Origin of the sequence: Flavobacterium degerlachei (assembly GCF_900106645.1) — a bacterium.
Taxonomy (GTDB): Bacteria; Bacteroidota; Bacteroidia; order Flavobacteriales; family Flavobacteriaceae; genus Flavobacterium; species Flavobacterium degerlachei.
Window position 1 is genome coordinate 230,686 of the sequence record NZ_FNMV01000001.1, and the last position, 57,671, is coordinate 288,356.

The 57,671-nt window shown below is 33.6% G+C and carries 58 protein-coding genes (2 of these 58 only partly in view); 25 read left to right on the forward strand and 33 right to left on the reverse strand.

Going from position 1 to position 57,671, the window contains the following annotated elements:
• The 7 genes from BLV91_RS00915 to hemA all read right to left on the reverse strand — a co-directional run.
• A protein-coding gene (locus BLV91_RS00915) for an RNA-binding domain-containing protein (RefSeq protein WP_091428592.1) crosses the window boundary here: on the reverse strand, positions 1-1,222 show its 5' portion. The gene continues 440 nt to the left of window position 1, outside the view; only the first 1,222 of its 1,662 coding nucleotides appear in the window; its start codon is at positions 1,220-1,222; its stop codon lies off the left edge, out of view.
• A gap of 72 nt (positions 1,223-1,294) precedes the next feature.
• A complete protein-coding gene (locus BLV91_RS00920; protein WP_091428595.1) occupies positions 1,295-1,684 on the reverse strand; it encodes a hypothetical protein in 390 nt (129 codons plus the stop codon).
• A gap of 3 nt (positions 1,685-1,687) precedes the next feature.
• Complete coding sequence (gene hemE / locus BLV91_RS00925; RefSeq protein ID WP_091428598.1) at positions 1,688-2,713, reverse strand: uroporphyrinogen decarboxylase; 1,026 nt, start codon at positions 2,711-2,713, stop codon at positions 1,688-1,690.
• A gap of 3 nt (positions 2,714-2,716) precedes the next feature.
• Positions 2,717-3,421: a uroporphyrinogen-III synthase gene (locus BLV91_RS00930; RefSeq protein WP_091428601.1), complete on the reverse strand. Its 705-nt coding sequence runs from the start codon at positions 3,419-3,421 to the stop codon at positions 2,717-2,719.
• Positions 3,421-4,347, reverse strand: a complete 927-nt coding sequence (gene hemC / locus BLV91_RS00935) for a hydroxymethylbilane synthase (RefSeq protein WP_091428603.1) — start codon at positions 4,345-4,347, stop codon at positions 3,421-3,423. Before hemC ends, BLV91_RS00930 begins: the two co-directional genes overlap by 1 nt.
• A gap of 78 nt (positions 4,348-4,425) precedes the next feature.
• Positions 4,426-4,833 carry a GxxExxY protein gene (locus BLV91_RS00940; RefSeq protein WP_091428605.1) on the reverse strand — a complete coding sequence of 136 codons (408 nt, stop codon included), beginning with the start codon at positions 4,831-4,833 and terminating at the stop codon, positions 4,426-4,428.
• Positions 4,834-4,937: 104 nt separating this feature from the next.
• On the reverse strand, positions 4,938-6,194 hold the full coding sequence (gene hemA / locus BLV91_RS00945) for a glutamyl-tRNA reductase (RefSeq protein WP_091428607.1): 1,257 nt from the start codon (positions 6,192-6,194) through the stop codon (positions 4,938-4,940).
• A 228-nt stretch (positions 6,195-6,422) separates the two neighbouring features.
• Here hemA and BLV91_RS00950 point away from each other — a divergent pair, with 228 nt between their 5' ends.
• The 7 genes from BLV91_RS00950 to BLV91_RS00980 all read left to right on the forward strand — a co-directional run bounded on the left by BLV91_RS00950 (position 6,423) and on the right by BLV91_RS00980 (position 13,229).
• A complete protein-coding gene (locus BLV91_RS00950) occupies positions 6,423-7,295 on the forward strand; it encodes a helix-turn-helix domain-containing protein (RefSeq protein WP_091428610.1) in 873 nt (290 codons plus the stop codon).
• Positions 7,296-7,428: 133 nt separating this feature from the next.
• On the forward strand, positions 7,429-8,460 hold the full coding sequence (gene hemH / locus BLV91_RS00955; protein WP_091429101.1) for a ferrochelatase: 1,032 nt from the start codon (positions 7,429-7,431) through the stop codon (positions 8,458-8,460).
• A complete protein-coding gene (locus BLV91_RS00960; protein ID WP_091428612.1) occupies positions 8,461-9,816 on the forward strand; it encodes an MATE family efflux transporter in 1,356 nt (451 codons plus the stop codon).
• On the forward strand, positions 9,803-10,357 hold the full coding sequence (locus tag BLV91_RS00965) for a CopD family protein (RefSeq protein ID WP_091428615.1): 555 nt from the start codon (positions 9,803-9,805) through the stop codon (positions 10,355-10,357). The genes BLV91_RS00960 and BLV91_RS00965 overlap by 14 nt, the downstream gene beginning before the upstream one ends.
• Positions 10,358-10,416: 59 nt before the next feature.
• Positions 10,417-11,832, forward strand: a complete 1,416-nt coding sequence (locus BLV91_RS00970; protein WP_091428617.1) for a sensor histidine kinase — start codon at positions 10,417-10,419, stop codon at positions 11,830-11,832.
• A 9-nt stretch (positions 11,833-11,841) separates the two neighbouring features.
• Positions 11,842-12,624, forward strand: coding sequence for an enoyl-CoA hydratase/isomerase family protein (locus tag BLV91_RS00975; RefSeq protein ID WP_091428618.1), 783 nt, complete (start codon positions 11,842-11,844; stop codon positions 12,622-12,624).
• 203 nt (positions 12,625-12,827) lie between these two features.
• Entirely contained in the window at positions 12,828-13,229 is a 402-nt protein-coding gene (locus BLV91_RS00980) for a hypothetical protein (RefSeq protein WP_091429103.1), read from the forward strand.
• A 71-nt stretch (positions 13,230-13,300) separates the two neighbouring features.
• On the opposite strand, the gene BLV91_RS00985 is transcribed toward BLV91_RS00980, so the two are convergent.
• From BLV91_RS00985 to BLV91_RS00995, 3 genes are all read right to left on the reverse strand, one after another.
• Positions 13,301-13,954, reverse strand: a complete 654-nt coding sequence (locus tag BLV91_RS00985; protein ID WP_091428621.1) for an HD domain-containing protein — start codon at positions 13,952-13,954, stop codon at positions 13,301-13,303.
• Between the two features lie 95 nt (positions 13,955-14,049).
• On the reverse strand, positions 14,050-15,036 hold the full coding sequence (locus tag BLV91_RS00990; RefSeq protein ID WP_091428624.1) for an acyl-ACP desaturase: 987 nt from the start codon (positions 15,034-15,036) through the stop codon (positions 14,050-14,052).
• A 10-nt stretch (positions 15,037-15,046) separates the two neighbouring features.
• Positions 15,047-15,781: a lysophospholipid acyltransferase family protein gene (locus BLV91_RS00995; protein WP_091428627.1), complete on the reverse strand. Its 735-nt coding sequence runs from the start codon at positions 15,779-15,781 to the stop codon at positions 15,047-15,049.
• A 125-nt stretch (positions 15,782-15,906) separates the two neighbouring features.
• Between BLV91_RS00995 and BLV91_RS01000 the strand changes: the two genes are divergently transcribed.
• The 3 genes from BLV91_RS01000 (at position 15,907) to BLV91_RS01010 (ending at position 18,865) form a co-directional block, all read left to right on the forward strand.
• Positions 15,907-16,320 carry a ribonuclease P protein component gene (locus tag BLV91_RS01000; RefSeq protein ID WP_091428629.1) on the forward strand — a complete coding sequence of 138 codons (414 nt, stop codon included), beginning with the start codon at positions 15,907-15,909 and terminating at the stop codon, positions 16,318-16,320.
• 97 nt (positions 16,321-16,417) lie between these two features.
• Positions 16,418-18,055, forward strand: coding sequence for a S41 family peptidase (locus tag BLV91_RS01005; RefSeq protein ID WP_091428631.1), 1,638 nt, complete (start codon positions 16,418-16,420; stop codon positions 18,053-18,055).
• Between the two features lie 3 nt (positions 18,056-18,058).
• Positions 18,059-18,865, forward strand: coding sequence for an OmpA family protein (locus BLV91_RS01010; protein ID WP_091428634.1), 807 nt, complete (start codon positions 18,059-18,061; stop codon positions 18,863-18,865).
• On the opposite strand, the gene BLV91_RS01015 is transcribed toward BLV91_RS01010, so the two are convergent.
• From BLV91_RS01015 to BLV91_RS01030, 4 genes are all read right to left on the reverse strand, one after another.
• Positions 18,866-19,312: a GNAT family N-acetyltransferase gene (locus BLV91_RS01015; protein ID WP_091428635.1), complete on the reverse strand. Its 447-nt coding sequence runs from the start codon at positions 19,310-19,312 to the stop codon at positions 18,866-18,868.
• A 23-nt stretch (positions 19,313-19,335) separates the two neighbouring features.
• Positions 19,336-20,322 carry a DUF4837 family protein gene (locus BLV91_RS01020; RefSeq protein WP_091428637.1) on the reverse strand — a complete coding sequence of 329 codons (987 nt, stop codon included), beginning with the start codon at positions 20,320-20,322 and terminating at the stop codon, positions 19,336-19,338.
• A 94-nt stretch (positions 20,323-20,416) separates the two neighbouring features.
• A complete protein-coding gene (locus BLV91_RS01025; RefSeq protein ID WP_091428638.1) occupies positions 20,417-22,453 on the reverse strand; it encodes a LysM peptidoglycan-binding domain-containing protein in 2,037 nt (678 codons plus the stop codon).
• 110 nt (positions 22,454-22,563) lie between these two features.
• Positions 22,564-23,751 (reverse strand): phosphoglycerate kinase, encoded by a 1,188-nt coding sequence (locus BLV91_RS01030; RefSeq protein WP_091428640.1) that lies wholly within the window; start codon positions 23,749-23,751, stop codon positions 22,564-22,566.
• Between the two features lie 284 nt (positions 23,752-24,035).
• Between BLV91_RS01030 and BLV91_RS01035 the strand changes: the two genes are divergently transcribed.
• The 7 genes from BLV91_RS01035 (at position 24,036) to BLV91_RS01065 (ending at position 29,883) form a co-directional block, all read left to right on the forward strand.
• Positions 24,036-25,184 carry a DNA polymerase III subunit gene (locus BLV91_RS01035; protein ID WP_091428641.1) on the forward strand — a complete coding sequence of 383 codons (1,149 nt, stop codon included), beginning with the start codon at positions 24,036-24,038 and terminating at the stop codon, positions 25,182-25,184.
• 4 nt (positions 25,185-25,188) lie between these two features.
• A complete protein-coding gene (locus tag BLV91_RS01040) occupies positions 25,189-25,572 on the forward strand; it encodes a DoxX family membrane protein (RefSeq protein ID WP_091428643.1) in 384 nt (127 codons plus the stop codon).
• Positions 25,573-25,615: 43 nt separating this feature from the next.
• On the forward strand, positions 25,616-26,125 hold the full coding sequence (locus BLV91_RS01045; protein WP_091428645.1) for an acyl-CoA thioesterase: 510 nt from the start codon (positions 25,616-25,618) through the stop codon (positions 26,123-26,125).
• Between the two features lie 161 nt (positions 26,126-26,286).
• A complete protein-coding gene (recA, locus tag BLV91_RS01050) occupies positions 26,287-27,294 on the forward strand; it encodes a recombinase RecA (RefSeq protein ID WP_091429105.1) in 1,008 nt (335 codons plus the stop codon).
• A 201-nt stretch (positions 27,295-27,495) separates the two neighbouring features.
• A complete protein-coding gene (locus BLV91_RS01055) occupies positions 27,496-27,909 on the forward strand; it encodes a hypothetical protein (RefSeq protein WP_091428646.1) in 414 nt (137 codons plus the stop codon).
• A 16-nt stretch (positions 27,910-27,925) separates the two neighbouring features.
• Positions 27,926-28,468, forward strand: a complete 543-nt coding sequence (locus BLV91_RS01060) for an RNA polymerase sigma factor (protein WP_091428648.1) — start codon at positions 27,926-27,928, stop codon at positions 28,466-28,468.
• Positions 28,465-29,883, forward strand: a complete 1,419-nt coding sequence (locus BLV91_RS01065; protein ID WP_091428650.1) for a porin family protein — start codon at positions 28,465-28,467, stop codon at positions 29,881-29,883. The genes BLV91_RS01060 and BLV91_RS01065 overlap by 4 nt, the downstream gene beginning before the upstream one ends.
• Here the strand turns inward: BLV91_RS01065 and BLV91_RS01070 are convergent.
• Complete coding sequence (locus BLV91_RS01070; RefSeq protein ID WP_091428652.1) at positions 29,854-30,624, reverse strand: lysophospholipid acyltransferase family protein; 771 nt, start codon at positions 30,622-30,624, stop codon at positions 29,854-29,856. The genes BLV91_RS01065 and BLV91_RS01070 overlap by 30 nt on opposite strands.
• A gap of 376 nt (positions 30,625-31,000) precedes the next feature.
• Between BLV91_RS01070 and trpS the strand changes: the two genes are divergently transcribed.
• The 4 genes from trpS to BLV91_RS01100 all read left to right on the forward strand — a co-directional run bounded on the left by trpS (position 31,001) and on the right by BLV91_RS01100 (position 34,534).
• Entirely contained in the window at positions 31,001-31,978 is a 978-nt protein-coding gene (gene trpS, locus BLV91_RS01080; protein WP_091428655.1) for a tryptophan--tRNA ligase, read from the forward strand.
• A gap of 549 nt (positions 31,979-32,527) precedes the next feature.
• Positions 32,528-33,511, forward strand: a complete 984-nt coding sequence (locus BLV91_RS01090) for a hypothetical protein (protein ID WP_091428658.1) — start codon at positions 32,528-32,530, stop codon at positions 33,509-33,511.
• Positions 33,512-33,513: 2 nt separating this feature from the next.
• Positions 33,514-33,999: a hypothetical protein gene (locus tag BLV91_RS01095; protein ID WP_091428659.1), complete on the forward strand. Its 486-nt coding sequence runs from the start codon at positions 33,514-33,516 to the stop codon at positions 33,997-33,999.
• 61 nt (positions 34,000-34,060) lie between these two features.
• Positions 34,061-34,534, forward strand: coding sequence for a hypothetical protein (locus BLV91_RS01100; RefSeq protein ID WP_091428661.1), 474 nt, complete (start codon positions 34,061-34,063; stop codon positions 34,532-34,534).
• A 303-nt stretch (positions 34,535-34,837) separates the two neighbouring features.
• On the opposite strand, the gene dprA is transcribed toward BLV91_RS01100, so the two are convergent.
• Positions 34,838-35,938 (reverse strand): DNA-processing protein DprA, encoded by a 1,101-nt coding sequence (gene dprA, locus BLV91_RS01105; protein ID WP_091428662.1) that lies wholly within the window; start codon positions 35,936-35,938, stop codon positions 34,838-34,840.
• Between the two features lie 103 nt (positions 35,939-36,041).
• Here dprA and BLV91_RS01110 point away from each other — a divergent pair, with 103 nt between their 5' ends.
• Positions 36,042-36,977, forward strand: coding sequence for an HU domain-containing protein (locus tag BLV91_RS01110; RefSeq protein WP_091428664.1), 936 nt, complete (start codon positions 36,042-36,044; stop codon positions 36,975-36,977).
• Positions 36,978-37,443: 466 nt separating this feature from the next.
• On the opposite strand, the gene BLV91_RS01115 is transcribed toward BLV91_RS01110, so the two are convergent.
• The 3 genes from BLV91_RS01115 to BLV91_RS01125 form a co-directional block, all read right to left on the reverse strand.
• Positions 37,444-37,752, reverse strand: a complete 309-nt coding sequence (locus BLV91_RS01115; RefSeq protein WP_091428666.1) for an EthD family reductase — start codon at positions 37,750-37,752, stop codon at positions 37,444-37,446.
• 197 nt (positions 37,753-37,949) lie between these two features.
• The gene (locus tag BLV91_RS01120; RefSeq protein WP_091428667.1) at positions 37,950-38,498 is read right to left on the reverse strand and encodes a carboxymuconolactone decarboxylase family protein; all 549 of its coding nucleotides are present in this window, start codon (positions 38,496-38,498) and stop codon (positions 37,950-37,952) included.
• A gap of 75 nt (positions 38,499-38,573) precedes the next feature.
• On the reverse strand, positions 38,574-39,137 hold the full coding sequence (locus BLV91_RS01125; RefSeq protein ID WP_091428670.1) for a TetR/AcrR family transcriptional regulator: 564 nt from the start codon (positions 39,135-39,137) through the stop codon (positions 38,574-38,576).
• 180 nt (positions 39,138-39,317) lie between these two features.
• Here BLV91_RS01125 and BLV91_RS01130 point away from each other — a divergent pair, with 180 nt between their 5' ends.
• Positions 39,318-39,950, forward strand: coding sequence for an SDR family oxidoreductase (locus BLV91_RS01130; RefSeq protein WP_091428672.1), 633 nt, complete (start codon positions 39,318-39,320; stop codon positions 39,948-39,950).
• A gap of 213 nt (positions 39,951-40,163) precedes the next feature.
• Here the strand turns inward: BLV91_RS01130 and BLV91_RS01135 are convergent, their stop codons facing one another.
• From BLV91_RS01135 to BLV91_RS01175, 9 genes are all read right to left on the reverse strand, one after another.
• The gene (locus BLV91_RS01135; RefSeq protein ID WP_091428675.1) at positions 40,164-41,378 is read right to left on the reverse strand and encodes a multidrug effflux MFS transporter; all 1,215 of its coding nucleotides are present in this window, start codon (positions 41,376-41,378) and stop codon (positions 40,164-40,166) included.
• Between the two features lie 126 nt (positions 41,379-41,504).
• Entirely contained in the window at positions 41,505-41,909 is a 405-nt protein-coding gene (locus BLV91_RS01140; RefSeq protein WP_091428677.1) for an OsmC family protein, read from the reverse strand.
• A 120-nt stretch (positions 41,910-42,029) separates the two neighbouring features.
• Positions 42,030-42,554, reverse strand: coding sequence for a hypothetical protein (locus BLV91_RS01145; protein WP_091428679.1), 525 nt, complete (start codon positions 42,552-42,554; stop codon positions 42,030-42,032).
• Positions 42,555-42,571: 17 nt separating this feature from the next.
• Positions 42,572-44,845: a helix-turn-helix domain-containing protein gene (locus tag BLV91_RS01150; protein ID WP_091428682.1), complete on the reverse strand. Its 2,274-nt coding sequence runs from the start codon at positions 44,843-44,845 to the stop codon at positions 42,572-42,574.
• A 221-nt stretch (positions 44,846-45,066) separates the two neighbouring features.
• The gene (locus BLV91_RS01155; RefSeq protein ID WP_091428684.1) at positions 45,067-45,654 is read right to left on the reverse strand and encodes an OmpH/Skp family outer membrane protein; all 588 of its coding nucleotides are present in this window, start codon (positions 45,652-45,654) and stop codon (positions 45,067-45,069) included.
• 245 nt (positions 45,655-45,899) lie between these two features.
• Positions 45,900-46,748, reverse strand: coding sequence for a class I SAM-dependent methyltransferase (locus tag BLV91_RS01160; protein WP_091428686.1), 849 nt, complete (start codon positions 46,746-46,748; stop codon positions 45,900-45,902).
• Between the two features lie 223 nt (positions 46,749-46,971).
• A complete protein-coding gene (mnmG, locus tag BLV91_RS01165; RefSeq protein WP_091428688.1) occupies positions 46,972-48,843 on the reverse strand; it encodes a tRNA uridine-5-carboxymethylaminomethyl(34) synthesis enzyme MnmG in 1,872 nt (623 codons plus the stop codon).
• 173 nt (positions 48,844-49,016) lie between these two features.
• Positions 49,017-49,436, reverse strand: a complete 420-nt coding sequence (ybeY, locus tag BLV91_RS01170; protein WP_091428690.1) for an rRNA maturation RNase YbeY — start codon at positions 49,434-49,436, stop codon at positions 49,017-49,019.
• The gene (locus BLV91_RS01175) at positions 49,433-52,732 is read right to left on the reverse strand and encodes a hypothetical protein (protein WP_175513925.1); all 3,300 of its coding nucleotides are present in this window, start codon (positions 52,730-52,732) and stop codon (positions 49,433-49,435) included. The genes ybeY and BLV91_RS01175 overlap by 4 nt, the downstream gene beginning before the upstream one ends.
• Before the next feature lie 153 nt (positions 52,733-52,885).
• Here BLV91_RS01175 and gltX point away from each other — a divergent pair, with 153 nt between their 5' ends.
• Positions 52,886-54,391: a glutamate--tRNA ligase gene (gene gltX / locus BLV91_RS01180; RefSeq protein ID WP_091429109.1), complete on the forward strand. Its 1,506-nt coding sequence runs from the start codon at positions 52,886-52,888 to the stop codon at positions 54,389-54,391.
• Between the two features lie 39 nt (positions 54,392-54,430).
• On the opposite strand, the gene BLV91_RS01185 is transcribed toward gltX, so the two are convergent.
• On the reverse strand, positions 54,431-55,072 hold the full coding sequence (locus tag BLV91_RS01185) for an outer membrane beta-barrel protein (RefSeq protein ID WP_091428692.1): 642 nt from the start codon (positions 55,070-55,072) through the stop codon (positions 54,431-54,433).
• A 76-nt stretch (positions 55,073-55,148) separates the two neighbouring features.
• Between BLV91_RS01185 and BLV91_RS01190 the strand changes: the two genes are divergently transcribed.
• On the forward strand, positions 55,149-56,126 hold the full coding sequence (locus BLV91_RS01190; RefSeq protein WP_091428694.1) for an SPFH domain-containing protein: 978 nt from the start codon (positions 55,149-55,151) through the stop codon (positions 56,124-56,126).
• Positions 56,127-56,142: 16 nt separating this feature from the next.
• Here BLV91_RS01190 and BLV91_RS01195 read toward each other — a convergent pair whose 3' ends face one another.
• The 4 genes from BLV91_RS01195 to BLV91_RS01210 form a co-directional block, all read right to left on the reverse strand.
• On the reverse strand, positions 56,143-56,394 hold the full coding sequence (locus tag BLV91_RS01195; protein ID WP_091428696.1) for a DUF6327 family protein: 252 nt from the start codon (positions 56,392-56,394) through the stop codon (positions 56,143-56,145).
• Between the two features lie 3 nt (positions 56,395-56,397).
• The gene (locus BLV91_RS01200; protein ID WP_091428699.1) at positions 56,398-56,748 is read right to left on the reverse strand and encodes a phage holin family protein; all 351 of its coding nucleotides are present in this window, start codon (positions 56,746-56,748) and stop codon (positions 56,398-56,400) included.
• Between the two features lie 31 nt (positions 56,749-56,779).
• Positions 56,780-57,109 carry a YtxH domain-containing protein gene (locus tag BLV91_RS01205; protein ID WP_091428700.1) on the reverse strand — a complete coding sequence of 110 codons (330 nt, stop codon included), beginning with the start codon at positions 57,107-57,109 and terminating at the stop codon, positions 56,780-56,782.
• 306 nt (positions 57,110-57,415) lie between these two features.
• Positions 57,416-57,671, reverse strand: partial view of a glutamine--tRNA ligase/YqeY domain fusion protein gene (locus BLV91_RS01210; RefSeq protein WP_091428702.1) — the 3' portion only. 1,847 nt of this gene lie beyond the right edge of the window; only the last 256 of its 2,103 coding nucleotides appear in the window; its start codon lies beyond the right edge, outside the window; the stop codon is at positions 57,416-57,418.

Genomic DNA, 57,671 nt, shown 5'->3' on the forward strand with positions numbered 1-57,671 from the left:
CTAAAACTTTACCCGTGATGGTCACTTTTACCTTATTATCATCAAAATTATAATCTGGAAGTGGAAAAAATCGTTGTTTTTGAAAGTTAAATATTTTTCGAATACCTCCACCTTGAGTTTCAATCATATCTAAATTTTTCATTGCTTCAACCAAAAAAGGGTTGCGATACACTTCTTCGGGAGTGTCATTTAAAACAACATCTTCTACAGATTTTGGCAAAAAAGATCCATAATTAGAAAACACCAAATGATCATCTTCAAACTCGACTACGTTAATTCTTGCTCCTTTAGAATAATCTTGATGTGCTATAGCATTGTTTAAAGACTCTCGGATAGTATATGGTTCATATCGCAATACCTCGTCAGGAAATAATGTACCATCACGTAGATAACGGTATTTTAAATTTCGTATTTTCTTAAAAACTTCATCTATTGATAACAATAATGGAATTGAAAATATCTCAAAATCTTTATCTTGATTATCCAGAGTTTTTAGATTCCATCTAATCTTAACAGAAGAGTCTAAATAGTGTTCCGATTCCTCTTTCCCTAAAAGAATTAAAGTCGTCCTAGTTATCTTTCCTTTAATTGTAAGTTTTGATTTATTTAGAAAATCAACATCATTCCAATGATCAAGATCGTTGGAGTATTTAGGATTCCTTTTTTTAAATTCAATACGTGCTTTTTGTAATGCCTGTTGATCCAAATCTTCAATAGTAGCGTCTTGAATAATTACTTTAGACCAATCTTCATTAGCTTGAACTTGAGTCAATATAGCATCTAAACGAGCTTTTGTCATTTCAACCAAATTATCATCTATTCGCTGCCACGTTTTTTTATGTGCATAAACAGGTAATCTAAATTGATGTTTTGGTATATGGAAAATCCAAACAACCTTTTTAGTGTCTGAAGTAGTGAATTCATGAACACTAAATCCTTCAATATTTAGATTGGTTATATTTCCATTAATTCTAAACCTAATATCTTCAATTGTATAACCTCCAAAATCCTGAATACCTACAATTTCATACGTTTGATCTTGAATGCCAATAATTAAATGTCCGCCTTGCATGTTTGCAATTGCAGAAACATAAGAAATAACATCGTCACCTGCTCTTCCTGAAACAGCACTTTTTAACGACTTAAATTCCTTCCACTCACACTTTTCGTTTTCAAGCGGGTAGTTAGTCTTTAAATAGTCTTGTAGTTCTTTTTCAGTCATGTTTACGATAATTGTTAATTACAAATATAGAAAAGTATTTTTAGTGTCTAATGTTACTTAATATTTTGACAATCAATGTTCTTCACAATTTTTTTTTACAGCAGCTAACTTATTAATTATTTCGAATGAAAACGTCTTGCTCTCTAATTGAATATGCTCATAAATTGCAACGGCTTTCGGAATATAATCAAACTGACCTCCTTTAGAATAACCCACTAAAAAATCAGCAAATTGTTCCTTTTGCTCCCAATCCATTTCGTACTTATCTAATAATTGAATCAAATCTTTTTCTTCAATTTGGTCAATAATCACAGTTGTTAAATCAAAATCAGTCAACTGACTATCGATTAAACTAGTGTCTTCAATATTCCAAAATTTGGGTACAAAAACAAAAGAAAGCAAAGTGCTCAACATATTGTCAATCCTTACTTTCTTTTCGTCTCTTAATCCTTTATTCAGCATCTTTTATTGATTGTATTCTTTCACTGCATCGATAAATGCTTTTGCGTGATCAACAGGGATATTTGGTAAAATTCCGTGACCTAAATTCACGATGTATTTGTCTTTCCCGAATTCGTCAATCATTTCGTGTACCATTTTCTTGATAACAGGAATTGGCGATAATAATCTTGACGGATCAAAATTCCCTTGCAGTGTGATATTTCCTCCTGAAAGGTATCTTGCATTTCTTGGAGAACAAGTCCAGTCAACTCCTAATGCAGAAGCTCTACTTTTTCCCATTTCACCAAGAGCAAACCAACATCCTTTTCCGAAAACAATTACTGGAGCATCATCGGCCAAAGCTTCAACGATCTGGTTGATGTATTTCCATGAGAATTCTTGATAATCAACAGGAGATAACATTCCGCCCCAAGAATCAAAAATTTGAACGGCATCTACTCCTGATTTCACTTTTTCTTTTAGGTATAAAATAGTCGTATCAGTGATTTTTTGTAATAAAACATGTGCTGCTTCTGGATGTGAGAAACAAAATCCTTTGGCTTTATCAAAGCTTTTAGATCCTTGTCCTTCTACTGCGTAACACATAATTGTCCATGGTGAACCTGCGAAACCAATTAACGGCACCTCATCATTCAACATTTCTTTAGTCAATTTAATAGCCTCAAAAACGTATCCTAAAGTTTCATGTACATCTGGAACAATTACTTTTTCTACATCTTGAATCGTACGAATAGGATTTGGTAAATATGGACCGAAATTAGGCTTCATCTCAACATCAATTCCCATTGCTTGTGGAATAACCAAGATATCTGAAAACAAAATCGCTGCATCTGGAGCAATTCTACGAATAGGTTGCATGGTAATTTCGGCAGCTAATTCTGGAGTTTGACAACGAGTAAAAAAATCATATTTATCACGCAAAGCGATAAATTCTGGTAAATATCTTCCAGCTTGACGCATCATCCATACTGGCGGACGTTGTACTGTTTCTCCTTTTAATGCTCTTAAAAATAAGTCGTTCTTGATCATGTTTTATATTTTATCTAATGGCTCAGTGCTTTCTTCTGTATTATAATAGGCTATAACTTCGATAATTACATCTTCGATTGTTGGTATTTCGGCAATTACAATGTTTTTAACTTTATTTAATTCTAATGATTTTGCGGTAGTATTCCCTACGCAAAAACAAATTTCATTCTTGATTTTGTTGTTTGTCAAATAACTTTCAACGGCAGATGGACTAAAAAACATAATTCCATCAAAATTTTCCTGTTCTGATATTTTGAAAGGCGCTAACTTGGTTTCGTAAACTTCTATTTCATTAAAAGTTATTCCTGCGCTTTTTAATGCTTCTGGCAAAGTCTCTTTGCGCAAATTTCCGCTTAAAAAAGTATAGCTTTCCTTGTTGTAAATTAAAGTGATTATCTCCGCTAATTCAGATGCATAATCCAAATATACATCAACTGTAAAACCATTTGCTTCTAGTAATTCTTTGGTTTTTATACCAACACAAAAAACAGGTTTGGTCTTTAGAACTTCCCAACCGCTTTGTTCTATTAAACTTAACACAGCATTTTGGCTACTAAAAATCAAATTGTTGTTGATTTTATTCAGTTCAAAAAGGTTGTTTTTTATTTCGATAAAATCTTGTTCTAAAAGATCAAAATTAGCATCAAGAAATACTTGCCTTTGTTCTGCCGACAATGTTTTGGTGGATAAAATACTTGTTTGGCTCATTATTTCTTCAAATTATTTTTAATTTCCGTCATCAATTTTGTTCCTCCATTATTCAGAATTTCCTGAGCTGAGTAAAACCCTAATTTCTTCCATTCTTCGATAGGAACAATTTTATCGATTTCAATCTTTTCTTTTCCGTCAAGCGAAAATAAAACTCCTTGAAAATGAATGGTATCTTCCTCTTCATTATAAATTGCTAAAGCTCCGATTGGCGCTGTACAGCCACCTTCCAAAGTTTTTAGAAACTGGCGTTCAATATAGGTAACAATCTCCGTTTCGATATCATTCAGTTGTGATAACGCATCTTTTGTAAAAGCATCATCTTGCATGGCTACTACAACCATTGCTCCTTGAGCGGGAGCAGGAATCATCCAGTCTAAATTGATAAAATGCTCTGGTTTTAAGTTGATGCGCTCTAAACCTGCAGCTGCGAAAACAGCTCCGTTCCAGTCGCCTTCATTGAGTTTTTTCATGCGTAAATTTACATTTCCGCGTAAATCAACCACTTTATGTGCAGGGTATTTATTGAGCCATTGTGCTTGTCGACGCAAACTACCAGAAGCAATAGTTCCTGATTCATTTAGAAAATCAAGATTACCTTTATGAACTAAAATGTCTAATGTACTGGCTCTTTCCAAAACTGCTGCTTGAACAATCCCTATAGGTAAGGCCGTAGGAACATCCTTCATGGAATGAACTGCAATATCAACATCACCATTAATCATGGCAACATCTAGTGTTTTTGTAAAAATCCCTGTGATTCCGAGCTCGTAAAGTGGCTTATCAAGAATGATATCTCCTGTTGATTTAACAGCTACAATTTTGGTTTTATAGCCTAAATCATTTAGCTTTTTCTCTACGGTATGTGCTTGCCAAAGTGCTAGTTCGCTATCTCGCGTCCCTATTCTTATTGTCTTTTCTGCCATTTTTATATTTTGATTCCAAAAAAGTTTTTTTTTAAAAAAAAACTAAAAAACCATTAAGAAATTAAGATTCATTAAGTTTTATATTGTGTCTAGTCTTTTAAAATATTCATTTACAAAAGGCTTCATCGACTTTGTTATATTAGTTGTATTGAAATTAATAAGTAAACCTTGAGGCTTTTCTAATAATTTCATGTACGTTAATAATTGCGCTTCATGAATTGGCAACACATTTTCTATCGCTTTTAATTCTACTACTATACAATCATTTACTAAAAGATCTATTCTCAAATTAGATTCTAAATCAAGACCGTCATATTCAATTTTAACAATTAACTGCTGCTTTACATTATATCCATTTCTTTCTAATTCATACTTCAAACATTGCTCGTACACACTTTCTAAAAGTCCCGGCCCAAGAGCTTTATGAACTTTAATAGCAAAACCTGTTATTTCATAGGACAAGTTAGTAACTTCTTTTTGAGTCATGTAGCTTTAGTTTATTAAAAATAGATAAAATTCTTAATTGAGTCTACCAAAAATAAAACCTTAATATTCTTAATTTCTTAATGGTTCAGAAAAAAAGACTGCTTTTATTTTGCTGCCAATCCTATTTTGAAAACTTTCTCAATCCACTCAATACTTTCATCCACCATGGTGTCGTCATCTTTTAAATGATTGGCAAAGTGTGTTGTTATTTTTTGAATGATTCTGTTACTGATGATTTCTGCTTGTTCTTCGTTGAAATCAGCAATTTTTTTACTTTGAAAATTCAATTCAGAAGTTTTAATTGCATTCAGCTTTTCTTTTAAAGCATGAATGGTTGGAGCAAATTTTCGGTCTTTTGTCCAAACATTAAACTCTTCTTTTATTTCTTCGATAATTGCTTCTGCTGCCGGAATATGATTTCTTCTGTTTTCTAAAGTTTCATCAGTCAATTGAGATAAGTAATCCATATGAATTAATGTAACTCCTTCTAATGCTTCAACATCTTGATTCACATTTTTAGGAATAGATAAATCCAAAATCAATAGCGGTTTCTTAAGATTTAAGATGGCTTTATCAACTGTAGGGTTTTGAGCACCTGTAGCTACCACAACAACATCTGCTTTTTGAAGTTCTAAATGTAGTTCTGAGTAATCTTTAACGATTAGGTTCAGCTTGCCTGCCAATCTCTCGGCCTTATCTTTGGTTCTGTTGATTAAGGTTATGTGTTCATTTTTGGTGTGTTTAACCAAATTCTCACAAGTATTTCTCCCTATTTTACCCGTTCCAAATAACAAGATATTCTTGTTACCAATGTCCTCAACATTCTTGATAATATATTGTACCGCTGCAAATGAAACAGAAGTAGCTCCTGAACTAATCTCAGTATCATTTTTTATCTTTTTGCTTGCTTGGATTACAGCGTTCACCAATCTTTCGATGAAATTGTTAGCCAATCCCATTGCTTTTGATTGTGTAAAACTTGATCTAATTTGAGATATAATTTCAAAATCACCTAGAATCTGGCTATCTAAACCAGTTCCTACGCGGAACATATGACTAATAGCCTCTTGATTTTTATATACAAAACCTACTTTTTGAAATTCTTCAACACTTCCTTTACTGTTTTCACAAATCAATTTTATCAATTGAAAAGGATGCTCGGCAAATCCGTAAATTTCAGTACGGTTACAAGTAGATGTAACAATTAAACTTTCGATTCCTTCAGTTTTTGCTTGTTCTAGCAAACGGGTTTTTGCTAAAACATCCAAGCTAAATTTACCTCTCATCTCGGCATCCGCTTTTTTATAGCTTAGTCCAACAGAATAAAAATAGTGATGTTTTAAAAGGTTATTATTTTTCATATAAATACTTTTCCAGAAAGTGGAACAAAATTATCACTATAGAGTTTATAAAAGTAACGCTGTAAGTACTATTTGTATCGCTACGTGTATTTTTATTTCTAAAGTCCTCTTTATTGGCAAAAAACGTTATTTTTGCACTGAAATCAAGTAACTAGATGTGATTAATTTAGAGTTGTTCTAAATAACAGGCGTTGACAATTATCATGTTTTCACAAAAAAAATATCGCTATGGGTTCTCAGGAAATTATAAAAATAGAAGACGATTTTACATTAATTCGCTTTCAAAATGACAGCACCGAATCTTTTAATGCGCAACGTGAAGTCAGCAGTGGCTTGATTCAGTTTCATTTTGGACTGAAAGGAAGTGCTAAATTTATCTTCAATCAAGGAAACTATTCATTGGAACTAAAGGAAGAGAAATCGTTACTTTTATATAATCCTCAAAAAGAATTGCCATTGAACTTAGAACTGGCGCCAAATTCGTGGGTGATATCCGTAATTATCTCCATCAAAAAATTTCACGCGTTGTTTTCTTCTGAAGCGGATTACATTACTTTTTTAAGCGGAGACAATAAAGACAAGAAATACTATAATGAAGGTAACATTAGCCCATCAATGGCAATTGTTCTTAGTCAGTTGTTTCACTACAGCCTGCACCCTTCCATTAAAAACTTGTATTATAAAGGAAAAGGATATGAATTGTTGAGTTTATATTTCAACAGAACTGAAGATCCAACTGCAGAACAATGTCCGTTCTTGATAGACGAAGACAATGTTATGAAAATTAGAAAAGCCAAAGAAATCATTATTGCTAATATGGCGGAGCCACCAGGTTTACAGGAACTAGCTGATGAAATAGGTTTGAATCTTAAGAAACTAAAAATGGGATTCAAGCAAATTTACGGCGATACTGTTTATGGTTTTTTGTTTGACTACAAAATGGATTTCGCCAGAAAACTTCTTGATAGCGGTTCTTATAATGTAAACGAAGTAGGATTAAAAATAGGATATAGCACTGGTAGTCACTTCATCGCTGCATTCAAAAAGAAATTTGCCACTACCCCAAAGAAATATTTGATGTCAATAAATCCTAATACTTAGCAAACTATTGGTTTTACATATTAAACAATAAATAAAAAATAGTTAATTCGAATTTATAAAAATATAAGTTTGTTTACTTTTATCGAACAATTTCTCATTCTCAAGAATGAGATTTAATGAAAACAAAAATAAAATGAAAGGTGTATTATTAGTCAATTTAGGTTCCCCAGAAAGTCCAACAGCGAAAGATGTAAAGCCTTATTTAGATGAGTTTTTAATGGATAAATACGTTATAGACGTTCCATTTCTTTTACGGGCATTGCTTGTTCGTGGAATCATTCTTCAAACAAGACCTAAAAAATCAGCTGCTGCTTACGCAAAAATATGGTGGGACGAAGGTTCTCCTCTTGTAGTTATCTCTAAAAGAATGCATGAAAAAGTAGAAAAACTAGTTGACGTTCCTGTTTCCCTTGCTATGCGTTATGGTAATCCATCATTGCTATCTGGACTTCAAGAACTGCATGATAAAGGAGTAAACGAAGTGCTACTTTTCCCATTGTACCCTCAGCATGCAATGGCATCGACGACGACTATATTAGAACTAGCAGAAGAGTTACGTAAAAAGCACTTTCCAGAAATGAAGTTTACAATCGTTCCCGCATTTTACAACAAGCCCGACTACATTAAAAATCTGGCCGATTCAATCAAAGGACATTTAGATGGTTATGATTATGACCATTTATTATTCTCGTATCACGGGATTCCAGAGCGTCACATTCGTAAGACTGATATAACCAAATCACATTGTAAAATTGATGGTTCTTGTTGTAATACACCGTCACCGGCACATGAATTTTGTTACCGTCACCAATGTTATGAAACTACTAAACAAGTGGTGAAATTATTAGGGATTCCAGAAGGAAAATATAGCCAAACTTTTCAATCGCGATTAGCTGGTGACAAATGGCTTACACCATACACAGACGTTGAAGTAAACAAAATGCCTGAAAAAGGAATTAAAAAACTCGCTGTCGTAACTCCTGCCTTCGTATCTGATTGTTTGGAAACATTAGAGGAAATAGCTATGGAAGCAAACCACGAATTCAAAAAGCATGGTGGTGAAGAATTTTTAGCTATACCTTGTTTAAATGACAGTGATGAATGGTGCACAACCGTTAGCAATTGGATCAGTGAATGGGCAACAGTCGAAAAAAGCATTGCATAAATGGCAGTTTCAGCCGAGGAACTAGGGACGCAAGACATTAAAAAGCTGTTGATAAAGCAAGCGGTTCCAGCATCTATAGGAATTTTATTTATGTCGGTCAATATTTTGATCGACACTATTTTTGTTGGCCAATGGATTGGGTCCTTAGCTATTGCTGCGGTGACCGTTGTTTTGCCTATTACTTTTTTCATTTCCTCATTAGGAATGGCCATAGGTGTTGGTGGCGGTTCCGTTCTCTCGAGAGCATTGGGAGCCAATAATAAAGAAAAAGCTTTATTGACCTTTGCTAATCAAATTATGATGACATTTTTGATGGCATCTGTATTTGTGCTGTTAGGAATTTTTTTTAGTGCCGATATGTTATTGCTTTTTGGTGCCAAAGGAGCAATTGTAAAGCCCGCAACAGAATTCTTTTTCCCTATAATTTTATCTGTTCCTTTTTTAGCACTTTGCATGATGGGAAATAACATTATACGGGCTGAAGGAAAAGCAAAATTCGCGATGTTTGCCATGATTATTCCCGCTTTTGTAAACATTATACTCGATATTGTTTTCATAAAATTAATGAACTTAGGCATGTTTGGAGCAGCTTTGGCTACTTCTATTTCCTATTTTATGTGCTTTCTTTTCGTCTTATGGTTTTTCATGTATAAAAGTGAACTTAAGATAAAAACGAGCCACTTTAAATTTAATTTTCCAATTATAAAAGAGATTACAAACTTGAGTTTTGTTACCTTTTCAAGACAAGGTGTTGTAAGTATTCTAGCCATTATCCTTAATCATACTTTATATACCTACGGAGGTGAGCATTCGATAGCTGTATACGGAATTATAAGCCGAATGTTAATGTTTGCTTTGTTTCCTGTTCTTGGAATAACTCAAGGTTTTATTCCAATTGCTGGTTACAATTATGGCGCAGGAAATTACGAAAGGGTAAAGGAAAGCGTAGAAGTATCCATTAAATATGCAGCGCTTTTGGCGGCAATTATCTTTGTATTTATACTTGCTTTTGCACAACCTATCGTGTCTATTTTTACCACAGATCCCAAAGTCATTGCTGAAACTCCAAATGCCCTTAGATGGGTTTTTGCGGCATCCCCCATCATTGCGATCCAACTAATTGGTGCGGCCTATTTTCAGGCAGCAGGGAAAGCTAAAAAAGCATTATTTCTTACCTTGAGCAAACAAGGGTTTTTCTTAATTCCCCTAGTACTGATTCTCCCAAATTTTTTCGGTATTTTTGGAGTGTGGGTTTCTTTTCCCATCGCCGATGTTTTATCAACATTAATTACTGGTTATTTTCTAAAAAAAGAAATGAATATAAAATTGACAAAACATAAGAATGGAATACTATAACTACCTCAAATCATTACACCTCATCTTTGTTATCACTTGGTTTGCAGGTTTATTTTACATTGTACGTTTGTTTGTTTACCAAATTGAAGCTGCACAAAAACCCTCACCTGAAAAAGAGATATTGCAAAAACAATACAATATAATGAGTTATAGATTGTGGTATATCATCACTTGGCCATCTGCGGTTTTAGCGAGTATATTTGCCTTTTGGATGCTGTTTTTTACTGATTTGGGAGCCGCTTGGCTAAAAATGCCTTGGATGCATGTAAAACTTGGCTTTGTATTTGTGTTGTATTTGTATCATGGTAAATGCCATCAAATATTCAAACAATTACAAAACAACGAAATAAAATACACGACTAACTTCATGCGTTTGTGGAATGAAGGAGCTACTATAATCCTTTTCTCCGTAGTTTTCTTGGTAGTGCTGAAAAATGCATTTAACTGGATTTATGGCGTTATCGGAATTATTAGTTTTTCCGTTTTGATTATGCTTGGATTTAAATTTTATAAAAAAATTCGAGAAAAAAATCAATCTTAATTATGCTAAAAGGCTTTAAAATATCAATGTTATCATTACGAATTCGGATTTTTCTTTCGATGATCGTATTGATAATTGTAGCCTCTGTGCTGCTCGCTTCCATTTCTATTATCCAATTTAAAAACGAAGCCAAAGAGTACCATCAGGAACGACTAGAACGTAAGGAAAATGCAGTACGAGAACACATTAACTATGTACTTTCAACAACGACCTATCCGCTGACAACCGAAAATTTAGATCTAATTTTCAAGGATAAAATTCATGAACTGGCACACATTCATAATATTGAAATAAACATTTATGGCTTAGATGGGAAATTATTAAAGTCTTCTAAAGAATCCTTTTCCGTTGATAAGGTTTCGCCTCCCATTCCAAAATATATTTTAAAACTCGTACGTTCCTCCATCGAAAAACGATATGTAGACATTAAAACCATAAATGGCGTCAAAAACAGATCCTCTTTTACCCAAATTAAAGACGACAAATTCAAACCTTTGGGTGTTTTAAACCTGCCGTACTTAGAAGATGATGGTTTTTACGACAAGGAACTAAATAGTTTCTTAATCCGTTTAGGACAGGTTTATTCCTTTATGCTAATCGTAGCTTTTGGGTTAGCCTATTTTCTTGCCACCTATATAACGAAATCATTGAAGACCATTTCTGATAGGTTAAACGAAACCAGTTTGAAGCAAAAAAACAAAAAAATCGTGTTAGAAGCCAGCAGCAAGGAAATTAATTTATTGATCAGCTCCTATAACCGAATGGTGGACGAGCTCGAAATAAGTGCCGTAAAACTAGCACAAAGCGAAAGAGAAGAAGCTTGGCGCGAAATGGCAAAGCAAGTGGCCCATGAAATTAAAAATCCATTGACTCCAATGCGTTTAACCGTTCAGAGTTTTCAGAGAAAATTTGATCCAAATGATCCTGAAATAAAGCAAAAAATGAACGATTATTCAGAAACATTGATTCAGCAAATAGACACTATGAATTCAGTTGCGTCTGCGTTTTCAAATTTTGCTTCCATGCCTGCACAACAAAATGAAACCTTAAATGTGGTAGAGGTCGTTGAATTAGCTTTAGACATTTTCAATGAGGAGTTTATTACCTTTGAAAGTGACGCTGCAGAGATTATTTCGAAAATAGATCGAACACAACTAATTCGAATTATTACCAATTTAGTTAAGAATGCCATTCAATCCATACCGGAACATCAAGAAGATAAAACGGTATTCGTAAACGTAAAAAAAGAAATGAATAATGTACTGATTAGCGTTGCCGATAACGGAACGGGAATCAGTCCTGAAGATATAAATCGTATATTCGAATTTAAATTTACCACCAAAAACAGCGGAATGGGTCTGGGCTTGGGTATTATTAAAAACATCATCGAAAATTATAAAGGAACAATTACCTTTGAAACAGAATATGGAAAAGGAACTCAATTTACAGTTTCACTTCCTATTATTAACTCCTAAATCATCAAAATGAGCTACAAAAACATCTTAATAGAAAAAGAAAATAGCATTGCAACCATAACTATAAATCGTCCTACGAAACTAAATGCGTTAAATAAAGAGACTATTCAAGAATTGCATCAGGCTTTTCAAGAATTGGAAAAAAATTATGAAACCCGAGTGGTTATTTTAACTGGTAGTGGTGAAAAAGCTTTTGTGGCTGGAGCCGATATTGCTGAATTCTCAGAATTTTCAATTGAAGAAGGGGTACAATTAGCCGCACAAGGACAAGACATCTTGTTTAATTTTGTCGAAAATTTAAAAATACCCGTAATTGCAGCCGTTAATGGTTTTGCACTTGGTGGAGGGTTAGAATTAGCAATGGCCTGTCATTTCAGAATTGCTTCTGACAACGCTAAAATGGGCTTGCCAGAAGTGTCTTTAGGAGTTATTCCAGGCTATGGTGGAACACAACGTTTGCCACAACTAATTGGGAAAGGACGCGCTATGGAAATGATATTGACAGCCGGAATGGTAACAGCTGAGGATGCCTATAGAATGGGATTAGTGAACAATGTTATTCCACAAGCAGAACTATTAGATTACTGCAACGGAATTGCCCAAAAAATCATGAGAAACTCCCCTTTGGCTATAAGCAGTGCTATAAAATCGATTAATGCTAACTATAAAGATGGCGAAAACGGTTTTGAGACTGAAATAAAATCCTTTGGAAAATGCTTCGGTACAGAAGATTTTAAAGAAGGAACTACTGCCTTTTTGGAGAAAAGAAAAGCCGTTTTTACTGGCGAATAAACTACTATATTTTTCATTCAAAATACTTTTAACTGCCGATTCTACGATTATAAAATCTTAGAATCGGCAGTTGTTTTTTTCAACAATCCCACAAGCGTTCCCCATCAATAAAATTTTTCTTTAATAAGCTCCTATTTTGACTTACAAAAGCTAATTTTGCAAACTCCTATATGGGAATAATTCAACTAATAAAAATTATGATTATGTCTTTTCAACCTGTATTCGTTCAATTTTGGGAAAAAGTAAAAGAAAGTATCGAAAATGGTACTTACGCTAAATTGACTTTGGCAAAAACCATTGGTGATACTGAATTGAAAAATATCTATGTACGTCCGGTATTATTAGAAAATGATGTTTTCAGTCTTTCTCTTACTGCTAAGTATAAAACAGAAGAAATTGAGAGTTTCCATACTTTGGATGAAGCCTTTTTAGTTTTGACTCCCTATTTGAATAATCCTTTTTTGACAGCCTTGTTGTTTACAACAGAAAATGATATCACTTTTAAACTGAATAAAAAAAGGGTAGCAAGCATTATAGAGCAAGCTCCCACTTTTAAACATGCCTCAGATGTTATTATTGAAATGAAGGCAAAAGGGATTATATAGATCCTATTGATAATCGTTTTTTGTAGAGACGCACGGTAGAGACGCACTGCAGTGCGTCTCTACAAAACGTATTATTTTTCTCCGTACCATTCTGCATAAAACTGAGACAAGAAACCTTCCATATAGCGGTGTCTTTCTTTTGCAATTTGCTTGCCTGATTCGGTATTCATTTTATTTTTTAGCAGTAATAATTTCTCGTAAAAATGATTCAGTGTTGGCGCCTCATTATTTTTATACTCTTCCTTAGTCATCTTAGTGTTTGGGGAGATTTTAGGGTCATAGAGCGCTCTATTCTTAAATCCGCCATAATTGAACGTTCTCGCAATTCCAATAGCTCCTAGCGCATCTAAACGATCTGCGTCTTGCACTATATCTAATTCTATGGAAGTAAAAGTTTTTTCGAAATTGCCCCCTTTATAGGATATATTCTCGATGATTTTTACCACATGATCTATTTTTGCTTGATCTACATCTTCTGACTCTAGGAATGTTCTGGCAGTTTCAGGACCTATAGATTCATCTCCATCGTGAAATTTACTATCAGCAATATCATGAAGTAAAGCTCCTAATTTTACAACCGTTTCATCACAAACTTCATTTTTTGCAATCAACATCGCATTTTTATAGACTCTCTCGATATGAAACCAGTCATGCCCACCTTCTGCATTATCTAATTTATCTTTTACAAAAGTGATTGTCTTACTAATTATGTCTGCGTTGTTCATCTTTCTATCTTTTAAAAAAAATGTTGGTTTTCGAAGATTTCAACCCTCAAAAACCAACACTTGCTATTGTTCTTTATTATTATATCACTTTCTAACTAGATTCTAGCAGGTTCTACCCATTTGAAAATATGAGATTCTTGTGGAATAACCATTCTTTCTGAAATTCTAGCCATCCTTCCTGGTAATTTCATCAGATAATCTCTTGCTTTTTCAGCTTCGTCAGTCAAGCCAGTAATTTTATCAATTTCCCACTTGTCCATTAATTTTTGCATGATATCAATGTAGTCAGCTGCTGTGTATACACCAATTCGTTGCGCAGAATCAGAAAATTGTTCGAAAGCAGTACTTATCTTTTGTCCAGATTCTCTCAAGAAATGAGCTGGCATAACGATTTTTTGTTTCATCATGTATTGAAAAGCAATCATCATTTCGCTAGGGTCAACCTGAAAAATTCTGTTTACAAACTCACTATAAGCATGATGATGACGCATTTCGTCACCTGCAATCATCTTACACATTTTAGATAATTTGTTGTCACCATATTTCTTAGCCATTTGAGCTACTCTATTGTGAGAAACATAAGTGGCTAGCTCTTGAAAACTAGTATAAACAAAGTTTTTATATGGATCTCTTCCGGTACCAATATCAAATCCGTCATTAATTAGGTGCTGCGTAGTCATCTCAATTTCACGCATGTTAACACGACCTGATAAATACAAGTATTTGTTCAACAAATCACCGTGACGATTTTCTTCTCCAGTCCACTGTCTGATCCATTTAGACCATCCGTTTCTTCCCACGTTATCAACTCCGTCAACATCCATCAACCAAGATTCATAGGTAGGCAAAGCTTCTTCGGTAATAGTATCACCCACTAAAGTCACCCAAAAATCATATGGTAAATCTTTCGCAATTTCACGCAATTCCTTAACCTCATCAAAAAATGTATCACTTTCTGAATTGGGTAAAAAATCCGTTGGTTGCCAAATTTTTTCAACTGGTATTAAAAACTGATCAACATAGTTATCAACGTCTTTTTCCAAAAACTGCATAACCTCTAATCGAATATTTTTTATTGACATTTTATTTAAATTAAAATTTAATTCCTTTTACTACTTCACTTTCCGTCTTCTCTATCAACTCAGCAAAATCAAATTCACTTACTGCTAATGGCTTATGTATTACAAAGGTAAGGCGATTTCCTAAACCAAGTGGAAAAAATCCGTGTTTAACCATTTTCCAAGAATTATTTATGCTTATTGGAACTACATAAGCTGACGGAGCATACTTACATAATATTTTCAATCCACTTTGTGCAAATTCCTTTGGCTTGCCGGTTTTGCTTCTAGTTCCTTCTGGAAAAATAACTGCCGAACGATTATTTTTCTCAATGTATTCTGCCAATTTTTTAATTTCAGGGATAGCTTGCTTAGGATCTTTTCGATCAATCAACGCTGATCCGCCATGGCGCAAATTAAAGGAAACACTTGGAATTCCTTTTCCCAATTCTTTTTTACTCACAAATTTACAATGAAACTTGCGCAAAAACCAAATCATTGCAACAATATCATATAAACTTTGATGATTCGATACAAAAATTATTGGAACACCTTTGGGTATACTTTCTATATTCTCAAATTTGTAGGTAGTTCCCAAAAGATTCGTACACTTCAATAAAAAAAAATTGAGGTAGTCAACGCTTACTTTATGAGCGTTATATCCAAAGACATTAAAACAAATCCACTGAATAGGATGGAAAATGACCAACGTAAGACCAAAACATAAATAATACAATACAGATATGGGATACGAAATCAGTTTTTCCATGCTTAAAAAATTAAACACAAAAGTAACAAATATATTTTTTAGCGCTAATTAAATCCCAAACAATAATAGGTTTAGTGTTTAATTGTACCTTTGCTCTCTAAAATCTTTGCCCTTTACTTCTAGAAATGAACTTCAGCTATCCAAAAAACGAAAAACTAAAAAGTAAAATTACAATCGGATTATTATTTACGGATGGAAAATCAGTATCTAAATACCCATTGCGATTGGTTTATCATTGCGGTCCATTAAGTGACGGTCAAACCATAAAAATGGGAGTTTCTGTTTCCAAAAAGAACTTTAAAAAAGCACTAGATCGAAATCACTTTAAACGAATTCTGCGCGAAACCTACCGCTTGAACAAACATATACTTACTGATAATCTTGACAAACCTTGTGCCTTTATGTTGTTTTATCAAACTAAAGACCGTTTGTCATATGACGAAATCAACACTAAAACAATTCAATTGTTTGAGAAATTCATAGCGCAAAACGTGAAAAAAGACGAAACGGATACTACCATCATTCCAGTAACTAAATAGTTTCTCCTCTTTTAAAAAAGAGGGTTTATTTCATAACAGGCTCATTATTGTTGATTTATTCTTAATTTAGTCTTTTTTATTTTAATAGTAAAATACCATGACAGCCTTTTTGAAAAAGAAATATATCATCCCTATTATCGCTTCCCTCTTTTTGTTTGTTGGTGCCAGTTTCAAAAACGATTTTTTTGAAATTGCTAAGCAAATAGAAATTTTCACGACCTTATTCAAGGAATTGAACACGAATTATGTCGACGAAACAAATCCTGGAGAATTAATGGACAAAGCCATCAATGGCATGTTGAGCAGTCTCGACCCCTATACTGTTTACTTCAACGAGCAAGAAGTAGTTAATTTTAAAATAAATAATACAGGCGAGTATACTGGAATAGGTGCCTTGATTACTAGGAAAGAGGATAAATTAATCATCCGGGAAGTTTACAAGGATTTTCCTGCAGATAAAGCTGGTTTTAAAGCTGGTGACGAAATTATCCAAATTGGTGATGTTCTATTGGCCGACTTTAAAGACGATGCCTCCCAATTAATGAAGGGAGCTAAAAACACTAAAATAGCGCTGAAATACATACGCCAGAACAAAATAAATACCGCTGAAATAGTACTCAATGAGGTTGCCATAAAATCAGTTCCGTTTTTCTCCAAAATAGATGCCAAAACAGGATATATTGTTTTGTCACGTTTCAACGTAAAAGCGGCCCTTGAAACTAAGGAAGCATTAGAAGAACTTAAAAGACAAGGTGCTGAAAGGATCATTTTAGATTTAAGAGGAAATCCCGGAGGACTACTAAATGAAGCCGTAAACATATGTAATCTTTTTGTGCCAAAAAACGAGGTTATAGTAACCACTAAATCAAAAATAGAAAAACACAACAATACCTACAAGACTAGTTTTGATCCAATTGACACTCAAATACCATTGGTGATAATAATTAACGGTAAAAGTGCTTCGGCATCAGAGATCGTTTCGGGAGCTTTGCAGGATTTAGATCGCGCAGTCATTGTGGGTAGTAGAAGCTTCGGAAAAGGTTTAGTACAAAAACCGATTGACCTGACTTACAACACACAACTAAAAGTGACCATTTCTAGGTACTATACGCCATCAGGAAGATGTATTCAAGCCTTAGATTACGCACATAAAGACAAAAATGGTTTGGCAATCAGAACAGAAGAAAAAAACTACAATACCTTCAAAACTCGCAAAGGCAGAACCGTTTATGATGGTGGTGGTATTTTACCAGACATACAACTTGAAGAGACAAAAATGAGTCCTATTGCTGCGGCTTTAGTAAAAAATGACGGCATATTCAATTATGCTACCTACTATTATTTTAAAAATCCTAATTTGGGAAATCAAATTCCAAACTTCTCTAATGCCGATTACCAAAACTTTAAACAGTATTTAAAAACTCAGAATATCTCCTTTGACACTGAAACGGAATTGGCACTCAAAAATACTTTGGCTATAGCCAAAAAAGAAAAAATAGACGCCACAATTACTACCGAATACGAGCAATTACTTGCGGCATTACAAAAAAGCGAGGAAACACTATTGGATAAAAATCAAGAAGAAATTAAACATTTAATTGTTGATGAAATCATCAAACGCTTCCAATACCAAGAAGGTTTATACCAATATTATACTAAAAACAATTCAGAAATTCAGAAATCAGTTACTATTTTAAATAATAGCACGGAGTACAAAAACACATTGAAGATCTAGTTAATGCTACACTATTTAAAACTAATCGCCTTGCTCTCATTTGGCTATCTTACCGCCCAAGGGAAAAAAGTTGAAACAGTTTATTTTGATTTTGATAAATACACCTTGGAAGTTGAACAGGAACAAAACATTCTTGATTTTATCATCCAGGCAGATACTTCTAAAATTGAATCCATTCAAATTTATGGTTATTGCGACGACAGAGGTAATTCAGATTACAATTATAAATTATCAGAAGCTAGGGTGAAAACCGTTCAAGAAATCCTGACTTCATATGGTTTCAATAAAAATAAAATAGTACTTGTTGAAGGCATGGGACGTGTAATATTGACCGAAAATATTTTGGAAAACTTAGCCGAAATCCGTTCCAAAAATAGACGAGTGGATTTACTTATCGTCAGAAAAAATAGTTTCGGAAAAGGAATTTACAATTCCATTCAAGAAAAACATATTGTAGGAGATCGCATTTACTTTGAAAATATCCTATTTACTATGGGTAGCAGTAAACTAAGTTTAAATTCTAAAAAGGAGTTGGATAAAATTGCGATACAGCTTCAAAAAAACAAAAATATAGAATTTGAAATTAGGGGCCACGTTTGTTGTACCCCAAAACCTTATTTTGATGCTATTGACCGTGCAACAAATGAGAGAAAACTGTCAGTGAATCGTGCCAAAACTGTATTCTGGTATTTAATGTCCAAAAACGTCAATAGTCTTCGAATGACTTACAAAGGATGTGGAAATGAATTCCCCTTAGGTAAAGGGGATGATGTTGACCGAAGAGTTGAATTTTTAATTACAAAAGTATAATTACTCTCTTTTCATTTCTATATGAGGAATATCGTCCTCTAAATACATTTCGCTAGTTTGCACAAAACCATGACTTTCATAGAATTTTTTCAAGTATAGTTGGGCACCAATAGTGATTTTACTCTCGTTAAAATGCAATTGAACTCCAGCAATAGCTTCTCGCATTAAATCGTGCCCCCATTTTCTGTCTCTATAATTTGGATCAACGACAACTCTTCCTATTGAAGCATTGTCAAAGCTTATTCCCGCTTTAAAAAGGCGTGCGTGGGCAACGATATTCCCTTCAAACTCACCATAAAGATGTAATGCTATCTTGTCTTTACCATCAAGATCAAGATAAACGCAGTTTTGCTCCACTACAAAGACCTCACTTCTTAGTTTGAGTAAATCATATAGTTCGTTAACCGTTAATGCCTCAAAAGGCTTTATTTTCCATTGTATTGCCATGGATTCTCTTTTTAATTTGATTTTTAATTTAAACGATCACTTGCTATTACAACTGATTTTATAATAGCCTCCAATTCAAGCATCATATCTCTTTTTTCCTTTGAAGGAGAGTAACAAAACCCCTCTAGAATCAGCATTCTATCATTTTTTTCATCGACAATAGAATAATTGATAAAAGGTCCAGACATGAAGTCATTTTTTAATTCCCAGGTTCCTTTCATTTCATAAGCAAGCTTTCCAGCCAGTTTAATCTTAAAAAAATACGGAGAATATGCCTCTTCAGTAATCATATCAGTCCCGGCCTCTTTTCCATGAATATACTTCACCCCAATAGAATCGCGCATTTTTATAATATTCGAAACTAAATTGTCTTTGTTTTTAATAGAATTAATTGGCACCTGATAAATTAACAAACTCGTATTCCCGCTTACTATTTCTTTTTTTAACCAAATAAATTTATCATCCTGAACCATGTATTCATAACTGGAAGGAATATCTATAGAAACACCTAATTTACTATTGACATTTTTCGGGTCCAATAACGACTTTTTGTTTAGCCTCTGAATCTCATCAATTTCTGTCTTTCGAATGGTTTTAATTATCTGAGGAGTATTATTTTCTAAAATAGTCAAAATATCTGCAGCTGTTTTTCCTGTAATATGAAATACATTTTGAGGAAAAGCATACTGATCATTCTTTATAGCAAATTCATTTTTTTCCGCTTTTTTTACCACAATAATGTTGCGGTTGTCAGTCATAAACCCTTCCATCAATTTTACTGGATATTGATTTATGGTAAAAAGTGGTTCCTCCTGCGGCAAGCCAATAACGGGAGAAGCAAACTTATTTCGAATGCTGTCCCCAATTTCGCCATTCCACAATTGATCCTCTATTATAACCGAAATACTGTTGACTTTCCCCGTTGTTTTTCGCGGAAGATCCTCGCTTTGCTTTTTGCATGAAAAAAGCAATACGGGAATAAGAAGGATTAAGAAAAAGGTTTTATTCATTATAATTCGATTGTAAAATGGACAGTAATGGATCTAAAGATAGTCCGCACCTTTTAGATATTTATTGCACCCAAATTTATAGAAGATTATCTTATTATCCATTAATTTTTAATTTCATTCCGGGTTTTATTTGTTCACCGCGAATATCGTTCCATTTTTTTAAATCTGAAATAGATACTCCAGGATATTTTTTTGCTATGCTATATAAAGAATCTCCTTTTTTAACATAGTAATCAGCGCCTTGTTTTACAGAGATTGTAGCTGCGTTTTTCTTGAAAGAATTAACGGTTGCTCTATTCGTTTTGATTGCAACTTCATTTTTTGCCACAATTAAAGTACTTCCCAAAGCAATAGTATGACCCGATAAATCATTCCACTCTTTCAAATCTTCTAAAGTTGTTCCGAATTGTTTCGAAATGCTACCCAAGTTATCTCCTTTTCTAACCGTGTATTTAATATTTCTTAATTCAGGAGTTGCAACATGAACTTCTTTAGCATCCAATTTACTTTTTACAAGCTGCAAAGTCATACCGGCCTTAATTGTAGTACTTGAAAGTTGGTTCCAATCTTTGATTTCAGCTATCGTAATATTATTTTCTTTAGCAATCGCATTCAAATTATCTCCTTTACGAACCACATAAAAAGCATTTCTATTAGATGAAACTGTATCTAATTCAGTCTTGTTTTTTAATTCAGATATAACTCTTTTTTGATTTTTTAAGATACTTTCCTTAGAAACCGTTTCTAACTTAGCCTTTTTAACTACAGTTTTAACGATAGTTTCTGTTGTAATAATTTTCAGGCTTTTCCCATAAGCAATAGTATTGTTGCGGAGTTTGTTCCATCTTTTTAATTCGGAAACCTTCACATCAAACTTATTGGCAATCGCGCCTAAGTTATCTCCTCGCCTAATTTTGTAATATTTTGTTCTGGTACGGGTAATTCTTTGACTATTAGAATTGATTCTTTCTTTTGAAACTGTCGCCCTAGATTTCCGATACGGATGTTCCCTTAGATCTAATTCATGTTGCACATAAGCATACATTTTGTCTTCATTAGAAGCAAACACTGCAATTTTCTCTTTGGGTAATCTCAAATAATGGTTTTCATCATTATAAAAAGGAACTACATTTAACTTATAGGCTGGGTTTAATAGTTGAAGCTGCGCAACAGGAAGGTCTAATAAGTCTGAAATTTGCTTAAATGACATTTCCTTTTTAACCATGATAGTGTCAGTCGAGAAATGCTGAACTAAAGCACGATCTGGTCTTATTCCATGCTCATTATGATATTCATACAAATACATTGTTGCTAAAAATGCTGGGACATATCCTCTTGTTTCTCTAGGCAGGTGCTTTCTAATGTTCCAATAATTCTGTTTTCCACCAGAACGCCTGATTGCCTTAGATACATTACCAGGACCGGAGTTATAAGAGGCCAAAACCAATTCCCAATCGCCAAAAATAGAATACATATTAGACATGTACTTTGCTGCAGCAGCAGTTGCTTTTAAAGGATCGCTTCGCTCATCAACATAGGAATCAACCTTTAATTTGTATTGTTTTCCCGTTTGGTACATAAATTGCCAAAGTCCAGTAGCCCCCACTCTAGAAACTGCCTTTGGATTCAGTGCCGATTCTACGACAGCTAAATATTTTATTTCCAGGGGAACGTTTTCTTTGGCGAAAGCCTCTTCAAAAATGGGAAAATAGTATTCAGAAATAGCCATTAATCGCTCAAAAGATCTTTTTCTGTACTTTAGATAGGATTTAATTACATTTTCGAGACTCTCATTGTATTCAATTCTGAAAGGTGATTTTGCATCCATTGCAGCCAACCTCGATTTTAACAATTCAGTGGACAGCTCGTTGTAATCTACTTTTTTATCTATATCTATATTTTCAATATCATAGGAGATGTCACTGTACAAATCTAAATTTGTCAATTCATTCATCCATAAACTATCTACGCAAATGGCCATTTGGTCCTTCTCGAAGGTATTTTTGATGGAATCTAAATAGGATAAGTTATTCTCTGAAATAACAATTCCTTTGCTTTCGGCAGAGTTCTGCGAAAACAAAGGAATTGATGCTAATAATAAAAGTGATAATGCGGATTTTTTTATATTCATGCTGTTTTTTTGCCAACCTACTTCATCAAAATGATGACGTAAATCGTTTTTTTACAAACATAATATGTTATTCCTAAAACTTTAAATAAATACTGTTAAAGCTGTAATTTTTAGTCTAGAATTGCTGCAATACCTGGCAATACTTTACCTTCTAGCATTTCAAGCATTGCTCCACCACCGGTAGAAACGTAACTCATTTTATCTTCAAGACCAAATTGTTTTACCGCTGCAACTGAATCTCCACCACCCACAAGTGAGAAAGCACCTTTTTCAGTAGAAGCTGCTATATAGTTACCAAGAGCGATTGTTCCGTTAGCAAAACTTTCCATTTCAAATACACCTAATGGTCCGTTCCAAAGAATCGTTTTAGATTCCATTATTACCTTTTCAAAGTTGGCTAATGATTTAGGACCTGCATCAAGACCTTGCCATCCGTCAGGAATTTCATTAACATCAACAATTTTAGTATTTGCAGTATTTGAAAAATCATCTGCCGCAATTACATCTACAGGAATGTGAATTTGAACCCCTTTTTCTTTAGCCAATCTCAAGATTTCTAAAGCCAATTCTTGTTTGTCATCTTCACAAATAGAATCACCAATTTTTCCTCCTAAGGCTTTCACGAAAGTAAAAGTCATTCCACCACCAATAATCATGTGGTCTACTTTATCAAGAATGTTTTCGATAACCGTAATTTTCGAAGATACTTTTGATCCACCAAGAACAGCTGTTACTGGTTTTTCGCTATTTTTTAATACTTTATTTAAACTTTCGATTTCTTTAGCCAATAGTAATCCGAAACATTTTTCAGTTGGGAAAAATTGAGCAATGATAGTAGTCGAAGCGTGTGCTCTATGTGCAGTTCCAAATGCGTCATTAACATAAATATCTCCAAGTGACGCCAATTCTTTTGCAAAAGCAACATCACCTGCTTCTTCTTCCTTATGAAAACGTAAGTTTTCTAACAATAAAACTTCTCCTGCTTTTAAGTTTGCAGCAGCATTTTTAGCTTCTTCACCAATACAATTTGAAGCAAATTGAACTGAAACACCAAGCACTTCTGAAGTTGTTTTCAAAATATGTTTTAGTGAATATTTCTCTTCAACACCTTTTGGTCTTCCTAAATGTGACATTAAAATCACGCTTCCACCTTGAGCAAGAATTGCGTCAATAGTTGGTTTTGCCGCTTCAATACGAGTAGCATCTGTTACATTGAAATTTTCGTCCAAAGGCACGTTAAAATCAACACGTATTATTGCTTTTTTATTTTTAAAGTCAAAGTCGTTTATAGTCTTCATTAGGTCTATTTTTAGTTTGTTTTATTGAAAGAATAACAAATATAGAACTTTTAGATTATTAATAAATTCGAATAAATCAAAAAATATTGCTTTTAATGAACGAAATCGTTGTAATTCGATAAATAATTTATTTTATCACTATTTAAAGTGATTTATTTTCAAAAAAGAGAGTCTAATCCTGTTTTAAAATCAAAAAGAAAATTTAATATCAAAATGAGGCTACATTTTAGCAAACTTTGCAATTGAAAACTTTAGACTAACCCATTTTCTTATATCTTTGCTTTATGCAATTTTCTGAAATTTTAGGGCAAGAACACATTAAAAACCATCTGACAAAAAGTGCAGAAATGGGCAGAATTCCCCATGCGCAATTATTTGTTGGACCGGAAGGAAGTGGTACTTTAGCTATGGCTATTGCCTATTCCCAATATATTTTATGTGGTAATCAAAACGGGGAAAACTCAGGCCCGAATGAAGCCTGTAATCTGAAATTCCAAAAAACATCACATCCTGATTTACACTTTGCTTATCCAACAGTGACTACTGATGCAGTAAAGAAAAGTCCAAAAAGTATTGACTTCATTGTAGATTGGCGAAAATTTGTAACTCAAACTCCTTACGGAGGTTTGTTTGATTGGTATGCCATTTTAGGAGTTCAAAATAAACAAGGCGAAATTAGAGTTGATGATGCACAGGAAATTTTAAAATCATTATCTTTAAAATCATACGAAGGCGGTTATAAAATCATGATTGTTTGGATGGCCGATAAATTAAATATCGCCGCTTCTAATAAGTTATTGAAACTGCTGGAAGAACCGCCAGAAAAAACGGTTTTCATTTTAATTTCTGAAAACGAAGAAGATATTATTCAAACCATACGTTCCCGTTGTCAGATTTTACATTTCAATGGACTGAGCGAACCTATTATAGCAGAAGCTTTGGTTTCGCGAGAAAAAGTGGATCCTAGTTTAGCGGCTAAAATAGCACATCAGGCACAGGGCAATTACAATATTGCTTTACATTTATTGCATGATGACAATGATGAATTTCCATTTGAACAATGGTTTGTAACCTGGGTTCGGGCTGCGTTTCAGGCAAAAAAAGATGCTTCTGCAATTCAGGACCTAATACTTTGGAGCGAAAAAATTGCAAGCCTTGGAAGAGAGACTCAAAAAAAGTTTCTAGAATTTTGCATCGAAATGTTCCGTCAGGCTTTGTTGATAAATTATGAAACTCCAAGTTTAGTTTACTTTGAACCAAAAGTAGACAAATTCAAACTCGAGAAATTTGCGCCATTTGTTAATGGCAATAATATTCATGATATTTTCAAGGAACTCTCGGATGCCATGTATCACGTGGAACGCAACGGAAACGCGAAAATCATTTTAACCGATTTGTCAATCAAATTAACACGCTTAATCCATAAAAAATAACCATATGAATAACGTCGCATCCATTCTAATTTTAATTTTTTTAGCTATCACTTTTCTTCAATCCGGTTACGACAAACTGTTTTACTGGAAAGACAATGTCGAGTGGCTAAAAGGCCATTTTGCTAAAACACAATTAAGAAACCTAGTGCCTTTGGCTTTAATGCACATTTTGGTTTTGGAATTAATTTCTGGGATTTTGTGTATTGTAGGTTGTATCGAATTATTGATTAACAATGGTAGATTATTTGGTTTTTACGGAGCCGTTTTTTCATGCATTACCTTACTTATGTTACTCTTCGGACAACGATTGGCTAAAGATTATGATGGAGCTAGAACCATCGTTATTTATTTTATGCCTGCAGTAATGGCCGTTTATTGGTTAAATTAAAAAAATAGAATTAAAACAAACAGTAAATACATTAACGAAAATAATGACACCAAAACATCCTTCCGAATCCTTAACAACATTAACCGATTTAGTTTTACCAAGTGAAACAAATCCTTTGAATAATCTTTTTGGCGGCGAGTTATTGGCCCGTATGGATCGTGCTGCAAGTATAGCTGCGAGAAGACATTCGAGAAGAATTGTGGTTACTGCATCAGTGAATCACGTGGCATTTAATAGAGCCATTCCTTTGGGAAGTGTCGTTACTGTTGAAGCTAAAGTTTCTAGAGCATTTAAAAGTTCAATGGAAATTTTTATTGACATTTGGGTTGAAGACAGAGAGTCTGGTAATAAGACCAAGGCTAATGAGGCTATATACACATTTGTGGCGGTAGATGATACAGGAAGACCTGTAGAAGTACCCCAAATAATCCCAGAAACTGAACTTGAAAAACAACGATTTGATGCTGCATTAAGACGCAAACAACTGAGTTTACTTTTGGCTGGAAAAATGAAACCAGAAGATGCTACTGAGTTAAAAGCATTGTTCATGTAAAAACGGAATTTACTTCTTGAAAGAGAAATTTTTAATTAAAAAAAGAAGTATTTTTACGAGCACAAAAAAATTAAAAGACAAAAAATGTAGCAATCTGATAGGTTCAGCATTTTTCTTAGAGCGATAAAATAATACAAATGAAAGAAAAGGTAAAAGAGAAGATGAGTACAGAGAAAGAAGCCAAACTAAAAGCGTTACAACTTACCCTTGACAAACTGGACAAAACCTACGGAAAAGGAACAGTAATGAAAATGGGGGATAAAGCCATTGTAGAAGTGGAAACCATTTCTTCAGGCTCTTTAGGAATTGATTTAGCTCTAGGGGTAAATGGATATCCAAGAGGAAGAATCATAGAAATATACGGTCCAGAATCATCTGGAAAAACTACTTTGACGCTTCATGCTATTGCCGAAGCTCAAAAAGCAGGTGGAATTGCAGCTTTTATCGATGCAGAACACGCATTTGATAGAAATTATGCTGAAAAATTAGGAGTTGATATTGAAAATCTAATCATTTCTCAACCAGACAATGGAGAGCAAGCATTAGAAATTGCTGAAAACTTGATTCGTTCAGGTGCAATTGATATTGTTGTAATTGACTCGGTTGCTGCATTGACACCAAAAAGTGAAATTGAAGGTGAAATGGGAGATTCTAAAATGGGTCTTCATGCTCGTTTAATGTCTCAAGCATTGAGAAAACTAACAGGAACAATTAGCAAAACGAATTGTACTGTATTCTTTATCAATCAATTGAGAGAGAAAATTGGAGTAATGTTTGGAAATCCAGAGACTACAACTGGAGGAAATGCATTGAAGTTTTATGCTTCGGTTCGTTTAGATATCCGTCGTTCTACTCAAATTAAAGATGGAGACAGCGTACTTGGTAACAGAACCAAAGTAAAAGTGGTAAAAAACAAAGTAGCACCACCTTTTAAAATTGCTGAATTTGACATCATGTATGGTGAAGGAATTTCAAAAACAGGAGAAATCTTAGATTTAGCTGTTGAGTTTGAAATCATCAAAAAAGCAGGATCTTGGTTTAGTTATGGTGAAACCAAATTAGGACAAGGTCGTGATGCTGTGAAATCTTTGATTAAAGACAATCCAGAATTAGCAGATGAATTAGAAGTAAAAATCAAAGCTAGAATTAAGGAATTAGCTGATGCTTAATATACTTTTCTAAAGTAATTAGAATGCCCGAATGTAATATTCGGGCATTTTTTTTGGCCTGTTTTTTCACCTGTTACTTGTATTTTAAAACCCATTTTTTGATAAAAATCAATTAATTTTGAATAATAACGCAACCTTTTTTATTCATTTTCATCTTATATAAAATGTAACGAAGTTATTAATATCAAAAATTATGAAAAAATGAAAAAACTAGTTTTATTTTTAGTGCTAATTACAACTTTAGTAAGTTGTAGTACTGACAATGACAACAATGATTCTTACACCTACGAAGTGCTTCCCGTGCAAAGCTATGAACTTCCAGCAAGTTTTACTCTAGGAGAAACCTATGAAATTAAATTGAAATACCAAAGGCCTACAGCATGTCATATTTTTCAAGGAATTTATTACGATAAAAACCTAAATACGAGAACCATTGCGATACAAACAGCTGTAAATGACAACCAGATATGTACCACAGAAGTCCCTGCATTATCTGAGGTTTCTTTTAATTTTTATGTCACTAATACTGGGTCTTATATCTTTAAGTTTTATAAAGGAGAAGATGCTGCTGGACAAGATCTTTTTGAAGAAGTAGAAATTCCTGTAGTTAACTAAAAACCAGAAAAAATCTGTGGGATTAGATCAAATAATTAACGATTGTAAAAAAAACAACTCTAAAGCTCAGGAGCAATTGTATCAATTGTTTTCTAAAAAGTTTTTTGGGGTATGCTTGAAGTATTCTAGTAATTATGCTGATGCTGAAGATAATTTACAAGACGGTTTTTTGATAATCTTTAGAAAAATAGACCAGTTTAATGGCAAAGGTTCATTTGAAGGTTGGGCGAAAAGAGTAATGATAAATAATGCACTCCAAAAATTTAAAGGAGTGCGTTATTTAGAGCTTACTAACGAAAATATACCCGAGGATGATGTTGAAATAGATGACGAGAATGTTCCTATTGACTATTTAATGCAAATCATCCAAGAATTACCAGATCAATACCGACTCGTTTTCAGCCTCTACGTTCTTGACGGTTATTCCCATAAAGAAATTGCAGACACATTGAAAATAACAACAGGAAATACAAAATCAAATCTTTCAAGAGCAAGGCTCATTTTAAAAGAAAAAATTGAAGTTTATACAAGAATTGAAATAAAGTCATTGGCAAAATGAGCGATAAAAAAAACATAGACCGATTGTTTCAAGAAAAATTTAAGGATTTTGAAGCAGAACCTGATCAACAGCTTTGGTTGAACATTGAAGCGCAATTAAAAGAAAAAAAACGAAAAGTAATTCCTTTTTGGATGCAATTTTCAGGAATTGCTGCTGCCCTTATTTTAGGATTCTTCGCCTTCAATATGGCTTTCAATACCAATAATGAAATCAAAAAAACCATTGTTTTAGATTCAAAAAATGAAAGTAAAAACAAAGACTCTATTTCAAAAGAAAAAAAGAATGCCCCTTTTCATATAAAAAACAAGCAACAAGTAGTAATAACTAACCCAAACACCGTTAGAAATCATGAAAATGAAAATACAACTTTTACTTCCGCAAAAACCAATTCTGAACAAAAGAAAAATTCAACTGATTCTTCGCTTTATAAATCGAAAAATAATTCACCGCTAAAACCGTTAGCTTCTAATACGTCCAACTCAAAATTAGACCAGGGAATTGTCGAGAATAATCGTCTTAAAAATGCAAATTCACTCGCAAATACTGTTGATAAAGTAATGGGAGAAACCAAATTAGACAGCAAGTCAGATTCTAAAATTGTAGCGTCTGATACTAAAAAACAAGATGCTATTATTCCAGAAACTCCAAATGAATTAGCCGAAATTCTAAAAAAGAAAGAAGAAGAAAAATCTCCTACCGATATCAATAACAAAGACAAATGGCAAATTGTGCCTAATATAGCTGCTGTCTATTTGAATCCAAATTCAGCTGGATCTTCTATCGATGCACAATTCGATGACAATACAATAACAGCCGATAACAGCCTTAGCTTTGGAATTGGTGTGAATTATGCCGTTTCTAATAAAATCACCTTAAGAACAGGGCTTAATAAGCTTGCTTTGGGATATAACACCAATGACGTCATTTATTCAACCAGTTTAGCAACTAATAACCTCCCTAATATTACCTACAGCTCTAGCGCGCCAATTGAAGTAAAAAACCAAGATGCACTTAGTACACTTGTTGGTTTTGAAAGAACCATACAAAATACAAGTACTGCTGCTATCAATCAAAAAATGGGCTATTATGAAGTGCCGTTAGAGCTTTCATACGCTCTTTTAAATAAAAAGTTTGGTGTTAGTATAATTGGTGGAATTAGCACTTTATTTTTAAACCAAAATAAAGTTTCCTTAGTCTCTAACAACATTAATTTAAAGTTAGGGGAGGCCAATAATTTAAACCCAATTCATTTTAGTACCAATGTTGGAATGGGATTTAAATACCAATTTATGAAATCATTTCAGGTAAACATTGAGCCCATGGTCAAATATCAGTTGAACACTTACTCTGACAATTCCAATAGTGACAAAGCTGCTTTTATTGGGTTATATACTGGGATTATCTATTCCTTTTAGTTGGATATCATACTCCATTAGTTGGGAATAAACGACTTCTCTAGTTTCTTCACGGATTACTTTTCTATCTACTCCTGTTTTTCCAAAAGTATCAATCTGTGGATGTATTTTAGCCCTCATAATTCCTGGGCTACCACTGAAAAAGGTGTAAGAAAACCTTTTTTTATTATCTGCAAAAGTAATGGGAAGAATTGGAATTTGATGCTCAATCGCTAATCGAAAAGCCCCATCTTTAAAAGTATCCAATACAATGGATTCATCATCTGGAACACCACCTTCTGGAAAAATACAAACACTTAAACCTCGGTCGATTATTTTTTGAGCCTGATTAAAAACTTCTAGTCGGCTTTTTGAACAACCTCGATCCACTAAAATACAGGTCCTTTTATAGAAAAAACCAAATAATGGAATTTTAGCCAATTCCTTTTTACCTACAAAAACAAACGGACTCTTAACTACTGCTAACATCAACATAATATCAACCATTGAGGTATGATTAGCAACAATCATATAGCTTTTATCTGATTCTAAGATTTGGTTTCTTTCAATTTTATAGTAAAACCCCATTCCGAAGAGAATGAATTTGGCCCAAATACGTGACATTTTAAAGTAGTACGGATAACCTTTTTCAGAAACGATAGACGCTACTAAAAATGGTAACATAATCACTATGGGGATAGTAAATAAAATATAAAACCACATCCGCCATAAAGTCCAGAAAATTATTTTTATTCCTTTCATGAGTTCAAAAATAGGGATTCCTATGATACTATTTTTAAAAAGAATTAAATTTGGGAAAACTATAACCGCAAAGAGCAGCCTTTTATTTAAAAAAAGATACAAGTATTGTCGACTGCAAATTATTAAATTAAACTCTCAATCTAATTTTTTGACGTTTGCTAAGCTTTTAAAAAATAAAAATTACCGCAAATTCGCAAATTAAATTTTTCAATCAAGCTTTTAAATTGGCGAATTTTCGGTCAATATTTAATTCCTTAAAATAGCTGTTGCCTTTCTTACAACAGAAGCCTCTAAAAAAATAAACTTAAAAAAACTATGCGAACTTTGCGGTAAATAAATAAACTATGCGAACTTTACGCTTCAGAAAAAAATTACAATGGCAAAAATACTTACCGGTGTCCAAAGTACAGGAACACCACATTTAGGAAACCTACTTGGGGCAATCATACCCGCGATTCAATTATCGAATGATCCAAAAAACGAATCTTTTCTTTTTATTGCCGACTTGCATTCGATCACCCAGATAAAAGACGGAAATACATTAAGGACCAACACCTACAGTACTGCCGCCGCTTGGCTGGCTTGTGGATTAGATGTTAACAAAGTGGTTTTTTACAGACAGTCTGATGTGCCACAAACAGCAGAATTGTCTTGGTATTTAAGCTGTTTTTTCCCTTTTCAACGTCTGACCCTTGCCCATTCATTCAAAGACAAAGCAGACAGACTAGACGATGTAAACGCAGGCTTGTTCTCCTACCCGATGTTGATGGCTGCTGATATTTTATTATACGACGCAGAGTTAGTTCCAGTAGGAAAAGACCAATTGCAACATCTTGAAATTACTCGTGATGTAGCATCAAGATTCAATCACCAAATGGGAGAAACATTTGTTATTCCTGAAGCCAAAATACAGGAAGACAGCATGTTGATTCCCGGGACAAATGGCGGAAAAATGAGTAAATCAGCTAATAATTTAATTAATATATTTCTGGAAGACAAAGCATTGCGCAAGCAAGTGATGTCTATAGAAACGGACAGTACGCCACTAGAAGAACCTAAAAATCCAGATACTTGTAATGCATTTGCGATTTACTCCTTGTTAGCCAATGCCGAGCAACTTGCAGCAATGCGTGCTAATTACGAAGGTGGAAACTATGGTTACGGTCACGCCAAACAAGCTTTGTTTGAACTGATATGCGAAACCTTTAAAACCGAAAGAGAAAAATACAATTATTACATGAACAACCTTCCAGAAGTAGACGCCTTGCTTAAAATAGGCGCTAATAAAGCTTCAACAGTTGCGAATGCTGTATTGTCAAGAGTACGAGAGAAATTAGGTTTTGAAGCCCTTTAGTTTCTATAATTATTACGCTCAAAACCCCTTTTTTTCGAAAATAAAAAGGGGTTTTTGTTTATTAAACTAAAATATCACTAAAAGTGGGTATTTGATTTACGCTTTGTTTTGCGTAAGTTTGAAAATGAGGCTTTTACAAAAAAAGCACTAATTTAAGATCATATTATGAAAATAAAATTATTTACCCCCCCCCATTTTTTAGGAATTTTCTTTGTTTTACTACTCTTTTCTTGTACTAAAGAGGATTTGCCAAGCAACTCAACAACTACGGTGACAAATCAAATAGAATCTGCTAAAACATGGTTTTAAAATAATCCCATACTAAACAATTTCATTCTTTTAGAATTTGTAGCCAAAATAGATTGGGAAAAAGCACAATCATTTGAGGATTCAACTAATATAGCAATCGAGGTACCAATAGTTTTAAAACAAAACATATCTTTAACAGCTGACCAATCTACAGTATCGACCAATAGATTATTATTTATTAAAGGAGAAAACAACATATATACTTCCTATATTATTAATATTTCTTCTTCAAAAAACAATTTGGAACTAATAAATAACTTAACGAAGTTAAACTACTTTAATATTCCAAACGATTTTACAGGAAAGGTCTTAGTCATAAAAAACAACACCAAAAGTGCAAATATTAGTATTATCATTGATGGGAAAGAAAAAATAAAAGAAGATAATATATATGCCAAAGCACCATCTGTAAGCTGTTACGAAGTTATTCAATTATATGATACAGGACCTCCTAGACAAACTGGAATTACTTTTTGCGTGGATGATAGCGGTTATAATCCCTATACCAACCAAACGAGCTATACCTATCATGGTGGTGGTGGAGTTGAAACAACACCTGATGATGTCCAAATTATCAATGGACTAACTGGTAAAGCTTTATGTATTTATAATTTATTAAACTCTTCAAGTTCAGATTTTGCAGATGATATTAAAAAATTCGATGGAGAATTCCCTGTAAGTCATTTAAAATTAACAATTAATAATAATTTGGAACCATATGTTTATGGAATAACATTACCACCTATTAACTATGTAACTGAAGTACAAATAAGTAATACGGCTTTAGAAACATTATCTGATTTAGGAACAGCGACAGTATTTGCGCATGAAATAATCCACGCAGAAATATTTAGAAAGATGTTGTCTGCGGCTCAAAGAGGTACTTTGAACTCAAAAACTCCTAACGAACAAATAACATTAGTAAATTCATTAAAAGATAATTTTCCAGGATTATATGACTACTATGAAAAAAGGTATAATCCTACGTGGAATCATGAAATGATGGCAAATCATTACAGAGGTACAATTGCTGATATAATACAAAAATTTGACAATAATCACCTTCCTAGATCCACGTATGAAGCTGTAGCATGGGTAGGTTTGGGTAAACATGGCAAAGACACAACAACAATTGCCTGGGATAATTTAAAACCCGAAGAAAAAAAAGTAATTGAGGAATTAATCAGAGATAATTTTTATAACGGCCCCTCAAATTGTAATTAATTATGAAAACAATTATCTACACACTATTATTATTATTAAACGTAAGTTTTATATATTCACAAAATTTAAAAAGCTTAGAAAAAGATTTTAATGCTTTTTACGTAAGCAACGAAATCGCAAAACCAATAAAATATATATTATTTGACGGAAAAGAATGCGCTCATACAAAGGGCGAAAATAAAGAGGGAACATTCTATCATATAAATGGCGACAGCTTTTTATATATTAAAAAAAGACATAAAACAGATACCCTTTCAATTGCCATTTTAAAAAAAATAAAGCTACAAAGTAGCAGGAGATTACATGAAGAAGAAGTTAACTTCTTTATGAAAAAAATTGAAGAGTACGAAAGAAAAACCAATACAAAAATTCCAAAATCAATGCCCATATCGCGCACTCATAAATACTTTAAGATTTATATCTTTGAAAAAGTAAATGCTAATAAAGTAATTAGGCGCGAAGTGGAATGGCAGTATGCCACTTTTTAAAACCTGCAGTTTGTTATATAGAAACGGAGTTTTATGATGCCCTTCAAATTCTAAATTAACCATGAAAAATGTATTTTATATATTATTGATTCTGGTCACTACTTTTGCACATGCGCAAACAAGGAAAAGTGATTTCTTTAGATTATATAAAGGGGGAAATACGTATTTAAAACCCATTAAATATGTGCTTTTCGATTCTACTGCTAGTTATGCCGAGAAAAAAATCATTCAAGATGTCATTTACTTCAATATAAAAGGAGAGCAATTTGTTTATAAAAAAAATCATAAAGTTGACACTTGTTCAGTAGACCTTTTACAAAAAATAAAACTAGACAACCCTGCCGATTTAAATCAAAATGCCTTTCTTTATTTTAAAAATAAAAAAGAAGAAATAGAAAAAAAATCAAATCATAAGATACTTATTCTCTTTCCTGTAGCCGGTTTTAATAACTATTTTAAAGTTTATGTTTTAGAAAAAATAAAGAACGATAAATTACTAAAGTATCTAGTAGACTGGGAGTATTCCACTTTTTAAAGGAAAAAAACTAGAATTTGAAGTTATCTAGTTAAAAAAAATAAACCGCAGATTCGCAGATTTAAAAAAATTAAAAATCTGCGAATCTGCGGTTCATTTACTTCAGTTTATATCACCTCAAACAATTTCCCTGCTAATGGCCGAACCATTCTGTTGCTAGGTACATGAGCCGCGTTATAAACGCTATATTTAGCGATGAAAAATAGGTGGAAAATTACACTTTAATAAACATTACTACTTCTGCAAAAGCTTCCAGCCTTTAAAAGGCTGAAAGTTTTAATAATTCAAAAGAAACTATCTTTTCTATATCGCCTCAAACAATTTCCCAGGTAAAGGTCGAACCACGCCTTTCAATTCCATATTTAGCAACATTCCTGAGATTTTATAAATAGGAAAATCACAACGCAGGGCAATGATATCCATCAGTTCTTTTCCGGTTTTTAGGAGGTAATCATATACTTTCTGTTCATCATCCTCGAGAGTCACAAACAGTTGTTTTTGCACGGGTTTTGTTTCTTTCTGGATATCCCAATTCAAGATGTAAACCAAATCAGCGGCGCTGGTAAGCACATTCGCTTTCTGGGTTTTGATTAGGTTATTGCAGCCGGCGCTGTATTTGTCAGTTACACGTCCCGGAACAGCAAAAACATCGCGATTGTAATCGTTGGCCATGTTAGCAGTAATCAAGGAACCACCTCTATCAGCTGATTCTATTACGATTGTAGCTTCTGACATTCCCGCTACGATTCTGTTTCTTCGCACAAAGTTTTCCTTGTCGGGATTCGAGGTACTCCAGAACTCGGTCATAAAACCGCCATTTTCTTCGACTTTGGCAACATATTTTTTATGAGTTTTGGGATAGATCTGGTTCAATCCATGCGCGACCACTCCTATCGTTTGTAAATTGTTTTCCATCGCCAGTTGATGTGCCACGATATCCACACCATAAGCAAAACCACTGACAATGATGGGATCCAGTGGTGCCAGGTCCTCGATCAGCTTTCTGCAAAACTCCGTTCCGTAGGAAGTGATCTGTCGGGTTCCCACAATACTGATTATTTTTCGATTTTTTAGATCGATATTTCCGGAGGTGAATAATAAAAGTGGTCCGTCAATACAATGTTTCAGTCGGTCTGGGTACTTTTCGTCCTGAAAATAAACCGCATTAATGTCATTTGACTTGATAAACTCCAACTCAAGATTGGCTTTTTCGAAAACAGATTTATTTTTAAGGCTTTTCAGTAACATCGAACCCACTCCATCAATGGCAGCTAATTGCGCAGACTTACTTGTAAAAACTGCTTCGGCAGAACCGCAATGTGTCAACAGTTTCTTGGCCATAATATCGCCAACACCCTCTACTCTTTGCAAGGCCAATAAATAAAATAAATCCTGTTCTGTCATCCTAAATAATTGTTTCTGAAATGTATAAAATTATTATGTCAATTGTTAATAAAAATTGTGAATAAAATTTTGATAACTTATCTGGTTGTATAACTTTGTATACATGAACATCCAACCATACATCGCTCAGCTATTATATCGTTATCAATGTGTTACCGTTCCAGGATTCGGTGCATTTTTGACGGAAATTCAATCGGCTCAATGGGTTGAAAGCGCAAATTCGTTTTTTCCTCCAAAAAAATTGATTTCTTTCAATGCCAATTTGAAAAATAATGATGGCCTATTAGCCAATCACATTGCTCAATCTGAAAAAACCTCTTATGAATATGCCGTAAGTGCTATTCAATATGAAGTTTTGACTTGGAAAAAAGCATTGGAGGCAAACGGTATGTTTAGCATTAAGAACATTGGTGATATTTGCCTAAATGCCGATGGTAATTTGGTTTTCACACCAGCTGATCAAGCGAATTACTTGTCTAGTTCATTTGGTTTAACCTCATTTGTTTCTCCTGCTGTTAAAAGAGAAATCTTCGAACAAAAAATGGAAGCGCTTGAAGAAACGAAAGTCATCACTTTAGACACCGAAGAAAGAACAGGAAATTCTTATTTAAAATATGCTGCAATTTTCATTTTGGGACTTAGTTTAACCGCAAGTGTTGGTTATTCTGTTTATCAAAACCAAATTGCATCTGAAACTGTTCTTGTAGAAACTGCTGTTCAAAAGCAAGTACAAAACAAAATTCAAGAAGCAACATTCTTCATAAAAAATCCATTACCGGCAGTGACACTTTCTATAAAAGAAAACAAAATGTCCTATCATGTGGTGGCAGGTGCTTTTAGAGAAGAGAAAAATGCACAAAAAATATTTGAACGCCTTTCTAAATTAGGCTATAAAGCAAAACGAATTGCCCCTAACAAATACGGATTGTTTCCAGTATTGTATGGCAGCTACTCGACTATAGGAGAAGCTGAAAAAGCTAAGAAAGAAATTCAGAAAAATGATAATCCAGAAGCTTGGCTTTTGATTGAATCCCTATAATATAAAAACCATAATGGTTTAGACTACCCCCAAAAAGCGTAAAGCTATTTGGGGGTGTTTTTTTAGGAGCTTTTTCCAGTCATCCGCTGTATCTCTTGTGACTCCCAATAAATATTGGGAGTCACAAGAGGATGCCGCTTCTACCTGGGCTATTGGTTTTCATTTTTACAAAAAAATTATACCTCAAAATCAGCTTTAGAAATAGCAGACGAATCCAACGAATTGCAAAGTACAGCTGTCCATAAAAATCAATATTTGGTGTAAAGGAAAAAACCAAAGCTTCATTGCTGTAAGAACATTCGGATTCCTGTTTTTCCTGCGTTTTAACGGACTAATTATCCTATAAAGCTACACGAATGTAATTTTAACTGAAACACGCGATAAAAACACTTATTTACCCCAAAAACAAAAGCGACTTAGGCTAGAACCTAAATCGCTTTTTTTTTATTCAAATTAAACTAAATGATTACATAATCTCACTAATTTGAAGCTCTCCTTCTACATTAGTGTAATTAGGTACATCAGCAGCAAATTTTGCTGCATGCGGTCCAAAAGCCGCTTGGAATGTAGCAACTGATTCGAATTTTAAATCAACTACTGCTACGTAGGGCGCTAATTCTCCAGGAATGCGACCTCCAATTCCTACAGAAAATTCCATTCCTTTTAAAGCATCTCCTAATGATTCAGCAACCATAGGAAGGTGTGAATTTTTATAATAATCGACATCAAACTTAGTCTCTGGACCGTTTGGATACATTACGCTTACTTTTATCATGCTATTTGTTTTAAATTTTAAATACAAGTTACAAACCTACTTATATATTCCTAACATTCCTGTTAGCACTATCCCGCAGCCCGAGCTGAGTGGAGCTCTTTTTTGTGCAGCGTTGCGGAACAAAAAAAGCGGGAACGGAGGGCGGATAAGCTGCCCAAATAAATAAAATAAGGTTTATAAATTGATTGTAATTTTAATTATTTAGACCAAGCAAATTTTTGGAAAGGCGCGTCAACTGGCGTTTTAGCGATATGATTTGTGTAGTTACTGATTACTTTTTGAGACAATCCAAGGATAATATCAAGTACTTGTTGCTCTCCGTAACCTGCTGCGTAAAATGTTGTTAAATCTTCTTCTGAAACATTACCACGGTTGCGAACCATGCTTAAAGCCATGTTACGTAAAGCCTCTAATTTTGGGTTTGCAAGTGGAGTACGATTACGTAAAGCCTCAGTAATAGCGTTATCTACTTTCATCATTCCAGCAATTGCAGTATGTGCAGGCACACAGTAATGACACTCATGTTCTACGTTTATGGTTTGCCAAACTACTGTCAATTCTTCTTCGTTGAATGAAGAAGCAACAAACAATTCATGTAATGTTTGGTATGCGTTTAATAAACCTGGAGATCCTGCTAAAACACCGTGAAGTCCTGGAATCATTCCATATGCTTTTTGAGATCCTTCTAATAATGCTTTGCTTGCTTCTGGAGCTGATTCGATTGTGTGAATTTTTAATGTTGTCATAATGTGATTTTTAATTGTATTATTTAAAATTATTTTAATTCTAAGCGTTTGCTTAGTTTTAGAACAAAAAAAAAGCTAGATGTTTTTGAACGTAAGCTCAATATAATCTTCTATTTCTTGTTTATCGTTGACTCTTGATGCTGCTGCAAGACCGTGTTTTGCTAATAGCAAATAATTGGCTTGCTTCAATACAGTTTGTTCGTCTTTACTTTTATCGGTTTGAATTTTTTCTATAAATAGTTGTTTGATACCATCCATAAATTCCACCATTTGTGTATTAATCATTTGGTCTTCTGCTTCTGCAAATTCGTTGTAGGTATTGGTTAGGAAACATCCTTTATAATTACCTATCTCGATTGGAATTTGAACCGAATCATAGAAAAATTCTTTGATATCGTTGATTCCGTTTGTACTATTTTTAAACTTTTCGAACATGCAGTTTACTTTGCTTTTGTAGCATTTTAAACTTTCTAAAAACAATCCTTGCTTGCTACCAAAACTAGAATAAATCGAAAACTGGTTGATTCCCATTTCTTTCTCCAACATACGAACCGAGGTGTTTTCATACCCATTGCGCCAGAACAAAGACATTGCTTTTTCTAGAACTTCTTGTTCGTTATATTGTTTACTTCTTGCCATTGTTTGTTTTATTCTGATGCGAAACTAAGCAACTGCTTTGAAATAAAAAAATTATTTAGAAACTTTTAACTTACCTACATCACGAATTCCATTTCTTAAAGAATGTTAAAAAGTAATAAACTGAAGTTAAACCCTTATTCCATTTGCCTTTAGTATAAGAAGTTTTTGTAATTTTAGGATATGGAAAATATATTAGTAGCCGGTGCTAATGGCACCACAGGAAAAAAAATAGTAGACATTTTAAATAAATCTCAAAATTATAACCCTATTGCAATGGTTAGAAAAGAGGACCAACAAGCCTATTTCAAAGACCAGAATATTCAAACTGTTTTGGGCGATTTAGAGGCTGATGTTACTTCTGTTTTTTCTAATCCAATTGACCGCGTAATATTTGCCGCGGGTTCAGCGGGGAAAAATGTAATAGGAGTCGATCAAGAAGGCGCTAAAAAATTAATTGACGCTTCAAAAAAGGCAAATATCAAGAAATTTGTAATGCTAAGTTCTATGGGAGCTGACAAACCCGAAGAAGCAACTCAATTACAAGATTATTTGAAAGCAAAACACAATGCTGACGAATATCTAAAAAATAGCGGTTTAAGCTATAGCATTGTCAGACCTGGAACTTTGACGAATGACTCGAAATTAGAAATGATTGAGCTACAGCAAAAGTTAAACAAACATGGTGAAATCAGTAGAGCCGATGTTGCACAAACATTAGTGCAAAGCTTAGAAGATAAAACGGCTGCAAATGCCACTTTCGAAATTATCAAAGGAGAAACTTCAATCCAGAAAGCTTTGGATAAAATTAGTTAAAACAATATTTATTACGCAGTTTAGATTAATAAGAGAATACAATTATTGATTCAAAATAAAAAACCGAAAGGACTTTATAGACTAAAGTTCTCTCGGTTTTTTTTATGTTGTTTTAAGCTGAGACAGAATTATAGCATTTATCTAAACTTAGTTTATAAGATACTTACATATTCAATCCCTTCCTCTCTCCTATTCCAAAAATATTATTCTATTTTAAAGATTAGCAATTCTTCGTTTTTCGTCCATTTTTAAGTAAAAAAGCAAACCAACTGCTAAGGCTGAGCATATTGAAAAACCAACAAACAATGGCAAGGCTGTTTCTTTAATAAAACGGCCAATAAAGATACTGATAGGAACGGCCATAATGGTCGAAATAAAACCCGTTACTGCCGCAGCAATTCCAGCAATGTGCCCTACTGGCTCCATCGCCATAGCGCGTACATTTCCGAAAAGGAAACCAATACTAAAAAATTGCAATGCGAAAAACAGCAACAAAATACGCACATCAGGATTTGGTGTATTGTAAAATAACGCCACATAGCTCGCCGAAACTACAAAGAAAGAAACTAGGGCTACCGTAATTAATTTTTCCATTCCGTATTTTAATACCAGTACACCATTTGAAAAAACAGCTGCACCTATTGCAATTGCCAATCCGGCGAATATGTATGGGAACTCTTCTTTTAGTTCATATTGATTTTGGAATATTTGTTGGGAACTACTCAAATACACCATAAAAGATCCAGTAATAAAGCCCGAGATAACAGTAAAACCAATTGTTTTCTTGAATTTCAGTAATTCTTTAAACTCCCCTATAAATCCTTTTTTGGAAAAAACTTTCTTGTTTTCAACAGATAAAGTCTCGGGTTGTCGCTTCCAAAACCAGAATGAAACAACCAAACTAATGATCACTTGAATATAAAAAATTCCGTGCCAATTGTAATAATCAAGAACAAACTTACCCAAGGCCGGCGCAACCACGGGAACTAATATAAAAACAACAGTTACAAATGACATGATACGCGCCATGTAATCTCCGCTATACATGTCTCGAATAATAGCAATACTAATGGTTCTAGGAGCCGAAAGACCAATTCCTTGCAGAATCCTTCCTATGACCATCATTTCTAAACTTGTGGCGTTTACACAAATAAAGCTGGCGCCAATAAACAACGCAAAACCCATGTACACGATAGGTTTTCGACCTAAACCATCGGACAACGGACCAAAAACTAAGGGCCCAAATCCAAGTCCAAGAAAGATCATCGTGATGAGTAATTGGTTATCAACAACATTTGTAGTACCAATTGTTATCCCAATAATTTCTAGTGCTGGTAATAAAGCATCGATTGCCAATGCCACCACTGACATTAGTGAAGCCATAAGTGCGACGAACTCAAATTGAGAGGTCCTAATATTTTTTTGCATCCTGCAAAAATAAGGATTTGAATTGGTTTCTGCGTTTTATTGTAAAATACAACAGTCTTAATTTATCAAGCTTTAGGCGAAGACTGTCCTGTAGAAATAGAATTCAGATGCGCTTACTGCTTCCTCTTAGCTCTCAATCTTTTTTATTGTACCATTGACTGTACAACAAGCTTTAACCGTGTTGAATATCGTTCCAAATTTTTCAATATTCTTATGAAGTAAATCAATATTTAAGCTATCATCTTGGCTGTAAACGATTAATTCATACTGTATTTTATCCATTCTTGGCGGTTTTTCAAGTCGCACAGCATTTACAGTTAATTCAGCCCTTGAATATTCAAAATTCATCATAGCAGAAAAACGAGCTACATTTTTTAGAATACAAGCCGAAAAAGATCCCAAAAACAACTCTGCTGGATTGGGCAAAATAGCTTCTGTATCAGGAGAAACCCCAAAACTAATCTCAGATTCTTTGATATGTACAGCCGCATTTTTATCTGAAGAGATACTTGCTTTAACAGAATAGTTCATAAAGTCTTTGGTTTTAGTATTTAGTAATCTGATTTATATTTATGAAAACTATGTATACTAATGATGAATATTGTTTTTTTAACAACCTCCTATTCTTTAGCTACTCCATAAAAAACAACCCTAGAAACAAGCTTCTTTACCATAAGGATTGGATTCAAAGTCAATTGTAAAGTTAAACTTTCTATCATCTTTACCCCTTGTATATTCTACATAATCCCAATTTCCTGAGTGAGTTAGTTTATATTCCCCGTTAATCTCCATCCCTATTTTTTCAGAATAGTATTTTATAATTGTGGGATGAGCCCCACCTTTAATAAATTCTTCTTTAATAAAAACTAAATCTATCGGCGCTTTTTGGCCTTTGTATTTTATCTGGACCGCATCTTCTTTATCTGTAAAACTTATCCATATCATTCTTGAAGCTACTTTATCGTCTTTATAACAAATATAATGATCTATAACGGTACTTCTATTATCAACTTTTAGGGAGTCCGGTTTTTGATTCTTTACCGTAGTTTCTAAATCCGGTTTGTCAGAAATACTTTCTACTTTATTATCTAAATTAACTGAAGGACTATTCTCTATTTTTTCTTTGCAGGAAAATATTGAGAACACAATTATTAATGTCAGTACTATTTTTTTCATAACGATTGTTTTTAAACCTAATTCAAACTCGCCTTGAACATTCTCAATTCATCCCAAGAATATTTCTCGCCAAATTTTTCTTTCATTCCGTTCAACGATTCCTCTTTGTAATACTTGAAGGCTTCACCTAATTCCTTGATTTTATCTTGTGGCATTATGTCGTGAACACTCACTTTTTTAGATTGAATTAATTTTACCAGATGACTTTCTATGGTTTGAGTGGTCAGTTTTCTAATTGTCGCAATGTCTTGGATAGAATTCTTGTCAATCCAAAGCTCATAAGTTATCTCTACAGTTGATTTTTTGGGAGCTTTACTATCTGTTTTTTTCTTTGAAGTATAGCGTTCCAAGTCTTTTTCGTCTTCAATCAAAGTGACGTGTGTTTTCTTGAATTGGTTTTGGATCGCTTCCGTTTTTCTAGTAACGTATTTTTTTATTTCATCAGAAGTCAATTTTTCTTTCGAAATAGGATCTCCAGCCACCACGGTTTCAATCAGCAATTTGGCTTTCATCAATCGCAAAACGGCTTTCGTCTGCAATTCTTCTAATACGCTTAATTCATCGTAAAAAGCTTTCACTTTTTTGATGCGTTTCACCTCTTCAAGTTTCCACAAAATCTCAAAAACCAAATCATCCATGGGTTTCAGGAAATAACTGAAAGCAGCTTGAATCCTTTCGGAAACATGAATCAAATCAACGGTTTCATTGTTGAATATTTTATTGAGCTGATGAATGAATTTTTTGGATGGATCCAGTAACGAATCGATGGCTGTCAGCTGTTTTGCCGCCCAAACCGAATGTTTCGATTTCTCTGAACTTTCTGATTTTTCTGAATAACTGAACTTGTGGTTGCGCCATTCTTGTGCCAAATCAGCCCAATCAAAACTGTTAATCAAATAGTTATGGATGAAATTTTTGGTTTCAAAATGCAGTGAATTTTTCAATAATTCCTCGGTAGCTTTATTCAGCGAGTAATCCATCACATCCTGGTCGTTAGAAATGCCGTTCATGCGCAATGGAGAGAGTAAAATAAGCCCTTCTAACGAACGCAAACGAGATAATGCGACATAAGCTTGTCCTGGCATAAAAACCTGCGAAACGTCAATTGCAGCTTTGTCAAAAGTTAGACCTTGACTTTTATGCACCGTAATTGCCCAAGCCAATTTGATTGGATAATGGACAAAAGTTCCCAAAACCTCTTCTTCAATTTCCTTAGTCGCCTGATCTACTTTGTAGCGGATGTTTTGCCATTCGTATTTTTCGACTTCTATAGTCTTGTCTTCCTCTGGAAAATGAACAAGAATTTCTTGGCTTGACAATGACTTGATAATCCCCATCTTCCCATTAAAATAGTTCTTATCAATAGACAAGTCGTTCTTTACAAACATGACCTGAGCTCCAATCTTGAGCTTTAAATTTTCTTCTATCGGAAATATTTTTTCGGGAAAATCACCTACAATATCCGGTTTATAAGTAATTAACTCGCCTTTTAAATCATGTAAAGCCTGGGAATTCATTGTATCCGCTTTGGCATTATGTGTAGTCAGGGTTATATATCCTTTATTCGCCTTTAAATCAAAATCAGGTTTAACATATTTATTCAATACCTGAATATCTTCTGGAGTAATTTGGTTGTTCCGCAAATTATTTAAAACAGATATAAAAGTAGAATCCGTTTGACGGAAGATTTTAGATAATTCAATATACAAGGGTGGATTTTGCTGCACTACATGCGAATGAAAAAAGAATTTTCCTTTGTAATAGGCACGCAAAGTTCGCCACTCCTCATCCCGAATTACCGGAGGCAATTGTAATAAATCTCCTATGTATAAAACCTGTACCCCACCAAAAGGCGTTGTTTTCTTACGAACCGTCTGCATCATGTAATCCATGGCGTCTAACAAATCAGCACGTAGCATACTGACTTCATCAATAACCAACAATTCCATGTTTCGAATCACCGACTTCTTCAGTCCTCCCATTTTAAAATGCCTACGCAAAGTATCCTTTGATTCGAATTTTACGGTTTCAGTAAACTGGGATTCCACATTAAACGAAGGAATAAATCCACCGAAAGGCAATTGAAACATAGAATGTATCGTCACACCTCCCGCATTTAGTGCGGCAATTCCCGTGGGCGCTACCACAACCGTGTTCTTATGTGTAGTAGCTATGATTTCGCGCAACAGCGTAGTCTTTCCTGTACCCGCTTTCCCGGTCAGGAATATAGACCGTTGCGTTTGATTAATAAATTGTAAGGTGTATTCTGCGGCTTCGGATATGGCTTGCATTAGGCGGATAAATTAAGTAGAAATAACATTTAAACTGCCTTAATTTCCCCCTAAACAAAGGCTAAATTAAAGCGTAGTAAAAGTAACTTTTTTATATTCCAAAAAACAATATCAGCTAAAAATATAAAACCAATATTTAAACTAAAAATGGACTATAAAAAACAATGCCTTCATTCTAAAAGTAGAATAAAGGCATTGATATGATTGTCTAAAAATGGAGATTATTTTTTCTCTTCTGCTTTAGCTTCAGTTTTTTCTTCTACTTTATCTTCTGTTTTAGCAGAAGCTTTGTATTTGTCGTTTAAAGCTTTCACGATATCTTTTGTGATATCATATTTTTCTTCAGCATACAAAACTGATGCAGCATCTCCTGTACCATAGATATAAGCGTATCCTTTTTCCTTACCGTAAGCTTTGATGAATTTTTTCACGCCAGTTACTAAAGAGTCCATTTCAGTTCCACTTTCTTGTTGCAATTGTTGTGACAAAGCTTGTTGAGCATAACTCAATTGTTGTTCTCTTTTTTGCAATTCAGCTCCTTTTTTCTGAGCCCATTCTTGACCATTCGCTTGTGCTTGACTTTGAAAGTTAGCAGCATCTTGTTTGAAACGATTAATCTCTGCTTCTAGTTGTCTTCCTTTTTCTTCAGACTGTGCTTTGTATTTTGCTTCAAGATCTTTTGCTTCTGTATATTCTTTCATTAATACCGAAGTATCTACATAAGCTGTTTTTACTTCTTTAACTTCTGCAGTTTTGTTACAAGCAACTACTGAAATAGAAATTGCGATAATTAATAATACTTTTTTCATTTTGGTTTATTTGTAATTTAAAGTGTTTAAGACAAAAATATAAAAAATTAGGTAGTATCCTCATAAAGTTTGAATATTACGTATTTTTTATACTATTAGATTTTACTATTGAAAAATGCCGACGCATAATTTCGACTTATAAAAAACGGCTTTATTAGCGCTAAAATGGGCTCGTTTCTGAAAAACGGATACATAATCCGTATTTAACTCTAAAAACAATCCTTAAAAGTGCCTTAAAATCGATTTTACTTGTTTTTTAGCACATAAATGTGCGATGAATATTCAAAATTGCGTTTTGCCTTCCAGTTGGATTGCAAGCCTATAAAAAATGCTTTTACAAAATTCATTTTCCCTGATTTGTATTTTTCCGAAAGCAAGCTCACATAAAAAGAGTCAAATTTCATGGGAAGGACTTTTTCTAATTCCATTCCTTCTTTTTCAAAAAGTGATCTTATTGCTTTTTTAGAGAAATGCCAAAAATGAATTGGCACATCATAAGCAGCCCAAAAAGCACCATAATGTTTTGCATCGAAAGATTTGAAATTTGGAACCGCCACAATCAATGAACCGTTTGGTTTTAATAATCGTTTCAGCTCTTGTATTTGATTATCTAAATTAGGTACATGTTCTAAAACGTGCCACATCGTAATTACATCAAAAGAATGATTTTCTAATTCGGCTGTATCTTCCACAAATGAAACTTCTTTTTTTATGGCTATCGCTTTTGCTTTTTCGCTTGGCTCTACTCCTATTGTCTGCCAACCGTTTTGTTTTGCAACAGATAAAAAATCACCGGTTCCGGCACCAATGTCCAGAATCCTTCCCTTGTTAGGTTGAAGCGAATTAATCAGATTCAATTTATTTTTTAAGGCTATACTTTTTACAAAGTGGTACGCTTTTTCAAACAAGGATCTTTTACTGTCTGTATGCGAAATGTAATCTACACTTTCGTAATACTTACCCAAGTTATCTAAACTGGGTTGTGGATAGGTTACCAACATATCCATTGTTTGGTCATGGTACAAATCAAATGTTTCTTTAGAAACAGAATGGTCTTTTACGGTAAGGAAATGTTTTTTATTTGAAATGTCCATTTTTAGTTCTCAGTCATCAGATTTCAATTTTCAGTATAAAGATGAAGATTGAAAATCAAATATTAAATTATTTATTTTTAAAACACAAGCTCCTTAGCAATAACAAGGCTTTCGGCCGTAGTTTCACGTGGAACATATCATTTTAGAATGAAGATTAACGATTTTTGATTGCAGATTTAAAAAAGATCATAAATCAAAAATCGTTAATCTGAAATCAAACATCTTATCTCCCCATGTATATCAATAACACAGAAACATCACTCGGAGACACTCCGCTTATTCTTGACGCTTGCGAAATAGTTACAGGTCTAATTTTACTCAACTTTTGCTTTGCTTCAATAGACATTGATTTGATTTTATGATAATCAAAATCTTCAGGAATTTTCACATCTTCTAAACGAGTTAGCTTATCAGCATTGTTTCTTTCCTTTTCAATATAACCTGAATACTTAACTTGGATTTCTGCTTGTTCCAAAATTTCCTGGTCTACCTCATTTTCCTCGACATAAGTTTTCACCTTTTCGAATTTCATTACATCTTCCAAATCAATTTGTGGACGAGAGAATACTTTAAACAATTTATCCCCTTGTGTGATAAGTGCCGTTTCTTTTGATTCTAATATTGGATTAGCCTCTGCAACGGAAACACTAGTTTCTCTAAAGAAAGAAACCATTTTCTCAGACTCTTTCAACTTATGCTCCATACGACGTAAACGTTTTTCAGAAGCTAAACCTATTTCATGACCCATAGGTGTTAATCTGAAATCGGCATTATCCTGACGCAATAGCGTTCTGTATTCTGCACGAGAAGTAAACATTCTATAAGGCTCTTCTGTTCCTTTAGTAATTAAATCATCAATTAAAACTCCGATATAAGCTTCGTCTCTTTTCAAAATCAACGGCGCTTTTTCATGCACTTTTAAATGCGCATTGATTCCCGCCATCAATCCTTGAGAAGCTGCTTCTTCATATCCTGTAGTTCCATTTATTTGCCCAGCGAAATATAATCCTTCAACTAACTTCGTTTCTAATGTATGTTTCAATTGCGTTGGTGGAAAATAATCATACTCGATTGCATAACCTGCACGAAGGAATTTTACATTTTCAAATCCAGCAACAGACTTCATTGCTTTATATTGAATATCTGCAGGCAGCGAAGTTGAAAAACCATTCACGTAAACCTCACAAGTTTTCCAACCTTCTGGCTCAATAAACAACTGATGTCTTTCTTTGTCTGCGAAACGATTTATTTTATCTTCAATTGACGGACAATATCTTGGTCCCATACTTTTGATACGACCATTAAACATAGGAGAGCGATCAAACCCTTCTCTCAAAATGTCATGAACATCTAAAGAAGTATAAGTCATATGACAAGATCTTTGATGAATCAAAGGCGTAGTTAAATCAGAATAAGAAAACTTATCTGGTTTGGCATCTCCTTTTTCCTCGTTCATTTTAGTAAAATCCAAAGAACGACCATCTACTCTAGGAGGCGTTCCTGTTTTCATTCTACCTGATTCAAATCCGGCATTAACTAAATCTTCCGTAATTCCATAAGCAGCACTTTCACCTGCTCTACCTCCACCGAATTGTTTTTCTCCAATATGGATTAATCCATTAAGGAAAGTACCGTTAGTCAAAACAACTGACTTCGCTTTAATTTCGATTCCAAGCGAAGTACGAACTCCTTTAACTTTTCCACCTTCGATAATCAAGCCTTGCACCATCTCTTGGTAAAAATCTAAATTAGGAGTTCCTTCTAACATCATACGCCACTCTTCAGCAAAACGCATACGGTCACTCTGTACCCTTGGAGACCACATAGCAGGTCCCTTCGATTTATTCAACATTTTAAATTGAATAGCAGTCCTGTCTGAAACAATTCCCGAGTATCCACCCAAGGCATCAATCTCACGAACAATCTGTCCTTTGGCAATTCCACCCATAGCAGGATTACATGACATTTGCGCGATATTTTGAAGGCTCATTGTAACCAATAAGGTTTTTGAACCTAGATTAGCAGCAGCGGCAGCAGCTTCAGAACCTGCATGTCCAGCACCAACTACAATTACATCATATTCTTCTTGAAACATTTTTCTTTATGAATTTGTTCCCGATTACCGGGAATTCGATTCAGAAGACAAGCACAAAGGATGTCATCAAAATCTTAATTTAATTTAAGTTCCTTGCAGAACTTCATTGTTGCACTCTATTTATTCCACGATGTTCCACGTGAAACATTCTCTATTAAAAATAAAATTGTCGTTTACTGTTCCACGTGGAACATGGCCAACTTCTCATCTTCCTTCAAACGCATTACGCGCTCGTCTTCCTCTCCCTTATCCTTGTAGCCACAATAATGTAAAACGCCATGTGCTATTACACGCTTTAACTCGGTCTCAAAAGAAACTTCAAAATCATTAGCATTATCTTGAACACGTTCTACAGAGATGAATATATCTCCATTGATTTCGTTCCCTACAGTATAATCAAAACTGATAATATCAGTCAGATTATCGTGGTTCAAATATTCAAGATTGATTTTGTGTAGATATTCGTCATCACAGAAGATATAGTTTATCTCCCCTTCATTCTTGTTTTCGGATACAATAACTGCAGATATCCAAGCGGCAATCGCTTCTTCGTTATCTAAGTTAAAGTCACTTTCGTAATTAAAATTAATCATTTTTTATTAAAATATTCTTGAACCTTCAGGTTAAAATTGGAGCGCAAAGGTAATGATTGTCTGTTTAATATCTCAATGCTATTCAAATAATATAACAAAGCGTCTGGCAGTGCTTTAGATTGATTGTCAAACTCTTTTTTATTCGATTCTGATTGCCTCTTATTTTCCTCTCCTTGCTGTTGCAAAGCAGTCTTTAGTTTCAATAGTTCTTGTTTAATATTCAAGATCTTTTGAAGCGTTTCGCTTTTAAAACCCTTATTCAATAATTGCTTTTCCAATTGCTTCATCTGTTCTAAAGCATTACCTCCGCTTCCATCCATTCCCTGTTTCTTTAATTCATTTTCGAGAGCTTCTCGAAGTTGTTTTTGCTCCTTATAGATTTCCATTATTGCTTGTGCATTGTCTTCATCACCGCCTTGCGAATCTCCTTTTCCGCTTTTACTTCCTTCACCGTTTTGACCATTTTCCCCATCTCCTGGCTTCTGCCCACTCTTCATTCCTTCCTTTATCTTCTCTCCTAGACCTTCCTGCTTATTAATAATATCCGGCAATTGCATTCCTTCACCACTTCCTGGTTTTGGTTTTCCTGAACCCATAGTTGATAAGGAATTTTGCATATTACTTAACAATTCGCTTAGGAAATCCCCTAATTTATTTGCTCCAGCAATAACATATTGTTGATGCGAAATCCCTTTTGGAATCTGCGCATCAGAAAGGCTTTCAAGAGATTTATCAATATTGTACTGTACACTCCCTATCTCTTTAGTAATGTCTTCTGCTATCTTTGGGTTACGCAGCGAAAGCGCAAACAAACTATCATCAACATGTTTAAATTGTTGTTTTAAATCTTGCTGAAAACGTATGTTCTTATTGAAAGCTGGCGAACCTCTTCTTAGATCTCTAAATTGTGACATAACATCTTCTTGTGTCAAAGAAAAAGCCAAAAGATTATCCAAAATTTGACGCAACATTTTAACATCTTCCTCCATTTGTTCCTTTTCACTTCCAGCCAAACTCTCCCCCATTTTTTGCGCCATGGATTTAATTTTCTTTGCCGCCGACTTTTGCTTAGACTTAGCATCCTTTTTATTTTCCTGCTGCAGTTCTTCTGAAGCTTTTTTCAAATCATCAGTAATACTTTTTTCCGCCGCCGCATCTTTTGGAAGATCCATAGGAGACTTCAATTCCATATTTTCCTTTTCCAATGCTCTTAACTCTTCTTTCAATTTATCAAAATCGGTAGTAATTACCTTTTGCTTATCCAATGAATTCTCTTTGTCACTTTCCGATAATTTATTTTGTTTATCTCCAAGTTTATCCAATTTATCAGCTAATTGTTCTGCTTTTTTCTCCACATAATACTTTTTAGTTAGTTCAACCAATTGCGCCAAATTCTTGATTTGGTTTTTACTATTTTGTTTGAATTTATCTAATTTGTTCAGTAGCTCTTCATTCTTAATCTTGTCATTCAATTCCTTTAATTCATCCAGCAGCTTCTGATTTTTTTCTAAATCTTTATTGGCATTCTCTAATCTTTTCTTTAAATCATCTTTAAACTCATCCTTTGAATCCGACTTAAATTCATCTAAATTTTTCTTCATCTTATCTGTGAATTCCTTCATCATCTCATCTTGCTTCTTTTGATGTTGAAGAAAATCTTTGACATTTTGTTGCTCTTTAAATTCAAATTGATCTTTCTCCTTACCTGATTTTTGAAGTTTTTCTATATTATTAATTTGTTTGTCTTGTGCTTTAATAGACTTTTCTAAGCTATTAATATTCTCATTTTGCTGTTGAAATACTTCATCTTGTTTTTCTTGATCGGTTGCAATTCGATCAGAGAAAACGGAAGACCTTGTGCTCTTGTATTTATGAATAGCATCATTATCAAAAACCTCAAAGTAATACTCATAAGAAATTCCCTGCTCTACCGGAAGCGTACTAGGAAAAGCAAATACGAATTGCTGAAAAATGGAAGACTTTACCGCTATTGTTCCCCGTTTAGCAGCTTCCCGTTTGTTCCTTGGATAATAAACAACCTGCAATTTAGAAATTCCATAATCATCTGATAATTGTCCTAAAATATAGTTCTTAGCCACCTTCAAACTATCTGGAGCATGTTTTACCTCTATAGAAGGGTACTGATCTTTAACCACTGAAAGCTGATAATTCAACTTTTCATAGTTATGAACCTTAGTATTTGAAGTAACAATTTGATAATCTGTATTTTGAAAGACATTTTTGGATAATGCAAAGACATTTTCTGCTTTCGCAAAAGGAAAACTCACTTTTTCGGTCATCCATTCCACCTTTTGAGTAGCATCAGTATCTATTTTCCATGTCACTCGGGTTCCTTCTGGAATAACTGCATTCCCTGTTCCATTTATAGATTCCGACTTTCTATTTAAATAAGAAGGAAAGTTTAATTCCATTTTAAAATTAGAAATAGAAGGAACTTGAACTACTTTTAATTGATAATCTCTAGAAGAAACTGAATTTCCTTTGACGTAAAAAGAAACGTCACTACTAGGCTTTGCAATTTTAAACTGAAACTCTCCTACAGCAGTATTCTCTAAAAAATAACTTTCATCATCAATGAATATCATTACATTTTCAGGAACTACTTTACCAACTGTTTTGAGCTTAAGTACGAAATCCTTGTTTTGCTCCGTTTGCAAATTTTTATTCAACACTAAAAATTCAAAAGGCGCTGGAGCCAAAAAATTATCATTGTAATGCACTACCCTATTTAAACTCTGAGAAATCATCTGGTTATTTCCTGTCAAATAAAACCCAGCAAAAAATAAAATTGGAGCCAAAGCTAATGGCAAATATTTTTGGTTAGACTTAAAATCGACAGCATTACTAAAAGGAATTGGCTGCAATGCATTTGCTTTTTGATCTATAGAAGCAATTAACAATTCTGAATTATCTTCTTTATTATTAGAATTAGAAAGCTGTAGAAAATTAGTTAGTGTGTCATTGACATCGCCAAAGTGCTTTCCTATAATTACCGAAGCCTGATCATAATCGATACCTTTTTGAAACTTAAACAATTTAAATATCGGAAAAAGAATAAAACGAAAAAGCAGAAAAGTCTCTACTGCGACAAAAGTCCAAAATAACACTGTTCGTCCCATTGGTTTCAGCCAAAGAAAATACTCTATAAAAAGGGTAAATAGAAAATACAATAATCCCAAACCGATAAAGAATACTATTCCTCGAATCAATTCATTAACGTAAAACTTTTTAATAAAAGCTTCTAACTTAAGATAGATAATATTTGCTGCTTCCACGATTTATATGGCTTTATATAACCAATAAATGTAACAATTTATATGAATAAAGAAAAGTTAAAAGAACTGGAATTTAATCAATTGAAAATTAACCTCTTTTCAATCAATCCGTTTTGGTGTTGGATTTGTATCTTTGAACCAAAATTTATAAAAATGTCGAAGCAAGTTCGAGTGCGTTTTGCACCAAGTCCTACAGGACCTTTACATATCGGTGGTGTTCGTACCGCATTATTCAATTATTTGTTTGCCAAAAAAAATGGCGGTACTTTCTATCTAAGAATTGAAGATACCGACCAAAATCGCTATGTTCCTGGAGCGGAAGCATACATCATGGAAGCGCTAGAATGGCTAGGAATTACTCCTGATGAAACCATTGGAAAGAATGAAAAATTCGGTCCTTACCGTCAAAGCGAAAGAAAACATTTATACAAAGGATATGCTGAACAATTGATAAATTCTGATTGGGCGTATTATGCTTTTGATACCGCAGAAGCTTTAGATGCTTTTAGAAAATCTGAAGAAGAACAAGGAAAAACATTCATATACAATCATACAAACAGAGAAAAACTAGATACTTCTTTAGTCATTTCTGCAGAAGAAACAGCTAAACGTATTGCTAATGGGGAACATTATGTAATTCGTTTTAAAACTCCTGTAAACGAAACTTTGCATTTGCAAGACATTATCCGTGGTGAAGTAAAGTTTGACACGAATCTTTTAGACGATAAAGTTTTGTTTAAGAGCGATGGTATGCCAACATATCATTTAGCGAATATTGTTGATGACCATTTAATGGAAACATCACATGTTATTCGTGGAGAAGAATGGTTGCCATCAATGCCTTTACACGTTTTATTATATAGAGCATTTGGTTGGGACACACCAGAATTTGCACATCTGCCATTGATTTTAAAACCTGTTGGAAACGGAAAACTATCAAAACGTGACGGAGACAAATTAGGTTTTCCTGTATTTCCACTAGAATGGAAAACGGAAGAAGGAGTTTCATCTGGTTATAGAGAGAAAGGATTCTTTCCTGAAGCTGTTGTTAACTTTCTAGCCTTATTGGGCTGGAATGACGGAACAGACAAAGAATTATATAGTTTAGAAGAATTAGTAGGAGCTTTTGACTTGAGTAGAGTTCATAAAGCTGGAGCAAAATTTGACCCAGAAAAAAACAAATGGTTCAATCACCAGTATTTGATCAAACAAGAAGATGCCTCTTTGGCGAAAGCCTTCACTCCTATTTTGGTTGAAAAAGGTTTTACTGTTGATGAAAATGTTGTGACAAAAGTGGTTTCTTTAATTAAAGAGCGAGCTAATTTTGTTTCAGAATTTTGGGATTTGAGTGATTTCTTTTTTGTGGCTCCTATGGAATATGATGAAAAAGTAAGAAAAAACTGGAAACCTGAAACACCTGCATTAATGCAAGAATTGATTTCGGTTCTTGAAGAAATCACAGATTTCACGTCTATGAATATAGAAACAATTGTAAAAGATTGGATGACGAAAAACGAAATTGGAATGGGTAAAGTAATGCAACCATTTCGTTTGAGTTTAGTTGGCGCCCTTAAAGGTCCTCACCTATTTGATATTGTTGAAGTAATAGGAAAACAAGAAACAATCACAAGAATACAAAAAGCAATAGCTAGTTTATAAAAAAGAAAAAGTCCCGATAATCTCGGGACTTTTTCTTTTTTATAAATAAACAATAATATTACCATTTAGAATAGCTGGATTTCCTTTAAAATCATAACCTAGATTTTTAGTATTTAAATTTTCAAGCATATTATTGATTCCATATTGATATGAAATATTAAAACGAAAATGTTTTACCCCGGCAGTCAAACCTACCGATGGATAGAAATTAAATTTTGAAATGTCTTGAATATCCTTAACTATCAATGTTGTTCCTGAAATAGTATTGTTCTCTTTATCATAAGCAGATTTGAACTTTCCAGCAACCTGAACAATTGGCCCAAACTCAACACTCAATCCATTTTCAATCAGTACATAACTTAATTGTAATGAAATTTGTGCCGATGCTAATTTTAAACTTACATCCTCATTTGCTAAAAACTTGCTTTTTGTATCTACAGAAAAATTGTTCTCACTAAACTGGATACCGTAAACCATATCCCACATATTGTAAAAGTTGCCTCTTATTGATAGCCCTGCATTCCACCCTAACTCCGGTTTGGTTTGAAAGTTATTAGTATTCAAGCTAAGCTGGTTTACACCAACATTAATTCCTATTCTATTTGAATCTCTATAACCATACTGCGCGTTTACTGTTAATGAGATCAAAAGTAAAATCAAACTTATGTATAGCTTTTTCATAAAATAATATTAATCTAACACAAACCTAAAGTTTTTTTGTAATTTAACACTAATTTTTAAACTAAATTATATAACTATGAACATTGCATTTATTATTATTCTTGTCTTAGGATTCTTTATTCTACTATCCTCCTTTTTTACTGTTAGGCAACAAACCTCTGTAATAATAGAGCGATTTGGTAAGTTTCACAGTGTGAGACAATCTGGATTACACCTAAAAATCCCTTTAATTGACAGAGTTGCAGGACGCGTAAACTTAAAAATCCAACAACTGGATGTCATTATCGAAACCAAAACAAAGGACAACGTATTTGTGAAACTTAAAGTTTCTGTACAATTTATGGTTGTAAAAGATACAGTTTACGATGCATTTTACAAACTAGAATACGCACACGATCAAATTACCTCTTACGTTTTTGATGTTGTACGTGCAGAAGTTCCAAAGTTAAAATTGGATGATGTTTTTGAAAGAAAAGATGATATCGCTATCGCGGTAAAAAGCGAATTGAATGAGGCAATGACAACTTATGGTTATACCATCATCAATACATTAGTTACTGATATTGATCCAGACATTCAGGTTAAAAATGCAATGAATAGAATTAATGCAGCTGACAGAGAAAAAACAGTTGCTGAATTTGAAGCAGAAGCATCAAGAATTAGAATTGTTGCAAAAGCAAAAGCAGAAGCGGAAAGTAAACGTCTACAAGGACAAGGTATTGCTGATCAAAGAAGAGAGATTGCAAGAGGATTAGTAGAAAGTGTGGATGTATTGAATAGAGTTGGAATTAACTCACAGGAGGCCTCTGCCCTTATTGTAGTTACACAACATTATGATACTTTGCAAGCTATTGGCGCCGACACTAATTCTAATCTAATTTTATTACCTAATTCACCACAGGCTGGAAGCGAAATGCTAAATAATATGGTTGCTTCTTTTAGTGCATCAAACCAAGTGGGAGAAATGATGAAAAAAACAAGTAGGAAACAAGCTAAGAAAGAAGCAAAAGAAATTGAACCTGCTAACGAAGAAGATTCTGAAGAAGAAATATAATGAAAAAAAAAGAGGCTTAACGGCCTCTTTTTTTAAATATAAACTTTTTTAAAAATGGTAATGCTAAACCTATAATCTTTCCATATGGTCCAAGAATAGTAGGCATATAAGACCCTATAACACCTCTTACTAAGTTTTTTGGCTCTAAATTTTCTTTTACATTTTGTAACTCAAAATGAAGTTTTTGAAGGCTTAATTCCTTCTCAATCTTTAAGATCTCCAGTTCCCTATCAATTTGAGCGTATGACGAATACTTTTTTGTTCTCATAGTTTAATCGTTAAAAAATATTCCTGAGAATTTTTCTAAAAGCGGTCCTTCAACCATTTTATCTTTTATAAAAAATAAAAGTATTGTAAAAAAAAGATAAATTCCTCCTACAATTAAAAATCCTAATGGGTAGCTATCAAAATAATTTCCAATAGCAAAAGCTAAAGCAAATGAACCAAAGAATAAAACCATAGCAATACCTAATAAAATTAATGAAAATTTTAAAAAAGCTGTGGTCGATTTCATCGCCATCTTGAAACTACGTAATTTATAATACTCAAGATTACTTTCTATGTATTTGGTGACATGTTCCTGAATATTCTCTGAATTTTCTTTTAAATCCTCAAAAGCCATATTTTAATTTTTTTTTAATATTCTATTTCTTTTATTTTTGAAGCCTGGCATTTTGCTCTTTTAATTCAGCCAATTTTATTTCAAGAAAAGAAATTACGTCTTCTGTTTTATGACTCATATCAGAAAGTATCTCTCCATAAGTTTCTTCTAAATCTACCTTGGCAGTTGATAATTTTTGTTTCATTTCAGATGTTAAACCCTCATATTTAACTTTCAAATCTTTTTTGGTCTCTTTATAACCATCCTTTAATTTTCCTCTAGTTTTTTCACCTTTCTCTGGTGCAAATAAAATTCCTATTCCTGCACCTATTGCTATTCCACCAATTAGAGCTATTAACGTATTCCCCGCATTATTTGACATGTTATTTGATTTTAGTGATTAATACTTTAAAAATACAAAAATTATTAACACCATCTTGTTAATAAGCAGTTAAAGTGAATTTAAACAAGAGCAAAACTTAAAACAAAGCCAATTATAGCCATAAATACTCAATAGCTATACTAGATAAAGAAAAAAATCAAAAAACGCTTTAAAAACACTGTATAAAAGCCATTTTTAATTGATAAATATTATATAAAATATAAATCCAATAGAATTATACAATAATAAAAAAACGCCTTTAAAAGGCGTTTTTAATATTGTTAAAATCTATACTCTAAAAAAGTATTAAATATTTAAATCGTTTAATAAACTTAAAACATTTTCATTCTTTTCTTTACTTTTTAATTCAGAAAGCTGTGTTTTAAATTCTTCGAAATTACTACTGTCGTTTTCTAAATTTTGAATCGCTAAAATACGAACCGCAGCCAATTGACTTTTTAATGACATTGAATACAGTTTTGTCAATACTTCCAATTCAATGTCCTTTGTCTGAACTTTATTAGAATTTGCCAAAATTAAATTAGCAAACAACAAAGAGTTG

Excerpts from the sequence above, each read along its gene's own strand:
- BLV91_RS00980 (WP_091429103.1), top strand. The coding sequence starts at position 12,828 with ATGTCTTTTCAACCTGTATTCGTTCAATTTTGGGAAAAAGTAAAAGAA.
- BLV91_RS01150 (WP_091428682.1), bottom strand. The coding sequence starts at position 44,845 with ATGCAAGCCATATCCGAAGCCGCAGAATACACCTTACAATTTATTAAT.
- BLV91_RS01030 (WP_091428640.1), bottom strand. The coding sequence starts at position 23,751 with ATGAAGACTATAAACGACTTTGACTTTAAAAATAAAAAAGCAATAATA.
- BLV91_RS00940 (WP_091428605.1), bottom strand. The coding sequence starts at position 4,833 with ATGACTCAAAAAGAAGTTACTAACTTGTCCTATGAAATAACAGGTTTT.
- BLV91_RS00995 (WP_091428627.1), bottom strand. The coding sequence starts at position 15,781 with ATGGAAAAACTGATTTCGTATCCCATATCTGTATTGTATTATTTATGT.
- BLV91_RS01200 (WP_091428699.1), bottom strand. The coding sequence starts at position 56,748 with ATGGCTTTTGAGGATTTAAAAGAAAATTCAGAGAATATTCAGGAACAT.
- recA (WP_091429105.1), top strand. The coding sequence starts at position 26,287 with ATGAGTACAGAGAAAGAAGCCAAACTAAAAGCGTTACAACTTACCCTT.
- gltX (WP_091429109.1), top strand. The coding sequence starts at position 52,886 with ATGTCGAAGCAAGTTCGAGTGCGTTTTGCACCAAGTCCTACAGGACCT.
- BLV91_RS01010 (WP_091428634.1), top strand. The coding sequence starts at position 18,059 with ATGCTACACTATTTAAAACTAATCGCCTTGCTCTCATTTGGCTATCTT.
- BLV91_RS01005 (WP_091428631.1), top strand. The coding sequence starts at position 16,418 with ATGACAGCCTTTTTGAAAAAGAAATATATCATCCCTATTATCGCTTCC.
- trpS (WP_091428655.1), top strand. The coding sequence starts at position 31,001 with ATGGCAAAAATACTTACCGGTGTCCAAAGTACAGGAACACCACATTTA.
- BLV91_RS01195 (WP_091428696.1), bottom strand. The coding sequence starts at position 56,394 with ATGAGAACAAAAAAGTATTCGTCATACGCTCAAATTGATAGGGAACTG.
- BLV91_RS01110 (WP_091428664.1), top strand. The coding sequence starts at position 36,042 with ATGAACATCCAACCATACATCGCTCAGCTATTATATCGTTATCAATGT.
- BLV91_RS01135 (WP_091428675.1), bottom strand. The coding sequence starts at position 41,378 with ATGCAAAAAAATATTAGGACCTCTCAATTTGAGTTCGTCGCACTTATG.
- BLV91_RS00920 (WP_091428595.1), bottom strand. The coding sequence starts at position 1,684 with ATGCTGAATAAAGGATTAAGAGACGAAAAGAAAGTAAGGATTGACAAT.
- BLV91_RS01045 (WP_091428645.1), top strand. The coding sequence starts at position 25,616 with ATGACACCAAAACATCCTTCCGAATCCTTAACAACATTAACCGATTTA.
- hemC (WP_091428603.1), bottom strand. The coding sequence starts at position 4,347 with ATGGCAGAAAAGACAATAAGAATAGGGACGCGAGATAGCGAACTAGCA.
- BLV91_RS01190 (WP_091428694.1), top strand. The coding sequence starts at position 55,149 with ATGAACATTGCATTTATTATTATTCTTGTCTTAGGATTCTTTATTCTA.
- BLV91_RS01160 (WP_091428686.1), bottom strand. The coding sequence starts at position 46,748 with ATGGACATTTCAAATAAAAAACATTTCCTTACCGTAAAAGACCATTCT.
- BLV91_RS01070 (WP_091428652.1), bottom strand. The coding sequence starts at position 30,624 with ATGAAAGGAATAAAAATAATTTTCTGGACTTTATGGCGGATGTGGTTT.
- BLV91_RS01095 (WP_091428659.1), top strand. The coding sequence starts at position 33,514 with ATGAAAACAATTATCTACACACTATTATTATTATTAAACGTAAGTTTT.
- BLV91_RS01145 (WP_091428679.1), bottom strand. The coding sequence starts at position 42,554 with ATGAAAAAAATAGTACTGACATTAATAATTGTGTTCTCAATATTTTCC.
- BLV91_RS00950 (WP_091428610.1), top strand. The coding sequence starts at position 6,423 with ATGGGTTCTCAGGAAATTATAAAAATAGAAGACGATTTTACATTAATT.
- BLV91_RS01120 (WP_091428667.1), bottom strand. The coding sequence starts at position 38,498 with ATGACAACATTAAAAATTCACACAATCGAATCAGCTCCAGAAGCAAGC.
- BLV91_RS01055 (WP_091428646.1), top strand. The coding sequence starts at position 27,496 with ATGAAAAAACTAGTTTTATTTTTAGTGCTAATTACAACTTTAGTAAGT.
- BLV91_RS01035 (WP_091428641.1), top strand. The coding sequence starts at position 24,036 with ATGCAATTTTCTGAAATTTTAGGGCAAGAACACATTAAAAACCATCTG.
- BLV91_RS01065 (WP_091428650.1), top strand. The coding sequence starts at position 28,465 with ATGAGCGATAAAAAAAACATAGACCGATTGTTTCAAGAAAAATTTAAG.
- BLV91_RS01125 (WP_091428670.1), bottom strand. The coding sequence starts at position 39,137 with ATGGCAAGAAGTAAACAATATAACGAACAAGAAGTTCTAGAAAAAGCA.
- BLV91_RS01140 (WP_091428677.1), bottom strand. The coding sequence starts at position 41,909 with ATGAACTATTCTGTTAAAGCAAGTATCTCTTCAGATAAAAATGCGGCT.
- BLV91_RS00975 (WP_091428618.1), top strand. The coding sequence starts at position 11,842 with ATGAGCTACAAAAACATCTTAATAGAAAAAGAAAATAGCATTGCAACC.
- BLV91_RS01000 (WP_091428629.1), top strand. The coding sequence starts at position 15,907 with ATGAACTTCAGCTATCCAAAAAACGAAAAACTAAAAAGTAAAATTACA.
- BLV91_RS00960 (WP_091428612.1), top strand. The coding sequence starts at position 8,461 with ATGGCAGTTTCAGCCGAGGAACTAGGGACGCAAGACATTAAAAAGCTG.
- BLV91_RS01025 (WP_091428638.1), bottom strand. The coding sequence starts at position 22,453 with ATGAATATAAAAAAATCCGCATTATCACTTTTATTATTAGCATCAATT.
- ybeY (WP_091428690.1), bottom strand. The coding sequence starts at position 49,436 with ATGATTAATTTTAATTACGAAAGTGACTTTAACTTAGATAACGAAGAA.
- BLV91_RS01020 (WP_091428637.1), bottom strand. The coding sequence starts at position 20,322 with ATGAATAAAACCTTTTTCTTAATCCTTCTTATTCCCGTATTGCTTTTT.
- hemE (WP_091428598.1), bottom strand. The coding sequence starts at position 2,713 with ATGATCAAGAACGACTTATTTTTAAGAGCATTAAAAGGAGAAACAGTA.
- BLV91_RS01100 (WP_091428661.1), top strand. The coding sequence starts at position 34,061 with ATGAAAAATGTATTTTATATATTATTGATTCTGGTCACTACTTTTGCA.
- BLV91_RS01115 (WP_091428666.1), bottom strand. The coding sequence starts at position 37,752 with ATGATAAAAGTAAGCGTAATGTATCCAAACGGTCCAGAGACTAAGTTT.
- BLV91_RS00930 (WP_091428601.1), bottom strand. The coding sequence starts at position 3,421 with ATGAGCCAAACAAGTATTTTATCCACCAAAACATTGTCGGCAGAACAA.
- BLV91_RS00990 (WP_091428624.1), bottom strand. The coding sequence starts at position 15,036 with ATGTCAATAAAAAATATTCGATTAGAGGTTATGCAGTTTTTGGAAAAA.
- hemA (WP_091428607.1), bottom strand. The coding sequence starts at position 6,194 with ATGAAAAATAATAACCTTTTAAAACATCACTATTTTTATTCTGTTGGA.
- dprA (WP_091428662.1), bottom strand. The coding sequence starts at position 35,938 with ATGACAGAACAGGATTTATTTTATTTATTGGCCTTGCAAAGAGTAGAG.
- BLV91_RS01205 (WP_091428700.1), bottom strand. The coding sequence starts at position 57,109 with ATGTCAAATAATGCGGGGAATACGTTAATAGCTCTAATTGGTGGAATA.
- BLV91_RS01130 (WP_091428672.1), top strand. The coding sequence starts at position 39,318 with ATGGAAAATATATTAGTAGCCGGTGCTAATGGCACCACAGGAAAAAAA.
- BLV91_RS01155 (WP_091428684.1), bottom strand. The coding sequence starts at position 45,654 with ATGAAAAAAGTATTATTAATTATCGCAATTTCTATTTCAGTAGTTGCT.
- BLV91_RS01015 (WP_091428635.1), bottom strand. The coding sequence starts at position 19,312 with ATGGCAATACAATGGAAAATAAAGCCTTTTGAGGCATTAACGGTTAAC.
- mnmG (WP_091428688.1), bottom strand. The coding sequence starts at position 48,843 with ATGTTTCAAGAAGAATATGATGTAATTGTAGTTGGTGCTGGACATGCA.
- BLV91_RS00970 (WP_091428617.1), top strand. The coding sequence starts at position 10,417 with ATGATCGTATTGATAATTGTAGCCTCTGTGCTGCTCGCTTCCATTTCT.
- BLV91_RS01185 (WP_091428692.1), bottom strand. The coding sequence starts at position 55,072 with ATGAAAAAGCTATACATAAGTTTGATTTTACTTTTGATCTCATTAACA.
- BLV91_RS01040 (WP_091428643.1), top strand. The coding sequence starts at position 25,189 with ATGAATAACGTCGCATCCATTCTAATTTTAATTTTTTTAGCTATCACT.
- hemH (WP_091429101.1), top strand. The coding sequence starts at position 7,429 with ATGAAAGGTGTATTATTAGTCAATTTAGGTTCCCCAGAAAGTCCAACA.
- BLV91_RS00965 (WP_091428615.1), top strand. The coding sequence starts at position 9,803 with ATGGAATACTATAACTACCTCAAATCATTACACCTCATCTTTGTTATC.
- BLV91_RS00985 (WP_091428621.1), bottom strand. The coding sequence starts at position 13,954 with ATGAACAACGCAGACATAATTAGTAAGACAATCACTTTTGTAAAAGAT.